We start from the raw sequence: 57,671 nt of genomic DNA on the forward strand, positions 1-57,671 counted from the left end.
AGGCAATGCCGATCGCAAGCAGGGTCGCCGAGAGGACCACGGTCAGCGGTGCGGGCAGCATCGGGGAGAAGAGCAGCAGGGCGGTGGCGGCGGCCGTGAACAGGTCCTGATAGTTGCGGGTTCGAGTATTCATGTTGCTTTGCGCCTATCGTCAGCTCAGTTGGGTGCGATGGATGTCCGGTGACAATTCGCTCACGGCTGCTGCGGGGCGTCCGCCGGGGCGGAGGCGGCTCGCAAGGCCGTCGACGGGCCGGTGGGCAGGTCACCCGGCTGCACGTCGTGGACGATCAGATCCGCGTCGATGACCCGGTAGGTTGCCGCGCCCTGGGGCTGATACCAAAGGACCGGCGTCCCCGCCTGGCCGATCGGCACGTCCTTGCCTGCGTACCGGAAGTCCTCGCCGTTCTTCGGGTCGTTGATGAACATCCAGCCGCGACCCACGAGCGATATCACCTGCATCATCTGCGCCTCCTCTTGCTTCTTCTTGGTGGGGTCGAACACGGCCCGGGCCATCCGCTTTCCGGCGGCACCGGCGATCGAGACGAGGCTCAGATCGGACGGGAGCTTGCCGCCGTTGTAGTCGGCCACCGCCTTCAGCATGTTGACCAGGTCCTGCTCGGTGGCCGGGCCCAAGTCCATCTTGAAGGTCTGCGATTCATAACCCTCCGGCGGGGTGAGGCTCAGCAGCGACTCGTCCACCGGCTGATCCCAGACGAAGTCCGTCATCGTCATGGTCGTCGTGGGCAGCATGCCGACCTTCAGGGTCTGTTCCACCTGCAGTGGCAAGCGGGTCTGCGGGTCAGCCCAGATGGCCATCTCCTGCCCAGGCGTGACGACCTTGAAGCCCTTCGCGGTCCGGCCGGCGATAACCTTGTCCTCCATGGGCGCCGCGCAGGATTCGTCGAGCTGACGGAAGATGTCGAGCAGATTGAACTGCTTCTGCCCTGGCGGCAGGTTGGACATCTCCATTACCATCGCCCGCTTGGTCAACGGCTCGAGGCTCAGGCACCGGCCTTGCGACCAGTCCCAGATCATGACCATGCCGCTTGGATGGACCGACTGCCGCATCCGTCCGTCGTCCACGATGAGCACGTCGGTTGTCACCGTCTGGGCGGCCATCCCGGGCACCTGCACCACGGACGTGCCCTTGAAGCAGACCGAATGCACGCTCAGAACGGTCTTGCGAACCTCAGCGAAGGCCACCGATAATCCCCGCTGATGCAGACCCCAGAATGAGAAACTACCGAACGCAATGACCACGGCGGCCGCAACCGCCAGTTTCATCTTCGATTTCATCTGAATGATCCTCCTGAACAAGCGTGGTTGGTTTGGAGCAACGCCGCCGCCCATCCTCGCGAGTGTCTTCTCGACGAGTTCGGGCGACGGCCCATTCGGGACGTTCGCGTCCCGAAGCACGGAAACCGCACGCTCGAGCAGATCATTCCCGGGATTGTTGTGCTCAAGCGACATGACTCACCTCGATCAATTCTTTCGACCGGTGGATCCACCCAGGAATTCCTGAAGCCTGGCACGGGCCCGATGCAGGGTCACACCCACCGTGTCGATGGACAGTCCCAACTCGGAAGCGATTTCCTCATAACTCAATCCGCTCAGACACCGCAGAGAGAAGACCGCGCTTTGCTGCGGCGCCAGCTCGCAGAGCGCCGCCCGAAGACGGTCGCCCATCTCGGCGTCCAAAGCCACCTGGTCCGGGCCCGGCCCCGACGCCGCAAGCTGCTCGCAGGAGATGCCCGGCACCCTCCGGCGACCGGTCCGAATCCGGCGCCGCAAGTGATCCAAGGCCCGCGCCGTGGCCAGCCGCTGGAGCAGCCCGGGCCAGTTCGTCACTTCCCGCCGGCCGGCGTACTCGATGGCCGACACGAAGGTCTCCTGAAAGCAATCCGCGGCATCGGCGTCCTGGCCAAGCAGCCGGTAGGCGGTCTTCCACACGATCGGACCGTGTTGGCGAACGATCACCGGCCACTCGATCACTGAAGTGCACCCTTCCGTGATGGTCAGTACTGCCGTCATGCGCCCACATAGTCGCCGGCGAGCGGTCCTTTCTTACACCGAAATGCGGGAGGATGCCAAGTTTCTGTCGGATCATGAGTTGCGCAGATCGGGGGGAGTGGTCGGCAATCGGCGGCCGGCGGTCCATCTGGATCCTGAGATCTGCTCCGGTCTCCGAGATTCCGGCTTGGCCCACGCCCACGCCGACTGGGTTGCCCGGCTCAGCCCAGGCTATCACCCCCCTGACCGCCGAGCCCTGAATGCCGACCGCAGGTCGTCACTTCCGATTGTTGATTCGATGTGTCCAGAAGCAACGGAAAGGCCGCGAAAACATGCGGGGCCCAAGCATGCGAGGCGGTTCAATGCGCCCACCGTTATTCCTCCCTTCTGAATGACTTACAAGCGTTTTTTGCACGAGAACGGATCTGGTCGGTCCCGACCGGAAGCTCCGCCGCCCAGAGACGCAGAACTCAACAGACTCGCGCCAAACCTGTTGCACTCTCAGGATCAGTGGGTAGAATGGACGGAGTAGCTCCGAATGGCGCCGCCGACGTGCCTCGGTATTTGCGGGCAGAGGCCGGAGCGAATCGCGTTCACCGTCGGTGTTCGTGGAAGTGGCGGACGCTTCGCAACAAAGGGGGCGGCGAGTGGCATGATGTGGATCTTACGGCCCGGCGGAATTGGCCGCTCGTGGTAGACACATATCTTGAAATGGAGGAGAGACTATGAGGCATGGTGCATTTGCACTTCTGATCGTGCTGACCATCGGGCTGGTGCCTGTTGCGGCCAGCGCGGCGTCGGTGGTCAGCGTCAACTTCACAGGTGGCAATCCGGGCTATTCCCTGGCCCCCACCGACTTGGCAGGCAACCCTAACGTTTCGGGAAGCTACATCAGCAATTGGAACAACGCCATGGGTGCTTCAGCCACGGATCTGGCCCTGGTTGATAGCGCCAATGCCGCCACTAGCCTGCGGCTGAGCTACTCGACTGACTTGGGCACGTGGACGCTGCCCAGCACCAGCGGCGGGGCCAATCTGTCCGGCGGGGCCAACCCGCAGATGATGCAAGGCTATCTCGATGCGGCCGACGCCGGCCGAGTGACGATCACCGGCCTGGCCGGCTACTTCAAGTCGTTCCAGGTAGCCATCTTCTTCGACGGCGACAATGGCGGCAACTGGCGTGTCGCTCAGTACACCATCATCGACAACGCCACCAGCTCGCAGCTCTTCCAGGGCTCGGGCGAAGACAGTGAGGGCGTCGATTTCAACGCCGGCGGCGGCGCGAGCGGAAACGAGAACCCTGACGGCCTCTTCCAGGTCCCCGTGTCCGAGGGAGACGGGAATCAGATGTGGCCGGCCAGCCCGAACAACGGCGAGGGCAACTTCCTGCTGACGGATGCTTTGACCGCCGACAGCATCACGATCCAGATGGGGGGGACCGCTGGCGATATTCATCGCGCGCCGATCAACGGGCTTCAGTTCATCGGCGAGCCGATTCCCGAGCCGGCGTCGCTGGTCCTTTTGGGTCTGGGCCTCTGCGGGCTGCTGGCCCAGCGCAAGAGGGCGTGAGGCCTCGGGACATTGAGTCAGAACAGATCGTCGGCGGCGGCCGCGTCTTCGTCGCGGCCGCCGCCGTATTGACTTGGGGGAAAAGAGTAGAAACCTCGGCTCATGTCCCCTTGGGGGTGCGTCCCGTTTTCCGCACTGCAAGCGGCTGCCCTGCGGTTGTCCCCAGTCGAAGTCCGGCTCGCCGGGCAGGCTGCCGTGCACGTCTCGATACCAAATTCCCTGGGCGCTGTTGGCCGTTGGACGCTGAGCGCTCCCTGCAAGATGAAGCCAAACGTGCTCACCAATGGGCACGGTGGAGCCAGACCAGGTTGTCGACGAACCCCCCCAGTTTCCAGTCGTTGGAGGCCAGGCGTTCGCCGACACAGCGGGAGACGCCTGGAAAGTGCTTGATGTCGTGGAAGGCGACGGTGGCCTTGGGGCCGAGCCATGGCTCGAGCCTGGCCCAGTCGATGCTCACCGATTCATAGCTGTGATCGCCGTCGAGGAAGAGGAAGCCGAGGGGGGCCTCGAAATCGCCCGGCTCCAGCAGTTCGCTGCGTTTGCGGATCGGGCGGATCACCGGGCCCAGGCCGCGGGTGTTGCTTTCGAAGACGGCGAGGGTGTCCTGCAAACCCTCGGGCATGGTCTCGTTGCCCCAGGTGTCGACGCAGTAGAGCCGGCCGGCGATTTGGCTGATGGCCGTGCCGATGTAGCAGGCGGAGGCTCCGAAGTGCGAGCCGACCTCGAGGGCGATAGTGCCAGGCGGGCAGGAGCGGGCCAGGCGATACAGCGTGACCAGTTCGACCGGGCTGCAGTAGGAGAAGATCGCCCCGGCGTTGCTGCCGGTGGCGGCGGATACGCGGCGGGTGACGAGCTCGAACTCGGACGGTCTGATCGCGCGCCGGGCGAAGGTCGTCAGTCGATCCAGGAGGGAGGGGGGGGCGGTGGGGCGCCACGAAGCGGGTTTGACTGCAGCGGTCTGGGTCATGGGTGGTAACCTTTCAGCAGGAAGCGGATGGCGCCTTCCATCTGGCCGAGGCGGAAGTGGAATGCGATGCGGTAGTCCGGGCTCAGCGCTTGGGGCGCGATCAGCCGGTAGTGGAGGTACTCGCGTGCGACGCGGCTGAACATGCGGAGGTGATCCCAGAACAGTCGGGTCCGCCAGGTCAGTGTGTCCTGCCGGTTGAACTGGAGCGATTTGCAGATCGGGCGCGACTGCCCGAAGCCGCGTTGCAGGCGGCAGAGATACGGCACGGACAGTCGATGCCGGGAGATGAAGTGTTCCAGGCTCATGGCCGGGTTGTACCATAGTTCGTAGCCGGTGTTCCGGATGCGGAAGACGATCTCAGTATCGCCGCCGGCGGTAAGATGTCTGCCGCTGCGGTCGGTGAGGATTCCGGCATCGAGCCAGCCGCAATCGCGCAGGGCCTGGCGTCGCAGGACGAGTCCGGCGCCGACCAGATGCGCGGGGCTGGCCGTGGGCTGAATGCGGAGGGGCTGGTTGCCGTAGTCCTGCTCGGCGAAGCTGGCCCGGTATCGGGCGACGGTCTGGTCGGGTGGGATCTCCCACGCGACGCGGGTTCGGCCGCCGATCGCGCCGGCTTGGGGGTAAGCGTTGCAGAACGCGATGGTCTGGCGGACCCAGTCGGGGGCGATGAAGCAGTCGTCGTCGATGAGCGCGATCCACTCGGAGTCGGTCTCGGCCACGGCCCGGCGGCGGGCGTAGGTCAACCCCTGCCGGCATTCGAGCACGCGGCGCAGGCCGGGGATGTGTCCGGCGGCCGCATACCGATCCACGACTGCGGCGGTGTCGTCGGTGCTGTTGTTGTCGATGACGAGCGTAGACCAGTTTTTGGAGGCATAGTCCTGGTGCTGGATGGCGGCCAAGGCGCGATCCAGCAGTCGGGCGTTGTTGTAGGTGCAGATCGCGAGCGTCACCTGGTCCATATCAGGCTGCTCCCTGCCTGGCGGCGTCGAGCTCGTGGCTCTCCCACTGGAGGGCCGGAGAGATCACCCCGCGCCGGCCGTCGGCGCCGGGACTGTTGACCGGGGACACCTCGAAGCGGATGGCGTCCTCGACGCGATCCAGGACGCGGCTGCTCTCCTGGTGGACGCCCACGGCGATGTCGTAGTAGCCGGGCTTCCACACGTCGCCGGGCAGATGGCAGAGGGTCCGGCAGCGACCGGGTCGGCGGACGAGCGGTACGCTGCCCGGGCAGTCCTGTTCGGCGGACACGAACACGGCCACATCCATGGCGTTCTTGAGGGTCAGGTTAAACGTAGCCCCGTAGACCGGCCGCCGGACGATGCTGTCGATCTCCACCGCGAGGGGTGGACCGAAGGGCACGGTCGGGGTGCAAGAGCCATCTCGGCCGATGAGCCGCACGCCGGTGATCTGGACCAGCTTGGCCGGGTCCAGGTCGCGGTCGGAGCATTTCCACTCGCTGTGTCCCCTGGAGATGGTGGTAAGGTACTGCTGGATTACTGCGGAGGGTTTTCCCATTCCGGCCACCTCCCCGTTCCTGAGCCACAAGCAGGAGGTGCACTGGCGGGCCATGACGTCCATGTTGTGGCTGACCAGCAGGATGGTGCGGCCCTGGCGGGCCACGGTGTCCATCTTGCCCAGGCATTTGTTCTGGAAGGCCACGTCGCCGACGGCCAGCACTTCGTCGACCAGGAGGATCTCGGTGGCCAGATGGGCGGCGACGGCGAAGGCCAGGCGGACGTACATACCGCTGGAGTAGTGTTTGACCGGGGTGTCGACGAACTTCTCCACTTCGGAGAAGGCGACGATCTCGTCGAAGCGGGCATCGATCTCGGCCTTGCGCATGCCGAGCATGGCCCCGTTGAGATAGACGTTCTCGCGGCCGGTGAGTTCGCGGTGGAAGCCGGTTCCGACCTCGAGGAGGCTGGCCAGCCGGCCGTGAACGCGGGCCCGGCCGCCGGTCGGGTCGGTGATTCGGGAGAGGATCTTGAGCAGGGTGCTCTTGCCGGCCCCGTTGGGTCCGATGATCCCGAGCACCTCGCCGGGCTGGACCTGGAAGGACACATCCTTGAGGGCCCAGAATCGGCGATCCTCGGCCGGCGGTTTGCCCTTTGCCCGCAGGCGACGGAACGGATACCTCACCGCATTGGCCAGCACGGTGTTGAGGCGGCGGTCGCGGCGTTTGCGGGCCCCGAGCTTGTACTGCTTGGACAAGCGCTCAACGATGATGGCCGGTTGGCTCATGCGACTCCCTTTGCCAGTCGGGTCCACGGCCCCGACGCGCCTCTATGCCACGTCCACGAAGTGCCTCTCCGTCCGATAGAAGAAGTACAAACCGAACAGGAAAACACCTACAGCGATCACCGCCGAGAAGCTCAGGGACAGCCAGTTGAACGGCTGGTTCAGCAAGGCCGAACGATACGCATCGATGATCCCGGTCATGGGGTTGACCATGAGCAGCCAGCGGAGCTTGCCGGGCACGAGGTCGGCCGGGTAGATCACCGGACTGACGTACATCCATGCGCCCATCAGGGAGCCGATGACGAAGCGGACATCGTGGTACATGACGGTCAGGCCGGCGAGGAGGTAGCCGATGCCGAGGGCGGTGATGACGGTGAGCAAGACCAGGACGGGCAGGAGCATCACAGACGCCCCGGGCAAGTAGCCGTAGCCGAGCATCATGCAGCCGTAGATCAGGAAGCTGATGGCCAGGCTGGTGAGTTCGGCGAAGACACTCGAGGTTGGCAGGATCACGCGGGGAAAGTAGACCTTGGACAGCAAGTGGGCGTTGTTGAGCAGGCTGCCGGTGGCTCCGAGCACGGCGGCGGAGAAGAAGGTCCAGGGGAGCAACCCGGCATAGAGGAAGAGGGGGTAGGGTGCGCCCTGGGAGGGCATTCCGGCCAGCTTGCCGAAGACGAAGGAGAAGACGACCAAGTTGGCCAGGGGCCGGAGCACGGCCCAGGCTGGTCCGAGGACGGTCTGTTTGTACTGGACTTTGATGTCCCGCCAGACCAGGAAGTAGAGCAGCTCGTGGAAGCGAAGGAGCTCCTTGAAGTCGACGGCCTGCCAGCCGAAGCGGGGGCGGATGTCGAGGGTCGGAAGGCTGGCCGGGGTGGTCGCCGCGTCGGGGGTCGGGGGCAGGGTTGAGGCCGCCCCGGCATGGCCGGTCGCGAAGTCCAAAGGTATCGTACTCATTGCGGCGCTGTTCCTCGCGGCCCGTGGATAGGTCATAAGATCATTATTAATAAGATCTTACAATCTATACAGCCTTGTTTCATCGTTCCGGCGGCAGACCATCCGCGTGGAGCGGTTCGATGGACCTACTCGTTTATCGGAGGTGCGGAGGGCGCGGATTAGTTACAGATCGTTGTCATGGCGTAGTTACAGGTCGTCGTCGTAGAGCATGTCGGGCACGCCGTCGTCCTTGAGGGCGGTGGAGCGGAGGCGTTCGGCCTCGGCTTCTTTCATGGCCTGCCACTGCTCGGGGGTGATGACGATTTCGCGGGCCTGGCTGCCCTTGTATTCGCCGACGATGCCGGCGGCGGCCATTTCCTCGATGAGGCGGCTGGCCCGGGAGTAGCCCACGGCCAAGCGGCGTTGGAGGAGGCTCACGCTGCCGCGTTTGGTTTCCAGGACGATCTCGACGGCCTTGTCGAAGAATTCGTCGCGTGGCCCGTCGGTGCTGATTTCCTGGTTGCGGAGCTGGATGAGTTCGGGGTGGAACTCGGGGGCGCCGCGTTCCTTGAGGAAGTTGATGACGGACTTGAGTTCGGCGTCTTCGAGGTAGGTGCCCTGGGCGCGCATGAGTTTGGAAGATCCTGGTGGCAGGTAGAGCATATCGCCCTGACCCATGAGGACCTCGGCCCCGTTCTGGTCGAGGACGATGCGGGAGTCCATTCGTGATGCGACGCGGAACGCGATCCGGCAGGGCAGGTTGCTCTTGATGAGGCCGGTGACGATCTTGGCTTCCGGCCGCTGGGTGGCCACGATGATGTGGATGCCGACTGCCCGGCTCTTCTGGGCCAAGCGGGAGAGATGGAGCTCGACCTCTTTGGCCGAGAGCATCATCATGTCGGCCAATTCGTCGATGATGATGATGATGTAGGGGAGGTGTGAAGGGATCTGGGCCTCTTCCTCGGGGGTGGTTGGCTGGAACCGCTCGCGTTTTTCCTCTTTGGTGAGCCGGTTGTAGGCGGCGATATTGCGGACGCCGGCCTCGGCCAGGAGGGCGTAGCGTTCATCCATTTTGACCGTGGCCCACTCCAGGATCTTCTCGGCGCGTTCCATCTCGGTCACGATGGGGCACATCAGGTGGGGCACTTCGCGGAACATGCTCATTTCGACCATCTTGGGGTCGACGAGGATGAGTTTGACGAGGTCTGGTCGCTGGGTCATGAGGATCGAGATGATGATCGAGTTGATGCACACGCTCTTGCCCGAGCCGGTGGTGCCGGCGATGAGCATGTGTGGCATCTTGGTCAGGTCGCTGACCAGGGCTCCGCCGCTGGCGTCTTTTCCGAGGAACAGAGGAAGCTGCATCTTCTGGGCGGCGGCGCCGGCCAGGGTCATGAGTTCCTTGATGCGGACCTTTTCCTTATCGAGGTTAGGGACTTCGATGCCGATGGTGTTCTTGCCGGGGATAGGGGCGACGACGCGGACGCTGGGGGCCTTGAGTGATCGGGCGATATCGTTGGCCAGGGAGGAGATCTGACTGACCTTGACGCCGGGGGCGACGGAGATCTCGAACATGGTAATGACCGGCCCGGTGTCGATTTCGACGACCTTGGCTTCGATCTTATAGTCGAGGAGAGTCTGTTCGAGGATGCGGGCTTTTTCGCGGACCAGGGCTTCCTGGTGGGAGGTGAAGGTGTACTCCGGCTCCTGGAGGACGGTGATGGGCGGGTAGGTCCATTCGGCCAGCTCGGTCGGATAGGGTTTGGTGACGGGTGGCGGCGCGGCCGCGCCTGGTTTGGGTGGCTGTGACGCCCGAATGATCATCCGGGGTTCAGGCGCGGTGTCCGGGCTCTCGTCCTCGGACTCCTCGTCGGCCTCGCCGGTTTCGGTGTTCTCCGCGTCCTCGACTTGGGTCTCTTCGTCCTCCTCTTCGGCGTCTTCTTCTTCGACCTGGGCCGAGTCTTGCGTCTCGTTCTCGCACTCGCCTTCGGTTGTCTCGTCGGTCGGTTCTTCCTCCTCGGGGTCGGCCGGGGCCTCGAGCGGGCTCTTTTCCTGCTGATCCGGATCGAGGACGGCGGTGCCGGTTTCCTTGACGGCTGCCCGCTTGGGAGTGGTCTTCGATTCGGTTTTCTTGACGTCGGCCTTGTCCCCGGAGTTTCGGCCGGGGTTGATCCTCAGCTCGGCGGAGCCGGAGCCTCGTCCGGGGCCGGCGGTTCCACCGGCCAGGGCGGGTTGTCGGCGTCCGGGCAGCATGGTGGCGAGTCGTTGGAATGGTGCGGTGAGCCGGGCGGCCCAGGGCGTTCTGGGCAGGCGTTGGCGGACCTCCTCGGCCAGTTCCTGGATCTGTCCGCGGCGTTCGCGGATGGCCTGGGGGATGCGGAGGATCAGGCCCTCGGTGGTGAACAGGAGGCCGACCAGACAGAGGTATGCCAGGACGGGCAGGGTACCGATCTTGAATGAGCTGACCAGCCATGTTGCCAGGAGGTAGCCGAGTACGCCTCCGCGGAGTTCGGGCCAACGGGGTGCCTCGGATGCCTCGAAGAAGAGCGAGCAGAGCGAGCTGAATGGCCAGGCCAGGTCGGAGCGGAAGGCCCAGCTGAATGGCCAGGGGAGGTTCTGGACCTCGGCGACGGAGGGGGTAAGCAGGTGGAAGCAGACGGAGGTGACGGAGATGAGTACGGCCACACCGATGACCCGCTGCCAGAGGGATGGCAGTCGTCCGACTCGGGCGAGCACGCCGATGGCCGCGGTCAGTCCGGCGACGGCGGCGTAGGCTCCGCCTCCGAAGTAGACGAACATATGGTAGGCGATCCAGGCTCCGGCTCGCCCGCCGTCGTTGTTGGCCGGTGTGGGGTGGGGCCAGTTGTGGGGGCTGGGCCAGTCGGTGGGGTCGAAGCTGAGGATACTCAGCCAGAGGAAGGCACAGACGATGAGCGAGAGCAGGATCACACATCCGCGGATCAGCTGTCTTCGTTCCTGAGAGGTGGTCATAACGGGCGTTTCCTCCGTGTCACGCCGGCCAACACCGGAACAGGCGGTATCGTATCTGTCCGCTGCTGGAGTGCCAGGACCGGTTGCCGGATTTCCGGCAGTTTTTCGGGTTGACCCGTTCCGGCGCAGACCGCTAGCCCGGGCACGGGCGCACCCGAATGAGTGAATATCGGACCCGTCTGCTTTGGTGCTGCAGGATTTTCGGTGGTGGGTGGTGGGGTGGGTTTGTTGGGGGACGCGGGCTGCCGAACGAAGCCAATGAACCGGGGTGGGACGGGCGTTTTCGACCGCGCCAGGGCGGTTTTGTCGGGTGGGAGGTCAGGATCTTGGGCGCCAAACGAAGCCAATGCAGCAGTTCCAAGCGGGTCGTCCGATGGCGGGTTGGGGGCGGCGTGGAGGCCCTTGAACCCCACCGGTTGTTGCCGGCGGCCGGGGACGAGTCGTTGCGGGGTGTCTCCGGCGGGTTAGCGGGTGACCGACTGGGGCGGGGCGATCCGCTGCGCTGATAACACGGCGGGTGTCCCGGTGGTGTTTGTCGGGGGCTTGGGTGGGCGGAGTGTGGAGGGTGGAGAAGTGGGGTTGGAGGGAGGTGTCGTGGGGGTGGAGGCTGGTTAGCAGGCCATCCGGGACGGGGCCCGGATGGTCTGCCCGGCGGTCGATTGGGAAGGTGCCCAGGTGAACGGAGGGCTCAGTTGTCCTTGGTTTGGAGCACGCGGTAGATCAGTGCTCCGAGGATGGCCCCGGCGATGGGTGCCACCCAGAACAGCCACAGTTGGGCGACAGCCCAGCTGCCCATGAATACGGCCACGCCGGTGCTTCTGGCCGGGTTGACTGATGTGTTGGTGACGGGAATGCTGATCAGGTGGATGAGGGTGAGGCCGAGGCCGATGGCGATGGGGGCGAAGCCTGGGGGGGCTTTTTTGTCGGTGGATCCGAGGATGATGAGGAGGAACATCATGGTCATGACGATTTCGCAGACCAGGCAGGCATAGAGGGAGTAGCCGCCGGGGGAATGTTCGCCGAATCCGTTGGACGCGAATCCGCCGGACAGGTCGAAGCCCTTTTTGCCGCTGGCGATGAAGAACAGGACTCCGCCGGCGGCGATGGCCCCGAGGACCTGGGCGAGGATGTAGGGGACGAGTTTGGCGGCCGGGAAGCGGCCGCCGACGCACAAGCCGACGGAGACTGCGGGGTTAAGATGGCAGCCGGAGATATGCCCGATGGCGAAGGCCATGGTGAGGACGGTCAGGCCGAAGGCGAGGGACACGCCGAGCAGTCCGATGCCGACGTTGGGGAATGCGGCGGCCAGCACGGCGCTCCCGCAGCCACCGAGCACCAGCCAGAATGTCCCGAAGAACTCTGCCCCAATCGGTTTCATGATTTCTCCTTTCTTTCGCGAGGATCTGTGGTGGTGATGAGTCGCGTGGGCAGGATTATAGGACCTCGGGGGGGTGAGTCAAGGGCGGTGGTGGGGCAGGTGGTGGGGGCTTCGGGATGGTTTTCTTGACAGGGGTGGTAGTGGAGCTAGTGCTCCGTCAGTCCTGAAGCTCAGGGTATAGCCGACGAACCTTGATCCGTGCGTCCGCGGTGGTGAACGGCCAGTCGATTGCCGCCCGGCTGTGGTTCCGATCCGTCTGCTATACTCACATCTGATCGACCAGCCTCAGCTTGTCCGGGATTCGGCCGCCCATGTACTGTCGGGAGGGGATCCCGAGTTCGATCTCGGCCATGTTCAGCCGGCTTCCGCGCTTGGTCGTGTAAACCACCGCCAGCCGATCGATCAACCGCCGCGATCTCATGAGCCTGACCGAGGAGTGCGCCAGGGTCACGGGCATCGCGTACATCATGGAGTGCGACCGTGAGGAGACGGAGGCGATCCTCCACTCCTGACTTTCCAGGCCGGGGGCGCAAGTGAAGGGCTGACACCAACCACTGAACCGGGTCCGGCAGGCGAGGGTCGGGCCCGGCCTGTCGATTTCGGGGTCATGGCCTGTGATGGTTGACCAGGTGGCGTGGCTGAGGCCGATGCACCTCTTCTTGTTTCCCCAGGGCTGGATCTGGAGCAGAGGGGGCTGCTGTCCAGAACAGGGTGTAGCCTAAGTCCTTGATTCAAGCATTCTTGCCTTCAACTGCAGGCAACTCGGTGATATTCGGTGGTTCTGAAATACGGTTCCATAGAATGGAATCGGACAGCCTTCTCTAGGAGGTATTCTCAAATACGGCCCAACCGCTCACGGGATGCGGTAAAAAGTGCATAGAAATCGGTAGTACGAACAACCGTCAGCACGGTACAATAGCAGTTGCGCAGACCGCTCGGCAGTTCGGTAGTGGAGTGGGTCGAGGTGCTTAGTCGGCGTCGGGCCAGATTCGCGGTGGAGGCGTTTCTCACCGGCCAAGCGCTCGTGTAGGGTCCAGCTCGGACAACAAGGACAGGGGAAATGAAATGCGCTCCTTCGACACTCTGATTGTATCCATGCATCGTTTCGGCGGTTTTGGGGCACGGGCCGGCATCGCTTTGATGCTGCTCGCCCTGCCGGCGCTGGCGGTGGATACTCACTTCACCGGTGGCGGCGACGGCATCAACTGGACGAGCGTCAACAATTGGGACAACGGGCAGCCGACCAACAACAGCTTCAACGTCTTCATCGACCAGGGCGGAGCGTTCAGCGTACAGCTCAACGCTGACCGCACGATCAACGGTTTGACCATTGGTGGCGATGATTCTCTGTCGCTCCTCAACGGCTCCTTCCTCACCTTCGACGGCAGCCTATTGAACGACGGTACGCTCGCGGTCAACGCAGGCGGAAGTGCCACCAGGCTGGTCTTTCATGGCGGCGCGATTGGTGGCGCGGGTAAGATCGTGTTGAACGGCGCAAACGCGCAAATCAGTGGTTCCGGGACCATGACGCAACAGGTCGGCCACATCATTTCCGGCTTCGGCAGCATTGGACTGAACGTCGTCTCCCTGATCAACGCTGGTGTGATCGACGCCGACTCAGCAGGCAACGCGCTGGTCCTCGACCCCGCCAATACGGGCGCGGCTCTCACCAACAGCGGCACGCTGCGGGCGTCCAACGGCGGTCTTCTGCAGCTCACCGGCAGTGGCGGCGGCGGCTTCCACAACACCGGCGGCAGCATCCTGGCCACGGGCGCTGGCTCCGAGGTCCAGCTCTTCAGCAGTGCGGCCATCGACGGCGGCACCCTGAGTACGGCCGAGGGCGGCGTCATCCGCAACGCCACAAACCAGTCCGCTTTCCTCAGCAATCTGACCAACGCCGGCACCTTCATCGGCAACAACAACAGCACGACTCACATCGCGGGCACGATGACCAACAACGGCTCGATGACTCTGGCTGCCAGCGTCTCTCAAACCGATCTGGCCGTGGACGGAGACACTCTGTTGACCGGCAACGGAACGCTGGTATTGAGTAGCGTGGATGCCAACAACAACGCCCGCGTTGTCGGCTCAGGAATCCTCACCAACGACGTCAATCACGTCATCCAGGGTCAAGGCCAACTCGGCGCCAACGTCATCGGCATCATCAACAACGGACTCGTGGATGCGAACGTTACCGGGAAAGCACTCGTGATCGATCCCGCCAACACGCCCACCGCCATGATTAATGGCGGGACGCTACGTGCGTCCAACGGCGGGCTTCTGCAGCTCACCGGCAGCGGCGGCGGCGGCTTCCACAACGACGGCGGCAACATCCTGGCCACGGGTGCCGACTCTGAGGTTCAGCTCTTCAGCAGTGCGGCCATCGACGGCGGCACCCTGACGACCGCCGAGGGCGGCGTCATCCGCAACGCCACAAACCAGTCCGCTTTCCTCAGCAATCTGACCATCGCCGGTACCCTCATCGCCGACAACAACAGTACGACTCACATCGCGGGTACGATCACCAACAACGGCTCGATGACTCTGGCTGCCAGCAGCTCTACTACCGGTCTGGCTGTTGACGGAGACACCCTTCTCACCGGCAGCGGCGTGCTGACATTGAGCAGCCTGAATACCCAAAGCAATGCCCGTGTCATTGGCTCAGGCACTCTCACCAACGACACCGGCCACATCATCCAGGGCCAAGGCCAGCTCGGCACCAACACCGTTAGCATGATCAACAACGGACTTGTCGATGCGAACATCAGTGGGAAAGCTCTTTGGGTTGACCCCGCCAACGTCGCGACTGGCCTGATCAATGTCGGTACGATGCGGGCGTCAAACGGCGGGATTCTGCAGCTCACCGGCAGTGGCGGCGGCGGATTCCACAACGACGGCGGAACCATCCTGGCCACGGGCGCCGGCTCGGAGGTCCAGCTCTACAACAGTGCGGCCATCGACGGCGGCACCCTGGCGACTGCCGACGGAGGTGTCATCCGGAACGACACGGACGAGGCCGCGTATCTCAGAGATCTGACCAACGCCGGCACCTTCATCGGCAACAACAACAGCACGACTCACATTGCGGGCACGATTACCAACAACGGCACCATGACCGTCAATGCTGGTGTTAGTACGACGAACCTGAACGTCGATACCGCCGCGACGTTGGCCGGGAGCGGAAGCGTCACTCTCAGCGGCGCGAACGCCCGGGTCGTCGGCACCGGCATGCTCACCAACACCGCCGGCCACACGATCCAGGGCCAAGGCAACCTCGGCGTGAACACCATCGCCTTGGTCAACGAAGGTCTCATCGACGCCAATGTTACCGGCGCAGGCCTGGTCGTGGATCCCGCCAACGTCCCTACCGGTGTGACCAACGCCAGCACGATGCGGGCGTCGAACGGCGGGTTGCTGCAGTTCACCGGCAGCGCCGGCGGCGGATTCCACAACGACGGCGGAACCATCTTGGCCACGGGCGCTGGCTCCGAGGTTCAGCTCTTCAGTAGTGCGACCATCGACGGCGGCACCCTGAGTACGGCCGATGGCGGCGTCATCCGGAACGCCACGAACGAGGCCGCGTATCTCAGAGATCTGACCAACGCCGGCACCTTCATCGGCAACAACAACAGCACGACTCACATTGCGGGCACGATCACCAACAACGGCACCATGACCATCAACGCCGGCGCCAGTACGACGAGTCTGAACGTTGATACCGCCGCGACGCTGACCGGAAGCGGAAGCGTCACTCTCAGCGGCGTGAACGCCCGAGTTGCGGGCACCGGCATGCTCACCAACACCGCCGGCCACACGATCCAGGGCCAAGGCAACCTCGGCGTGAACACCGTCGCCCTGGTCAACGAAGGTCTCATCGACGCCAATGTCACCGGCGCCGGCCTGGTCGTGGATCCCTCCACCGTTCCCACCGGTGTGACCAATACCAGCACGATGCGGGCGTCGAACGGCGGGTTGCTGCAGTTCACCGGCAGCGCCGGCGGCGGATTCCACAACGACGGCGGAACCATCTTGGCCACGGGCGCCGGCTCGGAGGTCCAGCTCTACAACGGTACGGCCATCGACGGTGGTATTCTGACGACTGCCGACGGAGGCGTCATCCGGAATGCCACGAACGAGGCCGCGTATCTCCGAGATCTGACCAACGCCGGCACCTTCATCGGCAACAACAACAGCACGACTCACATTGCGGGCACGATTACCAACAACGGCACCATGACCATCAATGCTGGTGTTAGTACGACGAACCTGAACGTCGATACCGCCGCGACGTTGGCCGGGAGCGGAAGCGTCACTCTCAGCGGCGCGAACGCCCGGGTCGTCGGCACCGGCACGCTCACCAACGCCGCCGGCCACACGATCCAAGGCCAGGGCAACCTCGGCGCGAACACCATCGCCCTGGTCAACGAAGGTCTCATCGACGCCAACGTCAACGGCGCTGTGCTGGTCTTGGATCCCTCCATCACCTCCACCGGCGTTACCAACAATGCTGTTCTTGAGGCCAGCGACAGCGGCATCATGCAGCTCACCGGCAGCGCCGGCGGTGCCTTTACCAACAACGGCATCATGCAGGCACTCGACGGCTCCACCATCCAGACCATCAACGGAGGTGTCGTGACCAACAACATCGCCGGAACGCTTACCGGCGGCACCTATCGTTCCGTCTCCACCGGTAATGCTGCCAGCGTCGCCCTCAACGGGCCGGGCATCTCCACGATCGCCGCCAACACCACCGTTGAACTCTCGGGCGCGACCGCCACCATGACCTTTGGCGGCACGAACCTGCAAAGCTCGCTGGCCACCAACAACGGCACATTGAAGGTCCACGATGGCCACACGTTCAGTATGGCCAACGCCCTGACCAACAATGGCCTAGTCAGGCTAGGAGGCACCGATTTGGCCGATGCCGTGCTCAACAGCGGCGGGAACATCACCAACAGCGCTACCGGCGAGGTTGCCGGCCACGGTACGATCGAGGACACCATTTTCAACTCCGGCCTCGTCCGAGCCGCCGGCGGCACGCTGACCATGCACGGCCTGATCGACGGACAGTCGGGTACGATTCAGATCGACCCCGGGGCGTCACTCGACCTGTCCGGCGCGGGCGGCGATTCCGACGCCGACTTCCTCACCCACAACGGCGTGAACCTCAACCTGGGTGCCAACAATGTCCTCGTCCGGAAGGACTACACCAACGCCGGCTTTGGCACGGGCAACAGCTTCAACGGCCGGGCCAATGTGACCGGCACGGGACTGATCCTGGCCGATCCGGCGGTAGCCCAGGCACTCAACGGCGATGTCTCCGGCGGAACCGGCGCTGGGCCGAGTATGGACTTCGGCAACATTCGGGTGGGCGACAGTGCGACCAAGAGCTACGCGGTGAACAATGTCGGGGCAGCAGGTCCTGTCCTGCGTGGTGCCCTCCAGACTGACAACACTGCCGGCAACGGCGGCAACATCACCGACTCCCGTCTCACTGGCAGCGGCGTGACCGCCCAGAACTACGGCGTCCTTGGCAACAACTCGGCCAGCGGCAGCTTTGACGTGACCTTTGCGAGCACCTCCGCCGGCGCTCTGACCGGCCAGCAGGTTGCCATCGTCAACAACTTCGACAACGTGGCCGACCAGACCCTCACCATCACCGGCGCTGCCTACAATCCCGCGGTTGCCAGGATTGCGCCCAGTGCCATTAACCTGGGCAACTTCCACGTGGGTGACGTTGTTCCAGGGCAAGCCATCAGTATCTCGAATGCCGCGCCGGCCGGCCCCTACAGCGAAGACTTGCGAGCTCAGAACATCATGGCCAACCCGGATGCAGTGCTGGGGGCAGGCAGCCCGTCAGCGGTCGATGTGCTCGCCGGGGCGACCAATACGGAGGTTTCCGTGTCGATCGGCACGGCAACCGCCGGCAGCAAGACCGGCAAGGTCACGATGGATCTCATGTCCAACGCCACGGTGGGCGGTGTCTCCATTCCCGGCCTGAGCCCCTTGTCGCTGGGGCAGGGAGAAGTCAAAGTCAATGCGACGGTGTACCGCCTTGGGGTCCCATCAGTTGCCACGCCGGTCGATCTCGGCGAGTTCCATGTCGGCGGCTTGGCCGTCGGCAGTGCGGTTGTGGGTAACACCGCCGTCAATGACGGCTACTCTGAATCGATCAAGGCACAGATCGCCAGTTTCTCGCCCGACATCATCGCCGCGAGCGGTACGGCGACGGTCGCACCCGGGGGCAACAGCGGCGGAAGCCTCACCGCCCAGATCAGCACGGCCACTGCGGGCGCCAAGAGTGGTACGGTGAGTATCAAGCTCGGCTCGCTGGCCGCCGCAGCCGGGTTGGCCGATACGGACCTCGGTTCACAGAACGCGGCGTTCACCGCCAAGGTTTACAACCTCGCCGCTCCGGTGGTGAACAACATCCAGCCGATCGACTTTGGCATTATCCATGTCGGCGACACTGTCTCAACGGCACTTTCGATCACTAATGGTGCTGCGGGCGGCGGCTTCTCCGAGAACCTCAACGCGAGCTTCGGGACTCCTGATAGCGGCATTACCACGAACGGCGGGTCCATCTCGCTGTTGACGGCCCAGGCCGTCGATTCGATATCCATGGCGATCGCGGTGAATACGCTCACGAACCGGATCGTCAGCGGGAGGGTGCCGATCAGCCTCCAGTCCGATGGCACCGGCGTGAACAGCCTGGGACGAACCGACCTCGGTATACAGAGCGTCAATGTGCAGGCTCAAGTCAACAGCTACGCCGATGCCCTGTTCAGCATGATTTCTGGCGACGGCAACTTCATCATGAACAGTGTTACCGACTACTCGCTGGACCTTGGAACAGTCATGCAGAATGCTGCGGACCCAACCACCATGCTGAGCCTGCTCAACGACGTGCATGGGCCAGCGGACGATCTGGCGGGCTCCTATGTGCTGACCGCATCGGGGTTTGCGCTGAGCGGGTTCGAGGATTTCTCCGGGCTCACGGCAGGCAGTTCGATTGCGGACCTGAGCGTGGCCCTCAACACAGCCAACCTGGGACAGATGACCGGCACCATCACCCTGACGCCTCGGAGCGAGAACGCCTCCGGCTTCAGCGGTTTCCAGCCGGACATTCTGATCCATCTTTCCGGCGAAGTTGTGCCTGAACCGTGCTGCCTTGCCTTGTGCCTGCTGTCCGCAGGAATACTCCTTGGGCGTGCGAAAGGCCGTCGGCGGTGAGCGTCCGGCAGGCTGCATGACGAGCAACCGGCACCGGGAGGTGCTAGAGTCGGTTTCACCAGGCTCAGAGAACGGGGGCAAAACACACAGGCGGATTGTCGCGTTGGCCGGTTTCCCTCTGGCAAACCGCCGAACGGGGGTTATGATACCACTTCATCTGTGGCACGTGTCGCAGGCCTTGGCGGGAGCGGGCGCGGCTTCCGTGGGGCAGAGCGAGGAAGGGGTTGGCCATGAGCATCGGCCGGCCCCGGGATGGCACCATTCATCATTGGAAGGAGAACACGATGGCCAACGAAAGCCTACCTGCTTATCTGGCGTCGGCGAAGCCGAACCCGCTTGCCAACCGGGCTCCGTGGTACAAGAACACGGCCCAGACGTTTGCGGGGATTTTCCTCTGGTTTGCGTTTTATGATCAGTTAGCGGGCACCCAGGCGGGGCCTGGTGCGCTGGCCATGGGAGGCCTGGGGACGGCCATCCTGGGGCTGATTGCAGCCGGCCTGATCTGTCACTTTCTCTTCTATCTTGTGCCGGGCATGCTGGGCATGAAGACGGGATACCCGCTGTACATTGTGGGGACGAGCACGTTTGGCACCAAGGGCGGTTACTTCCTGCCGGGCATTTTCATGGGTCTGTTGCAGATCGGTTGGTACAGCGTCGCGACCTACTACGCGACCAAGCTGGTGTTGGCTGGCTTCAACATGACCGACCCGCACGACAATACGCTATTTGGTCCGCCGCCGCCGGGTGGCCAGAATGCGTTCAGCCTGGTTTTCGTGGTGATGGCGGTGATCTGGGGTTACCTGTTTGCCTTCCTGGGGGGGATGGGTATTGGCATGGTAGCCCGGCTGGCGACGTATTTTCCGATTGTGCCGATCGTGCTGCTGATCATTGCGGCGGGCATGGCCTCGAAGCATTTGGGCAGCTTTGATCGCGAGCAGGTGGCGCGGAACAGTGTGGCCGCCCAGTCGGTGATCAACGCGGCGGTTGACGTGGCGAAAGTCCAGGCCGCGGCCGAGGGCAAGAGTGAGGCCGAGGTCAAGGCGGCAGGCGAGAAGGTGGCCGGCGATATGACCAAGGCCACGGTCGACCCGGTAGTTCTTGCGGCCGCCAAGATTGATGACAAAGGCCAGGCGATCATTGATGGGCTGAAGCTTGCGGGTTTTCTGTTGATGATCCAGCTGGTGGTGGGTTTCACGGCCACCGCGGGGGCGTGTGGTGCTGATTTCTGCAGCGCGAACCGTCATGGGGATGACGTTCAGAAGGGTGGTCTGACCGGGATTGCCCTGGCGATTGTCTTTGCTGGCGGGCTGGCCATGGTGACCGTGGCGGGTGCCCAGGGTGCGCTGAATGCGGGGATTGCCGGTGGCGAGGTCCAGTATGGCCAGTTGACGAACTACACGTTTGGCGGTTCGCTGGGGGTGCTGAGCAAGACGCTGGGTGGGCAGGTCATGCCGATTCTGTTTGCACTTGGCTCGGTTGCCTCGGCGTGCTTCTGTTCTTTCATCATTGGCAACAGTCTATCGACGATGCTGGCCAAGCCGAAGGCTCGGGTGGCGATTACGATGGCGGGGGCGACGATTGGCATTGTCCTGGCGGCGTTGGGCGTGGCGGGCAATCTGGCTGGGTTCTTTGGTCTGATCGGGGCGTCGTTTGGCCCGGTGATTGGGGCGATGATCGCTGATTACCTGCTGAGCGGTCGTCGCTGGGTTGGCCCGCGTGAGGGGGTGAGTATTCCTGGGTATGCTGCGTGGTTGATCGGCTTCCTGGTTGGCATTTCGAACAACAACTTCCTCTTCGGCGAGAATCCGCCGGTGCCGGGCTGGTTCCCGACGGGAGTGGCCTCCCTGGTGGTCGGCTTCATCGTTTATGCGGTGCTGGCCAAGGCGGGCATGGAAGGCAAGCGGGTACCGTATGAGCTCGGCCCGACGGATGCGTCTAAGGCGGACGTTGTCCAGGTTTAGTCGGGGCGCCGGGTTCGGAGACACGGGTTCGATTTCAGGGGCCGGGACCTCCGTGAAGGAGTGTCCCGGCTCCTGGCGTTGTTGGCGCTCGGGGCTGGGGGACAGTAACCTACGGATGGCGGCCCCAGGGGAGGCGGGGTCTCCGGCCGTGGGATGGATTCAGGTACATGGCGGATGGTCGTGGTTATCGCGGGCTTGTGGTCATGCTCACGCTTGGGGCGGTGGGCATGGTTTTTTGGCGGGCCTGGGTGGCCGACGATGCGTTCATTACCTTTCGGCATGTTCACCACTGTCTGGCCGGTCACGGTCCGGTGTTCAATGTTGGAGAGCGTGTTCAGGGGTTCAGTCACCCGCTGTGGTTTGTGATCCTGCTGGTGGGTGGGATGTTCTTCGATGTCTACGCGGTGGCGGTTGTGGCCGGGCTGGTGTGTACCGCGGTGCTGGTTTTGGGGTTGGCTTGGCACATGCGGTGTGAGGCCGGGCGGGCGGTCCAATTGTCCGCGGTCATGGCCGTGCTGCTCAGTTCGCACACCTTTGTTGAGTATCAGACCTCGGGTCTGGAATCGTCGCTGACCCATGCTGTAGTGGCGTTGCTGGTTGGGGGTTTACTGGCGGGGGTGCGGGAGGGTGAGCGTGCCTGGGGGTCGGGATTCTCCCCGGCGGCTCCCTTGGGTGAGGGGTTGGGGGTCAAGCCGTCCGAGTCCGGCGGGGATCCTGGGCGGCCTTTTTCGCTGCCGGTTGTGGTTTTGTTGTGCGTCGTTCTGGTTACGAATCGGCCGGACCAGGTGGCGTTGTCGGGACCGATTGTGGTGTGGGCGTTGGTTCAGCTGGTGAAGGCTCGGCGGTGGCGGCTGTGGCTAGCCTCGGCTGCGGCCTGCCTTCCGGCCGTGGCCTGGTACGGGTTTGCCACGGTGTACTACGGCACGCCGCTGCCGAACACCGCCTATGCCAAGCTCGGGCTTCCCGCGTCGGTTGCGAAGCTAAAGGGGATTCTGTACTTGCGTGATTATGCGTGGCACGAGCCGGGCCAGGCGGTGCTGGCCGCGCTCTGCCTGCTGGCGGCGGCGTTCTGGGCGGTGCATCTGGTTGCTCGCCGGAGATTTGGAGGGGCGGTTGTTGCCTGTTTGGCGTTGGGGCTTTGGCTGCAATTGGCCTGCGTGGTTCGGGAGGGTGGCGACTTCATGCGTGGTCGTACGCTCGGGCCGGTGCTCGTGGGCAGCATTGTGTTCGGCGGGATGCTGCTGGGCAGGCTTCTGCCCGTTCATCGTGTGGCCCGATCGTGTTCATGGATTGCGGCGATCGTGTTGCTGGTTGTTTGCCCGTTGAAAATGGGTCGAATCGAAGTGGTTGAGGGTTTCCTGAGGGGCTGGAACTACTTTCGTGACGAGACCCAGGCCCGGGCATGGCTTGTGGTCGTGCTCATGGTGGTGTTGCTAGCTCTGGGGTTCGCGGGGCACCGTCTGCTGGCCCGGTGGGATGCGTCGCGTCGGGCCTCGGGGGTATTCATCGGGCTGGCCACGATCCAGGTTTTCTGGCTCATTGCCGGGATGGGGTCGCTCAATCTGTCGGGACCGACCACGGTCATGCTGGCGTGGGTCTGGGTGGGCAGCAGCTTCATCATTGGCTGTCTGATGGCTGAGCGAAGGGTGGTTTTTGCGCCGGTGCTGGGGGGGGTTGCGTTGCTGGTGGGGACGATCGGCTCGCTGTGTGATTTCACGCCGCGGATAGGCGAGTTGGCCAGGGGCACGGACATTGTGGACGAGTATTCCTGGTACACGAATGAGTGGACTGAAAGCCGTTTTCGCGAACCGCGTTATCAGCGTAACTCCAATGTTCTGGAGTGGGCTCGAGTCGGCCAGAGTGCGCGGCGCTATGCGGACAAGTACGGGCCGCTGACCATGGCCCTGGGCGCGATCGGGATTGTGTCCTGCCAAGCGGGTTCGAAGGTCAGTGTGGTCGACTGGCACGGCCTGACGGACGCGTACATTGCTCGGCTGAAGGCTTATCCCGGCTCGCGTATCGGGCACATGGAGCACGAGGTCCCGCTGGACTACTACCGATCGAGAGGGGTGGTCAATCTGCTGTCGAACTGGAAGGAGCGGCTGGAGCAGCTCGATCCGACGCTGATCGAGGAAGCTCGGGCGTTGCAGGAGGCGGCCCGCTGGCCTGACCCGGCTGATCGGGGCCGCTGGCAGCTGGTGGAGACGATGACTCGGGGGGAGGTCTTCTCGCGTGAACGGCTCGCCCGGATCCCCCGGTATGCTTGGCCGAGCCGGTAGGGCCCGGCTTGAAATCGGGGGTGCTGATCCATAAGGTATCGTCTCCCGAAAAGGACACTGATTCCTATGCTTGAAGAACTTACGGCAGAACTCAAACAGGCATTGGCCGAGGCCGAGGAGCTCATCGCCGCTGCCAAGACGGTGGATGAGCTTCGCCAGGCGGAGAGTCGGCTGATGGGTAAGCAGGGTACTCTGGGCAAGCTGTTGGCCTCGATTGGCAAGCTGCCCGCGGAGCATCGCGGGGCGGCTGGGAAGGACATCAACCTGGCCAAGAAGGCGATTACGGAGCGGTTTGCCTCCGCCCGGGGGGCGATTGAGCAGGCCGCCGACAAGCGAGCGGCGGTTGGGGCCCAGGCCTACGACCCGACACTACCGGCTCCGGTTGTGCCGCGTGGGAGCGTGCATCCGGTGACGGCGGTGCAGTGGGAGGTTGAGGACATCATGGCCCGTCTGGGCTTTGTGGTGGTGGCCGGCCCGGAGATGGAGACCGACTACTACAACTTTGAGGCCCTGAACATACCGGCGATGCACCCGGCGCGTGACATGCAGGACACGTTCTGGCTGACGAACGGGTGGCTGCTGCGGACGCACACGTCGCCCTGTCAGGTGCGGGCGATGGAGAAGCTGGGTCCACCGTTGCGGGTGATTGCCCCGGGGCGTGTGTTCCGTTACGAGACGGAGGATGCCTCGCACGGCAATACCTTTCACCAGCTTGAAGGGCTGATGATTGATCGCCGGATTTCGATCGCCAATCTAATTGGGGTGATGAAGCTGATTCTGGTTGAGGTCTTCAAGCGTGACATCAAGGTACGGCTTCGTCCGGGCTTTTTCCCCTTTGTGGAGCCCGGCTTCGAGCTGGACATGAGTTGCGAGATTTGCGGCGGCTCGGGCTGCGCGACGTGCAAGCGGAGCGGCTGGGTCGAGATTCTGCCGTGCGGGATGGTTCATCCGAACGTGCTGCGTTTCGGCGGGATTGACCCGCACGAATACACTGGTTTTGCCTTCGGGATGGGGTTGACTCGTCTGGCGATGATGCGATACGGCGTGCAGGATATCCGCGGCCTCAACAGTGGTGACCTGCGGGCGATCATCCGGCCGGAGCAGCGCAACGGCCCGGCCATTATCGAGAAGAACTAGCCGCCGACCGCACTGACAGCTGACAGCTAACACAAAAGGAATCTTCCGTGTTCGTCTCATTCAACTGGATTCGTGACTTCGTCGATTTGCCCCCTGACCTGGATGCACGGGTGCTTGCCGAGCACTTCACGGTGACTTCGGCGGAGGTGGAGGGTGTCGAGCAGATCCGCTGCGGCGCCTCGGGGCTGATTGCGGTGGAGGTTGTGGGGCTCGAAGTGATTGCGGGCAGTGCTGGCCAGCTTGCGGTCAAGGTGAACACCGGTTCGGCTCAGCTCGATACGGTGACCCTGGCACAGGGATTGAAGGTTGGCGACCGGGTGGTCTTCGCCCCGCCGGGGGCGGTGCTTCCGGGTGTGGGGGTGATCGGCGAGCGCAAGGTCGGCGGGCGCAGCAGCGCCGGCATGATCGTGCCCGGTGATGCCCTGAGCCTGCCGACGGTCGGCCAGCGTGCCCTCTGGCTTCCCCCGGCCACCCAAGCCGGCGAGAAGATCGACATGGCTCTTTTCGGCGACTGGGTCATGGAGATTGACAACAAGTCGATCACCAATCGGCCGGACCTGTGGGGTCACTACGGTGTCGCCCGGGAGCTGGCGGCGATTCACGGCAGACCGCTGAAGAGCTACCCGGTTGCGCCGCTGGATGAAGTGGACGACAAGTCGCAGCCGGCGGTCCCGATTGTCATCGACGACCCGGCCCGCTGTCCGCGTTACAGTGCGTTGCGGTTCACGGGGGTTCGGGCGCAGCCGGCGCCGCTGTGGATGCAGGTTCGGCTAGCCCACGTGGGCATGCGGCCGATCGACATTCTGGTTGACCTGACCAACTACATCATGGCCGAGCTGGGTCAGCCGATGCACGCGTTCGACTGTTCCACGATTGAACGCATCGAGGTTGCGACGGCCAAGACGGGTGAGCCATTCACCACGCTCGACGGCACGGTTCGGACCATGCCCGAGGGTGCATTGATGATTCAGTCCAACCGCCGCTCGGTAGCCCTGGCCGGGATCATGGGTGGGGCTGATACCGAGGTGACGGCCAAGACCGAGTCGCTGCTGTTGGAGAGTGCGAACTTCGACCCGGCGGTCATCCGGCGGTGTGCGACCGCGCTGGGTCATCGCACGGACGCGAGCGCCCGGTTCGAGAAGTCCCTGGATCCGGCGACGACCGTGCTGGGCATTCAGCGGTTCGTGTATCTGGCCAAGCCTGAACTGCCGGCCATGAGGTTCACCAGCCGGCTCTCCGATTGCTTCCCCAGGCCTCCGAAGACCACCATGGTGCGCGTCGACCCCGAGTTCGTGAGTATGTACGTCGGCCGGCCGGTGTCGGCGGACGAGATCTCTCGGATTCTCAAGCCGCTCGAGTTTGGAGTGAAAAGTGAAGGCAAGGTGCTGGACGTCACCGTGCCGAGCTTTCGAGCGACCAAGGACATCGGCATTGAGGCGGATGTCATCGAGGAGGTGGCCCGCTTCATCGGGTACGGTTCGATCGAGCCGGTGCTGCCGACGATCACGGTTCGTTACGCGGAGCCGACCGACCAGGCTCGATTCGAACGGCAGACGCTTTCGCTGCTGTGCGGCGGGATGAGTTATGCGGAGATTCACCGCCACGTCTGGTTCACGGCCGACTGGCTCAAGCAGATTGGTTTTGAGCCGGGCGCGTGCATCACGCTCCGCAACCCGGCGGCGGCCGGAACCGAGCGGCTGCGGACCACGCTGATCCCGGGCGTGCTGGCCGCGGTCGATCTCAACCGCCATCACTTCGAGAAGTTCGACCTGGTGGAGGTCGGCAGCGTGTTCTCGGCCCAGGCCGCGGAAGGCAAGGCGGGCGACGCCGAGCGCGAGCGGCGGCACATGGCTCTGGCCCTGGTTGGGCCCGGGCGGAAGAGCACGCACGAGGACGAACTGCTTCGGCGGCTCAAGACCGATCTGACCACCTGGCTGTATCAGACGCTGAAGTATCCGCTCCGGTTTGTCACCGCTGCGCCGAGCTACCCGTGGGAGCACGAGGCCAAGACCGCGGCGGTCGAGTTCGACGGCAAGGCGTTGGGGCGGATCACGGTACTGCCGGCGGCGACGAAGCGGCGGATCGACGAGCATCTGGCGGCGTGGTCGATCGCGTTGGCCGAGGTCGATCTGTCGGCCGTGCTGAGCCTGCGGCCGCTGCACCGCAAGCTGGTGCCGGTGCCGGTTCACCCGCAGATCGATCTGGACTTCTCGCTGTTGGCGGCCAGCGGCTACCGTTACGCCGAGTTGGAGAAGGCGCTGGCCGGTTACAGCCACGCCCTGTTGCGGCGGTTCGCGTTCGTGGACAGCTACGAAGGCGGCTCGGTTCCGGCGGGCAAGCGGAGCTTCACTTTCCGGGCGACGATCGGCGACGCCGGGCGAACGCTGACCGAGGAGGACATCCAGGGTTTCCGCGCGGACTTCCTCGCCTTCATCGACAAGAACGGCTTGGCGCTGCGAACGTGATCGCAGGCGGGCTGTGTCCGAGTCCGGCGGCAGGGATCGCGCCTCGGGGGAGGAGGCCACTGGGTGTGGAGACGCCTCTTCGTGGTCATTGATGGTCTTGAAGGTTTCCAGCAGGCCGTCTGTTGGCGGGTCGACCACGCCGGTCAATCGGAGGGGGAGGCGGCGTCTGACAGGGTTTCATCGGAGGCGTCGTAGTCGTTGGCGTGTGGGCGCCAGGATTGCTCGGGCGAGGGTGGTGGGGGAGGTGGTGTGGTGGGGGTGGTCTGGCGGATGGCGGAGAGAATGGCGAGTCGTTCTGGGCCGATGAGTTGGCTGATGGCCTGTCTGAATTCCGGTGTCGGGCGGACATAGTAGTCCGGGTTGGCTCGCACGGTCACCTTGACCCGTTCCTTGGTCCAGAGTTCCAGGAAGACCGGCTTGTCGCCGGAGAACCTGCGGATGGTCTGCTGGAGGGTCTTGAGCGTTTGTTCGGGGGTATCGTCGCCGAGGCGGAGCAGGACCATCGAGCTGAGCCGTTCGTCGGCGGCCTCGAGGGGGATGAGGTCGTTGACGCGCAGGGAGGGCTCCTGTCGTCGGCGGTCGACCTGACCCTTGAAGAAGACGACCGTCTCCAGGGCGAGCTGGGCCTGGAACTTCTCCAACTCCTTGGGAAAGAGGATGACCTCGATCTGGCCGTGCAGGTCCTCGAGGGTGACGATGCCCATTTTCTTGCCGGCGCTGGTTCCGTTCTTGATGGGGACGTTTCGCATCTTGCTGATCATTCCGCCGACGGTGACTTCGGAGCCGTCGGTGAATCGGACCAGATCGATGGTTCGGGCGGAGGCGTACTTGCGGAGTGTTTCCTGGTGGGCGCTGAGGGGGTGTCGGGTCACGTAGAAGCCCAGGACTGCTTTCTCGTGGGCGAGCATTTCGGCCTCGTTCCACTGGGCTTTGGGCATTTTGGGTTCGATTTTCTCGATGCCCGGCCCGCCGAACAGGGACATTTGCCCGCTGCGACGATCGGCTGCGAGCGCGGCTCCCTGGGCGATGGCGTCGTCGAGCACGAGCATGAGGGCCTTGCGCATCGCGCCGGTGGAGTCGAATGCTCCGCACTTGATCAGGGCTTCGAGGACCGCCCGGTTGACGGAGGCCAGGTCCACCCGCTCGCAGAAATCGAAGATGGAGCGGAACGCTCCTCCCTTCTCTCTGGCGGCGAGGATTGCCGCGACGGCCTTGCTGCCGACGCCCTTGATGGCCGCGAGCCCGAAGCGGATGATGGGCCGGTCGCCCTTGCCGCGGACCACGGTGAAGGTTTCCTGGGACACGTTCACGTCGGGTGGGGCGATGTCGATGCCCATTTTCTTGCACTCTTCGATGTGCTCGACGATCTTGTCGGTCGAGTCCATTTCGAAGGCAAGCAGGGCGGCCATGTACTCGGCCGGATAGTAGACCTTGAGGAAGGCGGTTTGGAAGGCGACCAGGGCGTAACCGGTTGCGTGGGCCTTGTTGAAGGCGTACTTACCGAACTCGAGGACATCGGTGAAGATCTGCTCGGCCACCTCGCGTTTGACGCCTTTCTGGCCGACGCCGACGAGGAAAGGTTCGCGCATCGACTCGATGATGCTGGTCTTCTTCTTGCTGATCGCCTTGGCCAGGCGGAAGGCTTTCTTGAGCTCGATTCCGCCGAGCCGGTTGACCAGTCGCGACACCTGTTCCTGGTAGACCATGATGCCGTAGGTTTCTCTGAGTACCTCGGTCATGATGGGGTGGGGCGTGGTCCACTTGTCGCCGTGCTTGCGGGCCACGTACTGGTCGATGTAGGCCATGGGGCCGGGTCGATAGAGGGCGTTTGCGGCGATCAGGTCTTCGACGCAGGTGGGGCGCATTTTCATGAGCACGTCGCGCATGCCGCCGGACTCGAACTGGAACACGCCTTTGGTATCGCCGCGGGCGAACAAGGTAAAGACCTTCTGGTCGGTGAGGTCGAGTCTTTCCAGATCGAGGTCCAGGTCGTGGTTCTGCCTGACCAGTTGACGGGCGTGCTCGATGACGCTCAGCGTCTTGAGGCCCAGGAGGTCCATCTTGAGCAGGCCGCACTTCTCGACGGCGGGCCCGTCGAACTGGGTGACGGTCTGTTCCGAGTTTTCCGCCCGATACAGTGGCACGAGATCGTCTAAGGGGTTGTCGCTGATGACCACGGCGGCGGCGTGCACGCCGACGTGGCGGGCGAGGCCTTCGAGCCGCTTGCTGATGTCGATGACGTCGCGGATCTTGTCGTTTTCCTTGTAGAGCCGCTGGAGTTCCGGTTCCTGGCTCATCGCCTTGTCGACGGTCATCTTCAGTTCTTCGGGAATGAGCTTGGTGAGTGCGTTAGCCTCCTCGAAGCCCAGGCCCATGACGCGGCTGACGTCCTTGACCACGGCCTTGGCCTTGAGCGTTCCGTAGGTGATGACCTGGGCGACGTGGCCGTATTGCTTGCGGACGTACTCGATGACCCGTTCGCGGCCGACCTGGCAGATATCGATATCGATATCGGGCATTTCGTCGCGGTCGGGGTCCATGAACCGTTCGAAGTAGAGTTCGTAGCGGAGGGGGTCGGGCGCGGACAGATTGAGGCAGTAGCCGACGACGGTGGAGCAGCCGCTGCCTCTGGCCCCGCAGGGGATTCCCTCGGCGCGGGCGTAGCTGACGAAATCCCAGACGATCAGGAAGTAGCTGGAGAATCCCTTGGACCCGATGACCTCGAGCTCGTAGTCGATGCGTTCGCGGATTTCGGGTGTGATCTCGGTGTATTTTCGGGCTGCGCCGGCGTACACCAGTTCGCGCAGATAATCGCGGTCGGTTTTACCGGCGGGGACGTGGTAGACGGGGGCGTGGGTTTTACCGAACTCGATATTGACGTTGCACCGGTCAGCGAGGCGTTCGGTGGTGTTCAGGGCGTCGGGATAGTCCTTGAACAGCTCCTGCATTTCGGCGCGGCTCTTGAGGTAGAACTGGTCGGAATCGAACTTGAAGCGTTTTTCGTCTGTGAGTTTGGCCCCGGTGTTGATGCAGCAGAGCACGTCGTGGGCGCGGACGTCGTCTGGGCTGAGGTAGTGGACGTCGTTGGCGACGGTGACGCCGATGCCCAGCCGGCGGGCGAGGTCGTGGAGGAGAGGGTTGACGGTTTTCTGTTCGGGGAGGCCGTGGTCCTGGAGTTCGATGTAGAAGTTGTCTGCGCCGAAGATGCCCAGGTAGATTCTGGCGATTGCCTCGGCGTCCTTGGGGCGGTCGGCGAGGAGGGCCTGGGGGATCTCGCCGCCCAGGCAGGCGCTGGTGCAGATGAGGCCGCGGGCGTGTTCCCGGAGCACGTCCTTGTCGATGCGTGGCTTGTAGTAGAAGCCCTCGCGGTAGGCGATGGAGCTGAGCTTGAGGAGGTTGCGGTAGCCGGTGTTATCGCGGGCCAGGAGGAGCAGATGGTAGCTCGCGTCGGCGACGCCCTTGGTTTCCTTGCTCCGCCGGTCGCCGGGGGCCATGTAGGTTTCGAGGCCGATGATCGGCTTGACGCCGGCTTTGCGGGCGGCCTCGTAGAACGGTACCACGGCGAACAGGTTGCCGTGGTCGGTCATAGCCACGGCCTTGCCGCCGTCGGCCTTGACCTTGACCATGAGGTCATCGATCCGAGTGGCCCCGTCGAGCAGGCTCAGGTGGGTGTGCAGGTGCAGGTGGGTGAAGGTTGAGGGTAATGCCACGGCCAAGCCCGCCTCCCTGGGTGATCCCGTTCGGTCCGTCGGTTTCTTGATGGGGGATTCTACGTTCCGGGGGACCCCCCGAGCAAGCCTGTCGGCAGGTCCCGGTGCGGGGTGCTGTGAATTTCTTTGCGCCGCACACTTGTGGTCTTGCGGGCAGCTTCGGGTTGGTTCAGTGGGTTGGGTATCGTCTTGCGGCTCACGCCGGGGCGGAGGGCTTCGGTCGGGGTGATCCGAAACCGGACGGAGAGGCGATTGACGGCTTGGGTGACGTGTTTGCACCTGGTCGTTCGGATCCGAAGGCGTGGGTGATGCAGGATTCCTCGGAATGAGTGTTTTCTGCTCTGATCGGAACGGCTGGCTGGGGCCGGTTCGCCGTGGTCGTGCTACACTCGGAGCGGCGCCCATCAGTGTTCGGTCGGTTCTTTTGGCCGGTCTGCCCGTGGACGATGTCCTCGGCGACACGGGTGTGGCGGGAGAAGCGAATGCAAGCGCAGGCTCGTCCTCTGTTTGATGGGAGGGATACCATGAGGCAGGAATCGATGCGCGTGAGGCGTTTGGCCGTTGGCATTGGGCTGGGACTGTGGCTGGTCGCCCGACCGGTGTGGGCCGGCTCTGCCGCCACTGGTGACTGCGGGCCGGGGACGGTCAGGGTCTGCGGCACGGTGACGGTGAAGAACACCAGTGGTGCGGCGGCCAATGACTTTCATTTTTACATGTACCAGAACGACCGTCCGAGTGTGCAGGTGATGGGTGCGACGGCGAGCATTGCCGGTTGTGACAGCATGAGCATCTCGCTGGGGACGGACAACGGGACCCCGACGCCGCCGCCGGGCAACCACGGCGCGTCGGTCAGTGGTTCGAGTTGTGCCCCGATTCCGCCGGGTGGCACGATCAGTGTGCAAGTCTGCCTGTGCATGAACGAGCGGAACTGCATCAAGTTCAAGGATACCTACTTCACGTCGGATGGCACGCCTCTTCCGCCGGGTGGTGGGGGTGGGGGCGGTCCCCCGGCCGGCGGATGGCGGATTGTGCGTCCGTACAAGGGTGGCGGTGGCGGGAGCCGGGTTCCAGGAGGAAGCGGTGGTCAAGGTGCCCAGGAGGATGACGGGGGCAGCGGCAACTGGATACACATGGTGTGCGTTGAGAATGACGATACCCGCTGGGTGGTGCTGGAGGAGCTGAAGCTGCTGGCTTCGATGACTTCCTATGTGAACGCGGACACCGACATCGACTGGTCGGGCATCGAGCCGGTGGCGGATGTGTCCGGGCGGCCTCCGGTGTGCATTCCACCGGGTGGCCGGTGGTGCTTTCCGTTTGAGACCACCGGCGCCTATGTCGGAGGGCACATTTACCAGCGTTACACGATACGGCCCGAGCACACCGGTGAATGCAGCGGCATCAGCAGCGTCCGCAGCGGTCTCGCGCTGCTGGAGGATGCGGACAACTCCATGCTGGTGGTGGGCGATCATCCTCCCGAGACACCGCTGACCGAGGTTCTGGATATCGCGGATTACCTCGACGGCCGATCGTCCGACGACTACTACCGGACGATCGCGGCGGAGGTGACTTTCGGCGGGGGTACAGTTCCGGCCATTCCCGCGGGCTTTTTCGGGCCAGGGTCGGAGCCTTTCACCGGCACCGTCCTGATGAGGGGCATGCCGGTGGATCCGACGGTGAGCAACGCCGACACGATCGTTCGGCGGCACGGCGAAGCGTATCTGCCGAGCGACGGCTCCGGAGACACGATTCCGATTGAACTTCGGGAACTGAGCCTGGTCAGCGTTGACCCGATCACGGTGACCTACCAGGAGAATCACCCACTCTGGTTTGACGTATTCGTGCCCACAAGTCAGACCCACGGGACGCAGACCATCAAGGCCAACCTAAGCGAGGATGGCGGGGTGTCCATCCTGGGCGTCCGCGAGACATCGCCCGTAGATCCAATTCCGCCGGACATGATGCTGCTGATGCTGGCGAGCGATCTAGGCGGTGAAGTCGGCGGGTATGGTCCGCAAGCGGTTCTCGAGGTCTTTTTTCAGCCGACGCTCTCGATACCCGTTCTGCCGCCAATCAGCGGAGCCAGCGTGCGGTGCAGGATCACCACGCCGAGCGGGCTCGAGTTGCCTTTCATGGAACCGCCGACGGTGCAGTACAGTCCCTCGTTTTTCGATGTTGTGTTTGCGGTTTCTCTGGACGGGCTGGCAACGAGTTACCACCACATTCAGGGCTTGATTCCTCCTGAGCAGCCGCTTCAGTTCCAGTCGGTTGAGATCATATCACACCCGGGTAAGAGCTCCTTTGATCTCGCATTTGTCCTGCAGGCGGGTGGGGCAACGGTCTTGTCGTCTCCGATCATCCGGATGCTGGAGGATGGTGGTGCCCAGTTGGTTTCGAGCGAGTTGTTTGACGTGTCGATGAGCCTGGACGCCGATTTCCCGGCGATGGGTTCGATGGTGATCGTGCGGGATTCGCCGAACGGCGGGACTTTCACGAGCACATTGCAGGTTCGGCCCAGGTTCGTCTTCGCACCGATTAGTGGTGGGCTGGCGACGCCGCCGTTGCCCGATGTGTCGCCTTACGTTGTTCAGCAGAAGGCGGCCCACGGCTGGCAATACGCGCCGCCGGCCTTTCCCATCATCAACAGCGGGCCGAACTTCTTTTCTGCGGGAAGCGGGGCGGTGGAATGGGAAGCTGCGGACGGCTCAGTCTTCTCCGTTGGACCGGCGTTCCCGCCGGAGCCCTTCGGGCATCCGGTCACCTTCACCTGCTCGGCGGCCTCTCCGGGGTCCGCCAGGATTGAGGTGTTGCCGACCGGCGAGGTTTTCGAGCTCTTCATTCCCTCGGCCATGAGTGCCGAGCAGAAGCGCGACCATCTGGTTTCCACGCTGGTGTTGCAGCATCCCCAATACTATCCGACGAGCGCCGGCACGGACTCGTTCACCCTGAACGGTTTTCTTCCGGAGACTTCCATCCGCTTCGCGACCGGAACGAGCGCGGAGGTCCAGGACAAGCTGACCACGGCGGGCACCCGCAGCGGACAGATTGCGTTTGCCGGATCATTCGAACCGTATGACGGCCTTCACCAGCCGGCGGTTTTCACCGCCGGAATCGTGACCGACGTCGGCGAGCTGACCGCGCTCGTTTCCGCCCAGGAACTCGATTTTCAGACTGAAGGGCCGATCATCTGTCAGGCTCTCTTTCAGCGGCTTGGGCCATTGGCTCCCCCCTTCGGTGCCCAGATCAACTACGTCGGTGACCGGCTGGAAATCTACTTTGACCCCGCCTATACGGTAGGGCGCGGCGGTGTCGTTTTCGGTACGACGTCGCCAACTGACGGCTGTTCGGGCCAGGTGGTCATTTCGTGCCATCCGGCGGACTCCGACTGCGACGGGGACGTTGACCTGGCGGATGTGTTTTTGTTAGCGTCTTGCGCGTCGGGGCCGGCCGTGCCGGTATCGCCCGGGTGCGTGGGTCGGGACCTGGACCACGACAACGACGTTGACCAGTCGGACTTCGGAATCGTCCAGCACTGCTACAGCGGCTCGAACAGAGCAGCGGATCCGCAATGCATGGACTGACCGGCGTAGGGGAGATCGTTCATTCCGCGAGGTAGGTTTCGGGGGCGTGATGCGTCGCGTCGCATCGTGAGAGACCCACCATCCCGCGTTTTCCGTCTGACGGGCCAGGCAAGCGACGAGGAAATCGGTCGGATGCGGAGAGGCCTCCCTGCCCAGGCCTGGGGTTGAGGTACCGGGCGGGGACAGTGAATCGCGGCGGCAGGGCCACGTCGGTTTGCTGCGGAGGGCGCTTTGGTGTGTGGTGGTCACATTGGGGTCAGCTCAAGTGTTTTCAGCGGTGGCGACGGGGTTGGCGTTTGCCGAGTGGGGCCCTGGAAATAAGTCCCGACCTGGAGCGTTTGGCTGGGTATGGTCGCACCGGTGGGCGGTGATTCGCTTGGGCCGGTCGGCTTCGGGGTCACGTACCGGGGTACGAGACTTAGCGTGTGTCAACGGGGTATTGTTGAACCGAGAGGTTCTCTTGACAGGGGAGGTTTTCGTCATGTTTGCGACGAGACGCATCGGATGGCTGGTTGTGGGGTTGGCCTGGTTGGCGATCCCGTCGGTCTGGGGGGCATCGGCCGGCGAATCAGAGGAGCGGGATCGTGCGGTGGCCCGGGATCGGGAGGGAGACGAGAAACGAATTCAGCAGATGATTGACCGCCGGGTTGACCAGCGGATGCGTGAGCTGGTGGAGAAGTTCCGGCCGGAATTGCAGCGGCGAGTTGCGGCGTTCCGTGATCAGGTCTTGCCGCGGATGATCGAGGGCAGCAGGTTGAGGGGTGGCGTGGGCTTTGCCCGTCGCGGCCCGATGCAGGGTCGGGCTGACCGAGGCCTGGACCGACCGGGACGGGGGTTCGGGGGGGGCTTGGGTCCGCGGTGGCTGGGGCACGGCAAGTCGGCGGGTGGGCGTGGGGGGTTCGGGCCTGCGGGTCGTTCGTGGGGTTTTGGCGGTCCGGGAATGGGCCGGGGCTTGCCCGGGATGGGCGGGCCGACGGGTATGCGAGAGCGGCTTCGCCAGGGGATGGGCAGGGGGTCTTCCGGCCCGTGGGAATGTCCGATGATGGGGCCAAGGTACGGGGACTACGGGCGGCGCGGTCTGGGTGTTGGGCGTGAGTTTGGCGCCGGACGGGGCTTAGGGCTGGGGCGTGAGGGGAACGCCGGTGTGATGAAGAACCGGCTTCGCAAACGGGTGATGGCCAACCGGGGTGCTGATGTCCTGGATCGGCCTGCGAGGAAGGACAAGGGCGGCCCCAAGGTTGATCGTCCTGTCGACAAAGAGAAGCCGGTGCTCCGCGACCGGGGTGACGCGGGCCGGCCGATGGAGCCTGGTCAGGGTCGAGGGCGTGGCCAGGGGTTCGGTCGCGGGCAGGGTTTTGGCGCGGGCCCGGGTCCTGGAGCAGGCCTGGGGTTTGGCCAGGGTCCGGGGTACGGAGCGGGGTTTGGACAGGGGCGAGGGCGTGGTCTGGGTGGCGGGCCTGGCGGGCCGGAAGGTGCCAAGCCTGAGGCGGGTGCTGAAAAGAAGGCCGTCAGGCCCGAAGCCGGGGTTGGTCGTGGCATGGGCCGCGGTCGAGTCGATGCCGAGGGCCCGGGAGGAGCTCCTGCGGTGCCGGTTCTTCGGCCCAACGTGAATCCGCTGTTTGGGGTGCTCGATGCCAATCGCGATGGCGAGCTCCAGCCGCAGGAGTTCAAGCGTTTTGGCGAAGTGCTCAAGAAGGCGATCAACGAGAACGGTGACAAGCCGATCAAGGTAGACGAATGGAATCGGATTCTGCGGCAGGTGGCCCGGGAGTTGCGCGGTGGAGGTGATCCGGCGCCGGCCAAGGAGCCGAAGAAGGAGTGAGAACCGAGCGTCATGGGTGGGGGACCGGCCGGGGGGGCAGGCGCCTGGGGCCGGTGGGCAGTTTCTGTCGCGTTCGCATCCGGCCGGCATGGACGTGTTCATCGCGTTCATGCCGGCCACTCCTGTTGATTGGTCGCGAGCCGCGAGGTACGGTGTGCCCATGGATCCTGGTTTGCGCTCATCCGGTCATGCCGTGATGCCGACCTGGGGAGGAGCCTGCCGATCATGGGACAAAGCTCTCCGCCACCGTTGACCGGTTTTCGGATCATGATCGCCGTTGCCGCCGCGATCGCGGCGAGTATCCAGCCCTCGATCTCGCGAGCCGGTCCGCACAACCCCGACACCGACTGGTTCCAGAAGTCCGGCTACGGTGTCTTTGTTCACTATCTGTGGGATCTCCAGAACGATGCTCGGCAGGTCCAGAGTCTCGGCCGGCAGACGTCGTGGGAGGAGTGTGTTCGCGAGTTCGACGTGGACCGCTTCGCCGATGCCATGGCCGAGGCGGGAGCCGGCTACGTCATTTTCACCATGCATCAGCGCACGCGTTTCCTCATTGCCCCGAACGCCACGTTTGATCGGCTGACCGGCTACAGACCGGGGGAGTCCTGCTGCACGCGTGATCTCGTTGCGGAGTTGCACGGGGTTCTGGCCCGCAAGCGGATTCCCCTGATGCTCTACTGGACGGGCGATGGACCGCGCGAGGACGAGAAGGCCGCGGCCGCGCTGGGCTGGAAAGTGCCGGTTCCTACGGAGTACGTGAGGAAGTGGGCGAGTGTGGTTGAGGAGTACGGTGAGCGGTACGGCGAGCGGGTTGCCGGCTGGTGGGCGGACGGCTGCTATCCGTTCATTGGCTACGACGACGAGAAGCTTGGCGTACTCGCGAAAGCCCTGAAGGCCGGGAACCCGAAACGCATCATTGCCATGAACCCCGGCGTTCTGAACGGTGTTCGGGGCTACACGCCTCATGAGGACTTCACTTGCGGGGAAGAGAACGCATTTCACGATCAGCCCGCCTCGCGGTGGATCGACGGCGAGCAATGGCACATCCTATCGTTTCTGGGTTGCGGGCGAAGTCACATTGGGGCGGCATGGGGCATGGCGGGGACCGGCTACACCAAGCAGGAGCTGATTGAGTACGTGTTCGATGTGAACAACGGGGGCGGTGTGGTGTCGATCGATGTGCTGCTGTATCGGGACGGGGGGCTGGATCGGTCGCAGTTGCAGATTCTGAAGGCTTTGCGTCCCGGCCTCGCGGCGATGAAGACAGGTCCAGCCGTTCCGCCGGGGAATTTGGCGTTTCGCAAACCCGCCCGATTGCTGAGTCTGGACGGCACACACGAGCTGCAGGTCAACGGCGGCGTTCACCCCGCCAGGCTGGGTGTTGACGGTCGAGGTGACACCACCGCGCTGGCCGGCGGCGAATGGCCCTGGACTTACGAGGTGGACCTTCTGCAGGCGCGTGCGGTACGGCGGGTGAAGGTATCTTTCGCGAAGGACGGCTTCCCCACACAGCTGCGTGTTCAGGTTTCGGCCGACCGCAAGACCTGGCAGACCATGGTCTCGGTCGACGACCATGATGGCGGTCTGGTGGATGCTGAATTGGCGCCTGTTCAGGCCCGTTGGCTGAGAGTCAGTGCCTTGAAGCCTGACGGCCCCGACCAGAAGGGTGTCCAGATGGCCGTCGCGGAGCTGGAGGCATATGAGTGATCGGCATTGTCTGGGGGCGAGTCGGGGTCCGGATGCCATGACCTTCTGGGGTTTCCGTCTTTTGATTTTCTGATTTGGCTATGCCACGGCGTCGACGCGCGCCCCGCCGGTGTCGGGTCGGGCGCTGGGCTCGATGCCTGCGTTGGTGTAGGCGCCGCTGACCGTGCCGGTGGAGACGATCTGGCTCTGGATGGAGTCGATGCTCAGCGAGGAACTGGAGTAGTAGAGCGACGTGCTCTGTTGGGTGCTGTTCTGTTGCTGGAGCTGAACCAGACCGGCCATCAAGGCCAGCAGGCTCTTTTTGTCGTCTTCGTTCTGGGTCTTCATGAATTCCATGAGCAGCATGAGCAGGACTGCTCCGAGCAGTTCGTTGCTGACCGCCGCAGTCTGCGTTTGGGAGATGAGGAGTGTTTCCGAGGATGCGTTGACCAGCTGGGACGAGACGAGCTGGGTGGCCGTCGCGTTTCCGGCCCCGGCCGCCGCTCCCACGGACGGCTGGGTGGAGGCGGGGCTGGACTTCATGGCTGGCGTTGCGACCGCCCCGTCCATGGCGGTCATCGGGCTCGTGCGGAGGGGCAGGATGCTGGCGGAGTATCCTCCGATCGCTGAAACAGGATCCACGTCTTCTTCCTCCTGTGATCCCCGACCTGGGGGCCTCTCTCCCCTCCTGGTTGAGAGCAGGGATTGTGCCCGGGGCGCGGATGCGGCGTTCGAGGCTCTGGGCTGGCTTTAAGTTCTTCTTTAATAATGGGTTATGTGATCAGCGATGGTCTGAGCGGGGTGTGCGGTTTATGACGTCGTGACGCACTGGAGGGCGCTCCCGGAGGCTCTATAGCCACAAAGGCTTGTCGAACATGAACTTAGGAGACGTTGACGGGCCATGCGGCCTGCTGCGGTCCCGTCGTTCCGGACGGTGGGATCCGGCTGGGGACACGGTGTGCCGGCGTGGGTTGTTGTTTGGCGCCCGCCGCACGGTTTCGGGGGATCGATGTTGACCTGGGCCCGGTCTTCCCCGGAAGGCGGGTGATCGGCGTCGTCTGCGGATGGACTTCTTTCCGTTGTTGCGGTCGCTTCGGCCACCTTCCTCTTGGTTGTTCCTATACCTCTAGAGAGAGCTTTTGTTGACTCCTGGCCTGGGCACACCTGCAATGGGCTCGAGATTGGGGGGCGTATGCCGTGGTCAGCGGCCCGGGCGGACAGGTTGGGAGGTGGGCTGATTCTGGCGGGATCGCCGGGGCTTGGGGTGACATTGAAGTGTGCCGGGCGGACAGTCGGACGATGGGGGGTTGGTGATGGGGGTCTGCAGGTATGCCCCGTGGGGTGTTTGTGTCCCGGGCTGTTCGCGGTCACAATGGGCTCGCGTGGCTCGTGGTAACCAGGGGTATGCATGGTCACGGTGACGGATCGAGCGATGCGGCGGGGCAGGATCGAGCTCATCTGTGGCTGCATGTTCAGCGGCAAGAGTGAGCGGCTGATTCGGCGGGTTGAGCAGGCCGGTGCGGTTGGTGTGTCGGTTGTGGCCTTCAAGCACGCCTGCGACGACCGCTATGGAGCCGACCAGATTGTGGCGCACAGTGGTTTGCGGGTTGCGGCCTACCGAGCAGCCAGTGCCGTGGAGATACTCCGCAGGGTGGGCGAGGCTCGGCTGGTGGTGATCGATGAAGCCCAGTTCTTCACCGCTGATCTGGTGGATGCCTGCCGTCAGCTGGCGGCGGAGGGGCGGCAGGTGGTGGTGGGCGGGCTGGATCGCGATTCGTGGGGTTTGCCGTTTGGGCCGATGCCGGAGCTCGAGGCGATTGCCGATGAGGTCACGCGCACGCGGGCGGTGTGTGCTCGGTGCGGCCGTCCGGCGGAATACACTTGTCGGCGCGTACCGGTGGCGGGCTTGACCATGGTGGGGGGTGCGGAGGCCTACGAGCCGCGTTGCAGGGATTGTTTTGAGGCTCCGCCGATCGAGTTGAGGCGGTGATGGGGGTCTGGTGCCGATTGCTGCCGGCCGCTGGGATCGCGGGGGGCATTGAGACTGTTGAAGGAGATTCGACATGGGATTGGATTCGGCGGGCGGTCAAGGCTATCGGCCGTTGCTTGATCTGAGGCAGACCGAGCGGGCGATTCGGACGATCAAGGAGTTTTTCCAGGTCAACCTGTCCGCGGCTCTGAATCTGCAGCGGGTCAGTGCTCCGCTGTTTGTGCCTGCCGACACGGGGGTCAATGACAATCTCAACGGGGTCGAGCGGCCGATCTCGTTTCCGGTGAAGGATCTCGACGATCGGCGGGCGGAGATTGTGCAGTCGCTGGCCAAGTGGAAGCGGATGGCGCTCGCGGATTACGGCTTTGGTCCGGGGGAGGGGATCTACACGGACATGAACGCCATTCGCCCGGACGAGAAGCTTGACGAGCTGCATTCGATCTACGTGGACCAGTGGGACTGGGAGCGGGTCATGTCCGCTGGCGAGCGGAACCTGGACTTCCTCCGCTGGGTGGTTGAGCGCATTTACGAGGTGATTCATCGCACCGAGGAGTGCGTTTCGGAGGCCTATCCGGTCATCAAGCCTTATCTGCCCGATCGGATTCACTTTGTACACACGGAGGAGTTGCAGCGGCGATTTCCGGATCTATCTCCGCGTGATCGCGAGAATCGGGTTTGCAGGGAGCTTGGTGCCGTGTTCGTGATTGGCATCGGGTCGAAGCTTGCGGACGGCCGGGCCCACGACGGCCGGGCCCCGGACTATGACGACTGGTCGACGCCCACGGCCGGCGGCAAGGGGCTCAATGGGGACATATTTGTCTGGAATCAGGTGCTGGGGCGTGGTTTTGAGTTATCCTCGATGGGCATTCGGGTTGACGCCGAGGCCCTGGTTCGGCAACTGGAGCTGACCGGCACGCGTGACCGAGCGAGCCTGCTGTTCCATCGTCGATTGCTGGCCGGGGAGCTGCCACAGACCATTGGTGGCGGCATTGGCCAGTCGCGGCTGTGCATGTTGTTTCTGCGCAAGGCGCACGTCGGCGAGGTGCAGTCGAGCCTCTGGCCGGACGGGTGGCGAGAGGAGCTCAGGAAGAAGGGCATCGTGCTGCTGTAGGGTGGCCGGGCGGGGGCGTGGTGGGGCCGGTGGTTACCGGGAGTGTGGAGCAGGGTGCCGGTCGGTCATTAGAGCGGCGAGATGCCGGCTCATCGTTGAGGGGATGGATTGCGGCGTGAGGATCAAGGTTGACGGTCGGGTTTTCGGGCCGCGAACTGCAGATGGGGGCAACGAGCGAGGTTGGCGGGATCGCGGGCCAGGCGTTTCTCGACGGCTGCCCAGCGGCGGCGGGTGGCCGGATCTTCGAGTTGTTCGCGGTGGCGGCGCATCGGCAGGACGGTTTTGCCAGTCAATTCCAGCATTTCGAGTCCGGTCATGGTGACCATTCTGGCGATCTGTTCCGGCTCGAAGGTATGGACTTCGAACCGCTCCGACGGGTCGCGGGTCAGCCAGTGGGTCCGGCCGCTGCGAAGGAATCGTTCCAGTTCTTCGATCTGACCTTTTTCGAGGTAGTAGTCCACGCAGGCCACGCGGTTGTCCAGGGTGGCGACCAGGATGCCGCCGGGTGCCAGGCAACGGGCGATCTGCCGCAGGGCGGCCTGCGGATCCGCGGCCAGGCCGATCGGTTCGCCCATCGCCATGGCGAAAGCGAAGTGATCGGCCGGCAGGGCGGCGAGATCCATGAGGTCGGCCTGGATGAAGTCCGCTTTGTGTTCGCTGCCCATCTCGGCTGCAAGCCGACGAGCCTCGTCCACCATTTTGGCGGACAGGTCGACGAAGGTGACCCGGTAGCCGCTCTTGAGCAGTTTGCGGCCCCATTTGCCCGAGCCGCAACCGAGGTCGACCGCCGGGGCGTTGACGTTAGCTGGCAAGTGACGTTTGAGGTACTCCCAGGTCAGGTCGTCGTGCCACTGCCAGTAGGCGTCGTCGTAGACGGTCTCGTACCGCCTGGCGACCCGGTCGTGATAGCGCTGGTTGGGGCTGCGATGGGAACGCATGGAGAAGCCGCAATCGAAACGCCGAAAAGGGACGTCGTCCCGTCGAGACGTCACCGCCTCGAAAGTGCAGGGTGTGGGGGGCTTTTCCGGTTATCCTCCGCCCGGTCACTCTGGCGAGCAGCAAGTGGGCGGGAGCCGGGGGCTGAGCACGCCCGCTTTTTCTGCCCGGCACGCAGCACTTTCAGCTCAGCACCTGCTCACAGCCGCTCCGCGATCTGGATCGCGTTCAGGGCGGCGCCCTTGCGGAGCTGGTCGCCGCTGACGAACAGGTCGATGCCCCGGCCGTCGGGCTGGCTGATGTCCTGGCGGATGCGGCCGACGAGCACGTCGTCGCCGTCGCTGGAGTCGATGGGCATTGGGAAGTAGTTTTTCTCGCGATCGTCCACGACGCGCGTGCCCGGGGCGGAGCGGAGCGTTTCGAAGACCTGCTTCTCGGTCACCGGCCTGGCGAAGGTGATGTTGATCGCTTCGGAGTGGGCCCGCGGCACGGGGACGCGAACGCAGGTTGCGGAGACCTGGATCTCATCGCAGTGGAACATCTTGCGGGTCTCGTTGACCATCTTCATCTCTTCTTCGTTGTAGCCGTTGGCGGTGATCTTCGAGTTGTGGCTGAAGAGATTGAACGCGATGCGGTGGGGCAGGACTCGGGGTGTGACCTTCTTGCCGGCGAGCAGATCGCGGCTCTGCTCCTCAAGTTCGACCATGGCCTGGTAGCCGGCTCCGCTGGCCGCCTGGTAGGTGCTCACCACCAGCCGCTGGATCGGGCAGAGCTTGTGGAGGGGCCAGACGGGGACGACCATGATGATCGTCGAGCAGTTCGGGTTGGCGATGATGCCCTTGTGCTTGCTGATGTCCTCGGGGTTGACCTCGGGCACGACCAGGGGGACGTTCGGATCCATGCGGAATGCGGAGGAGTTGTCCACGACCACGGCGCCGGCCTGGGCGGCGATAGGGGCGAACTTGCGGCTGATTGAAGCCCCGGCGGAGAAGAGGGCGATATCGACGCCTTTGAAACTGTTCTCGGTCAATTCAACCACCGTGTGCGGTTCGCTCTTGAAGGTAATCGTTTTGCCTGCGGACCGGGCCGACGCGAGGAAGGTCATCTTGCTGCAGGCGAACTTCCTCTGCTCAAGGACGCGAATGAACTCTTGCCCCACCGCACCGGTGGCGCCCACGACCGCGACATGACCAGCCATCTCGAGAGGACTCCTCAGCCGCGCCGGTCCGGGTTTCGTGTCCCACCTGATTCGTCAGGTTACCTGTCTTAGGAGCGCCCGAGCCCGACCAGCGCGAAGTTTAGCATTGTATTCGGATTTGCCGGCCGGGGCAATGGTTGGCCGAATCGGGTCGTGGCCTCGTGGTTCCGAGCCTTAGGACGATCGTGGTTCGGGGATCTGTCGAGTCGTGGCCCTATTCCAGATCCCAGTTGCGGTTCAGTCACTTGCCCCGGCCGAAGAAGGCCTGGTTCCAGCGGAGTTGGTTTCGCAGATCGCCCAGTCGGGTTGCGCCGTCGATCCGCACGCATTCGAGGCCGGCCATTTCTGCGAAGTCCTCGAAGCACTCGGTGGTGATTGCCTGGCTGAGCACGGTGTGGTGGGGTCCACCGGCGTAGATCCACGCGGCGGCTGCGGTTTTCAGGTCCGGGCGTGGGATCCACAAGGCCCGGGCCACGGGCAGGCGGGGCATGGCTTGGTCTGATTCGACCGCATCGATCTCGTTGACCAGCAGCCGGAAGCGGTCGCCGAGGTCGATCATGGCCATGTTGATGCCGGGTCCGGCGGGGGCGGTGAAGACCAGTCGGACGGGGTCGGCCTTTCCGCCGATCCCCAGGGCGTAGACCTCGCAGGATGGTGTGGCGGCAGCCAGCGACGGGCAGACCTCCAGCATGTGGGCGCCCAGCACCTTTGGCCCGGAGGGGTGCAGGTGGTAGGTGTAGTCTTCCATGAAGGATGTGCCGCCCTTGAGGCCGGTGGCCATGACTTTGACGGCGCGGAGGAGTGCGGCGGTTTTCCAGTCGCCCTCGGCGCCGAAGCCGTAGCCGGCCGCCATCAGCCGCTGGGCGGCGATGCCGGGCAACTGGTCCAGGCCGTGGAGGTTCTCGAAGGTGTCGGTAAAGGCCTTGAAGCCGCCGGTGTCGAGGAAGGCCTTGAGGCCGAGCTCAGCCCGGGCGGCGTAGCGCAGGGCATCGCGTTTCGCTCCGCCGGGGCGAAGCGGCGTGGCCATCGTGTATTGGGCGTCGTACTCGGCGACGAGGCGATCGATGGCCGGGTCGGACACGTCCTTGATGTATTGGACCATGTCGCCGATGCCGTAGCCGTTGACTTCGACGCCGAGTCGGATCTGGGCCTCGACCTTGTCGCCCTCGGTCACGGCGACCTGTCGCATGTTGTCGCCGATGCGGGCGACCTTCAGGTTGCGCAGTTCGTGCAGGCCGGCGGCGGCCCGCTGCCAGACGGCGAGCCGGTCCTGGACCTCTGGGTCCTGCCAGTGGCCGACGACCACCTTGCGGGGCTGCTCCATGCGGGCGCAGATGAAGCCGAACTCGCGGTCGCCGTGGGCGGCCTGGTTGAGATTCATGAAGTCCATGTCGATTGTGGCCCAGGGCAGGTCGCGGTTGTACTGGGTATGCAGATGGGCCATGGGCTTGTCGAGGGCCTGGAGGCCGGCGATCCACATTTTTGCGGGCGAGAAGGTATGCATCCAGGTGATCAATCCGGCGCAATGGGGGGCGGCATTGGCCTCGCGGCAGACCCGCAGAATCGAGTCCGCGGTGGTCACGACCGGCTTGAACACCAAGCGGAAGGGCAAGCGTGCGGAAGCGTTCAAGCCTTCGACCATCCGGCGGCTGTTATCGGCCACCTGGTTAAGGGCCTCCTCTCCGTAGAGATGCTGGCTGCCGGTGATGAACCATATTTCCAGGTTATCGAATGCCATGATCGTCTCCTCTCGGGCTTGGGCCGAATCGGTTTACTCCTTCTGTCCATAATAGGCGGCCGGTCCGTGCTTGCGCTGGTAGTGCTTATCGAGGACAAACGGTTCGAGGCCGGGTGCGGTGGGGTCGATGAGCCGGGTTCCCAGGGCGATCTCGGCGACGGCCTCGAGGGCGACGGCGTTGCGGACCGACTCGCTGGCGTCGGTGCCCCAGGTGAACGGTCCGTGGCCTGCGACCAGGACGGCGGGCATGGTCACCGGATCGAGGGTGGCGAAACGCTCCACGATCACCCGGCCGGTGTTGGCCTCGTAGTCGCTCATGACCTCCGCCTTGGTCAAGGCCCGGGTTACCGGCACGTTGCCGCGGAAGTGGTCCGCGTGGGTTGTGCCCAGGCAGGGGATCTCGCGCCGGGCCTGGGCGAACATGGTGGCGTGCCGGCTGTGCGTGTGGGTGATTCCGCCGATCTGCGGGAAGCTGCGATACAGGAGCAGGTGGGTTGGGGTGTCGCTCGAGGGTCGCCACTTGCCTTCGACGACTCTCCCTTCCAGATCGACCACGGACATATCTGGCGGCTGGAGCAGGTCGTAGGCCACGCCGCTGGGCTTGATGACCACCAGTCCCCGGTCGCGGTCGATCGCGCTGGTATTGCCCCAGGTGAGGGTGACCAGCCCGCAATGCACGAGCTCGCGGTTTGCCCGGCAGACCGCCTCTGTGAGCGAATCGAGCACGGCTCAGGCCTCCTGGCGGACGCGGGATCGCAAGGCGATCAGCTCTTTCATGACCGACGGCAGAGGGCTGGCCCCGCCGGCGGTTCCGAACGCGTCGTGCAATTGCCGGTAGATGCGGTAGAGCTCGGCGTAGACATCGGCGGCGGGCTTGCGTGGCCGATAGACCTTGGGTTTGACCCCGGTCATGGCCTGCTGGGCGGCAGGTACGTCGGGGTAGGCTCCGCCGACGACGGCGCCGAAGATAGCGGCGCCGAGGGCGCAGGTCTGGGCCGACCGGCTGATCTTCATAGGCCGGTTGCACACGTCGGCGTAGATTTGCATGACGAAGGGGTTCTTTTCGGCGATGCCGCCGCAGTTGACCACCTCGCTGACGGCCATGCCGTACTCCTCGAACCGCTTGATGATGGTGAGGGCGCCGAACGCCGTGGCCTCGACCAGGGCGCGGTAGATTTCCGGGGCGTTGGTGTGCAGTGTCTGGCCGATCAGGAGTCCGGAAAGGAGGGGGTCGACGAGGATGGTACGGTTGCCGTTGTTCCAGTCCAGGGCCACCAGGCCGCTCTCGCCGGGTTTGAGTTTCTCCGCCTGGCGGGTGAGGTTGACGTGGGCGTCGCCCTTGGCCGCGTAGGCGGCGGGGGCGAGCTGCTTGACGAACCAGTTGAAGATGTCGCCGACGGCGGACTGGCCGGCTTCCAGGCCGTACATGCCCGGCACGATGGAGCCGGGCACGATGCCGCACACTCCTGGGATGTCCGCCAGGCGGCCGTCCATCGGGGAGACGAGCATGTCGCAGGTGCTTGTGCCGATGATCTTGACCAGGGTGCCGGGTTTGATGCCCGCGCCGACGGCGCCCATGTGGGCGTCGAATGCGCCGACCGCGACGGGGATGCCGGCCGGCAGGCCGACTTTCTTAGCCGTCTCGGCGGTCAGGTTTCCGGCTTTCCGGTCGGAGGGCAGGGCGGGTCTGGCGTAGCAGTTGGCGGCCCGGGGCAGGTCTGGATCGAGGCTCTCGAGGAATGCCGTGCCCGGCAATCCGCCCCACTGGTCGTGGTACATGGCCTTGTGGCCGGCGGCGCAGATGCCGCGTGGCAGGGTGGCGGGGTTCATGTTTCCGGTGATGAACGCGGGCACGAAGTCGGCGAGCTCCACCCAGGATGCCGCTGCGGCGAAGACTTTGGGTGCGGTTCGTTTGCAGTGCAGGAGCTTGGACCAGTACCACTCGCTGCTATAGGTTCCGCCGCACTTGAGGAGGTAGCCGTCGGGGTGGGAGCGGGCTTTTTGGGTGATCTCGGCGGCCTCTGCGTGGCCGGTGTGGTCTTTCCAGAGCCAGGCCTGGGCGGCCAGGTTCTTCTTGAAGGCTGGCTTCAGGGCCAGGGGGGTGCCGTCCGCGGCCACCGGCATGGGTGTCGAGCCGGTGGTATCGACGCCGATGCCGACCACGTTTTCCGGCTTGAAGCCGGGGAGGCGTTTGGCGGCAGCGACTGCGCCGCGGACCGATGCGTAGAAGCCGGCGAGGTAGTCTGCGGGGTTTTGCCGGGCGCAATTGGGGTCCTTTGGGTCGAGGAGGATTCCCGCTTCTCCGCTTGGGTAGTTGAACACCTTGGAGGCCACTTCGCGGCCGTCCCTGAGATCGACCACCAGTGTCCGGACGCTGTTTGTCCCGTAGTCGACGCCGACAGCAAACTGCCGTCCTTTGCCGGAACGCGCACCCATGAATGACTCCTTCCACCTGTTTCCGAGATGAGGGATTCGTTACGCCACGTCGGCCCGCGGCGGGCCGGCACGCCCTGACCACGCAAGACACGATCTACCTGTCGAGCAGGAGTCTCGTCGCTTGCCGGGCATGATAACCGAAGTTGCCCGGCCCATCGAGGTGGTCTGGCGGGCCAGCCGGGGGCGGCTGGAGAGTGCGAGGTGATGTTTCCGGAGGCCTGGCCGACGGGTGGAGGCGGCGGGGGGGGCGTAGTCCGAAGCGGGTGGTGTTATGGTGTGGCCACGGGGGCCGGTGCCGGCGATCTGCCGCCGAGGGCCTTCACGATGGTGGCGGGCACGTCGCGCGGGGCGCACTGAAACTGGGCGGCGCCCAGATCGACGGCGACCTTGGGCATTCCGTAGACCACGCAGCTCTGTCGGTCCTGGGCGATGGTCACTGCCCCGGCTTGGTGGAGGCGGAGCAGGGCGTGGGCCCCGTCGGCGCCCATGCCGGTGAGGAGCACGCCGATGACTTTGCGGGTGGTGATGCGGGCCGCGGAATCGAACAGCACTTCGACGCTTGGGCAATGGCGATTGACCAAGTCGGTGCCGGTGTAGCGGATGCGGAGGCCGGTTCCGGCGGTGACGATCTGCATTTGGTGGTCGCCGCGGGCCAGGAGGGCGGTTCCCGGGTCGATGGTTTCCCCGTTCACGGCCTCGCGGACGGACAGAGCGGCCGCCCGATCGAGGTGCTGGGCGAAGGAGGCGGTGAAGCCGGCAGGCATGTGCTGGACCATAGCGATCGGCGGGAAGTCAGAAGGTGTGACCACCAGGAGCTGGCGGATGGCATCGGTTCCTCCGGTTGATGCTCCGAGGACGACGAGGTAGCGGTTGGGGTCGAGGCCGGCGGACCGAAACGACGGGGGGGTGGTCTTGACCGGCAGGGGTGGCGGGGCGGGGATGGAGACGGACGCGGCCCGGAGTTTGTCGGCGAGCTCGGCGCCCAGTCGCTGCAGGCTCTGGCGGTTGGGAGCGGCCGGCTTGAAGATCACGTCCAGGGCTCCGACCTCGATGGCTTCGAGGGCGGCCAGATGGCCGGCGGGGGTGGAGTCGCTGCACATGATGACCGGGACGGGATAGTGGATGGTGAGTTTCCGGAGGAAGGTCAGCCCGTCCATTCTTGGCATCTGCAGATCGAGGATGATGACGTCGGGGTGGTAAGCGATGATGAGGTCGCGGGCCTCGTAGGGGTCCTTGGCCGCCCCGATGACGCGTGCGGTCCGCACGTCGCTCAGGGCTCGCACGAGGGTTGCCCGCACGAGTGGCGAGTCATCGACGATCAGGACTTTAACCGGACCTCTTCTCCGCACACCAGACTCCGATTCTCCGGTTCATTCCCCTGGACCGGGTTCACTGCCGCTGATAGACGGTGGGTTCCACGTACTTCAGCGGGTGATCGATTCCGTTGAGGCTCTCCGAGTGCCCGATCATCAGGACCCCCCCCGGCCGCAGCTGGTTGGCCAGCTTGTTGACCAGGGTGTGCTGAGTCTGGCGATCGAAGTAGATCATGACGTTCCGGCAGAAGATGACATGGAAGCCGTGGCGGAAGGGGAAGCTGGGGGTCATCAGGTTGAACCGCGAGAAGGTAATGGTTTTGCGCAGTTCGGGGATCAGCTGGAGGAGGGATTGGCCGTCCTCGCTGCGGATTCTCTGGAAGTACCTGGTCTTCAGGTTAGCCGGAACGGTGCCGACCCGATGCATCTCGTAGGTGCCCAGCTTGGCTCGGCTGAGCACCTTGACGGAGAGATCGGTGGCCAGGATCTTCAGCTCGATTCCCGGGTGCTGAAGGAGGGTATCGTGGGCGATCATGGCGATGGAGTGGGGTTCCTCGCCGCTGGAGCAAGCCGCGCTCCAGATGCGCAGGCACGGGTTGTCGGCGCGCCACTTGTGGTCCTCGACCCACGTCTTGATGATCGAGCTGAGCAGGTGGAAGTGGCGGATCTCCCGGAACAGGTGGGTCGTGTTGGTGGTGATGGCGTCGAGCAGTTCGCAGAGCTTCTCTCCGCTCGGGTCCTCCTCGATGGTGCGGAAGTAGTGCCTGAAGGACTTGTACTCGCCGGTGCGGACCTTCCTGCCGAGCCGGGCTCGGACCAGCTGGATCTTGTTGGCCCCGAGATTGATGCCGCTCTTGGCGTAGACCAAGCGGCGGATCAGTTCGTAGTCATTTCGGGTGAGATCCTGGGTGTCGGCGTTCATTTCCTTCTCCTCGCGTGTCCTAGGCCCCGGCCGGTGATGGTGCTGGGTCTTCGATGAGATGGACCAGCTGGATGCGGGAGCCGTCGACGGAGAGGCTGGCGACGTTCGGGTCCCGGGCGGCGATGAACTCGGGCACTTCCGGCAGGACACGGCATTGCGGGATGCTCAGGTTGTAGATGTCCTGGGAGCCGAAGAACTGGGTGACCAGTTGGCCGCAGAGGATGTTCATGAATTCCTTGACGGCATCCTCGGACTGGTTGTCGACCTGGGGGGCCTCGGGGTCGACGCCGAGGAGGTTGGCGGCCAGTCCTGTGGTGAACCGGCGGGGGCAGTGGAACACCAGCGTGCCGCGGTTCGGGCCGAGGTAGCGGACGCTCGTTTCCAGCCAGACATCCTGGTCGGAGGGTTCGCTTTCCTCGTCGTCCGTGAACATGAACGCCAGGTTGGCCAGGATCTCAGAAAAGAGTTCCTTCAGTGTCGTTTTCGTCTGTGGCATGGTCTTTGACTCCGAGGAGGGGTTTCAACACGTCGCGGAGCTGTTCGGGGTGGAACGGTTTGCGGACGTAACCGAAGGCCCCGATCGACTCGAGCTCGGCGATTCGCTGCTGGCTCCCCTCGGTGGACACGATCACGATGGGGATATCCTTGAGCCTGCGGTTGCCGCGCATGCGGGTGAGGAGCTGGATTCCATTCATGGTGGGCATGTTGATGTCCACGAGCATCACCGCCACCGGATGGTCGTTGAGCTGGGCCAGGGCCTCGATCCCGTTGGAGGCCTCATAGACCTCGCCGACGTTGAGTCCGGCGATGTCCAGGGTCTTCTTCACCATCTGCCGAATCGTTACCGAATCATCCACGATCAAGACGTCGTGTGACATCTTTAGACCTCCTGCCTTGCGAGCGCCGGATCGAGTTCCTGGCTTGTTGAGGCCTGGTCGAACATGTTTTCCACTCGTTTCAGTTCCATGAGGGTCTGGGCGCCAATCACTTCGAGGTCGGGCTCGCCCATGCCGTACCGGGCCATGACGCGTTCGTCGGCGCGGTAGCACAATTCGTCGGCTCCGAGTCCGATTCCCAGCAGCAGGCACACGCAGTCGGCCAGGTGCAGGGCGTCGACCAGGCTGTTGGGCGGATCCAGGGCCGCGGGGTTGTGATGGTGGCGGATGCCGAGGGTGATCGCCTCGGGGAGCTGCCATTTCTCGGCCACCCGGCCGCCGATCTCGTCGTGTGAGAAGCCGAGGATCTGTTTTTCGGCTTCGGCGAAGCTGAGGTGGTTTTCGTTGACTCGTTGGGCGATCTCGGCGAACTCCTCGGCCACATACTCGTTGAGGATGACCTTGCCGATGTCGTGGAGCAATCCGGCGGTGAACAGCAGGCTCTTGTTGTTGAAGTCCAGGTGTTCGGAAAGGGACGAGCAGGCGATGGCGACGCCGACGGAGTGTTTCCAGAGGGTGCCTGGGGGCAAGCCGTAGCCCGGCTGGCTCTTGCAGAGCAGCGTGTTGGTGTGCACTGCCATGACCAGTTGGAGGACCTTGGTCGTTCCCAGGCAGCGCATGGCGTCGCTGAGGGAGTACACCTGGCGGGTGAGGCCGAAGAAGGCGGAGTTGACGATTCTGAGCATCTGGCTGGTCACGGCCTGATCGTAGCGGATGGTTTCGACGATCTGTTCCACGGTGCTCTTTGGGTCGTTGACGACGGTGATCAGCTTGAGGACCGTACCCGGCAACGGCTGGATCTCGCGTACCCGGCCGAGGATGGCGTCCACAGTGGTCATAGCTCAACCTCCCCGTCGCGTTTTCTGACGGTGACCCGGCCGTCGGCGACCGATAGTCTCAGGGTGCGGCTGTGGGCTCCGCCGACGTCCTCGGCCTCGATCAGGATGCCGTTTTTCCAGAAGATCTTGCGCAGAGCGATGTAGTTGCGTTTTCCGATATTGAACGTGCCCTTGTCATCGAGCAGCGAGGAGCCGCCGGCCACCTTGGCGACGATCCGCTTCTTGACGGCTCCGAGCTCGTAAGCCGCCCGGAACATGGCGGGGATGCCGGTATCCGCGAACATGGCCGGGTTGGCCCTGGCCTTTTCGGGGGCGATGGTTGAGGAAGGCAGCATATAGTGTATCATGCCTCCCACGTGGACCTCCGGGTCCCAGATGGTGACCCCGATGCAGCTTCCCAGGGAGTGGGTGACCAGCACATCCTGCGGGTTGCCGGATACCACCATGTCCGCGATGTCGACGACTTCCATCACAACCCGCGTCTCCCCGCTCGGCCGGTGTCTCTCAGCCCAGGACCGAGTCCCGCCCCATGACGAGGTTTTCGGAGTTCAAGACCTTGGCGATGTCCAGGAGGATCTTGACTTCATCCTTGACCTTGCCCATACCCAGGATGAAGCCGGTGTCGACGGTCCCGTCCAACTGCGGTGGTGGTTCGATGTTCTCCACGGGGATGTCGTTTACCTCATTGACGGTGTCCACGATAATGCCGATCATCGTTCCCACGTCGACCACGATGATGCAGGTCTGGTCGTTGTACTCGGTTCGCGGCAGGTCGAACTTGGCCCGCAGGTCGATGACGGGGATGACCTTGCCTCGGAGGTTGATGACGCCCTCGACGAAATCCGGGGTTTGCGGGACCTTGGTGATGTCGAGCAGCCCCATGATCTCGCGCACTTTGAGGATCTCGACGCCGTACTCTTCGTTGTCCAGCTTGAAGGTCAGGTACTTGCCGCCGAGCGGTCGTTGTCCGCCGGATCCCGGCCCGTTCGCCGTCGGCCGGTCAAGCAGCGTGTTCATGCGGAATCTCCTTGGTGTTGGAATCCGGCCGGCGATCGATCAGTTGTCGCTGCTGGTATCGTTCGTGAGCCTCGACCAGGCCGGAGGCCTCCATGATCAGGCCGACGCGTCCGTCGCCCAGGATGGCGGCGCCGGCGATGCCCTGCAGTCCCTCGAATCGCTCGCCGAGGGTTTTGATGACCACTTGCTGCTGGCCGAGCAGGTCGTTGACGACGAAGCCGACCGGCCGGCCATCGACGTTGCAGATCACGACCATGGCGTCGCAGGGGTCCACCCGCTCGCTCAGCCCGAAGAGTATTCCCAGCGGGATGAGTGGGATGAGCTGTTCGCGCACCTGGATCATTTCGCCGCGCTGCTGAACCGTGAACACCTGATCGGGTAGCGGGCGTAATGCCTGGGCGATGGCGATGGTGGGGATGATGAATCGCTCGCGGCCGACGCTGACCACCATGCCGTCGATGATGGCGAGCGTCAGAGGCAGGCGGATGTAGAACGTCGAGCCCTTTCCCTTCTCGGAGGCGATTTCGACCTTACCGCGGAGCTGGTCGATGTTCCGCTTGACGACGTCCATGCCCACGCCGCGGCCGGAGATATCGGTGATCTGGGCGGCGGTGGACAAGCCGGGGGCGAAGATGAGCTGGTACGCCTGCTGGTCGGTCAGTTCTTCGCCCGGCTGGACCAAGCCCTTTTCGATGCCCTTGGCGATGAGCATCTGCGGGTCGAGGCCTTTGCCGTCGTCGCTGATCTCGACCACGATGTTGCCGCCCTGGTGATAGGCGGCCAGGTGAACGTGCCCGACCGGGTTCTTGCCGGCCGCGCGGCGAGCCTCGGGGGGCTCGATCCCGTGATCGACCGCGTTGCGGACCATGTGGATGAGCGGATCGCTGATCTGCTGGATGACGTTCTTATCGAGTTCGGTTTCCTCGCCGGCGAGGCTGAGTTGGACCTGCTTGCCGGCCTTTCGGGAGACATCGCGTACCAGGCGGGCCATCTTCTGGAAGGTGCCGCCGATCTGGACCATCCGCAGCGACATGGCCATTTCCTGGACGTTGCGCACGATCTTGCTGACCTGGCCGACGTCCTTGTTGAGCTTGGGGTCGCCGCTGATCAGCGAGTTGGCGTTGACCAGGGTCTGGGCGATGACCAGCTCGCCCACCATGTCGACCAGGAAGTCGAGTTTGGCGGTATCGATTCGGACGGAGAGGTCGGCTGCTCCGCCGGGTTGTCCGCCGGCGGAGGCGGCGGTGGCGGGGGGAACGAAGGTTGGGGCGGAAGCTGACGCCGCGGGTGCCGGTTGAGTCTGGGCGGGCCTTGTCGCGGTCTCGATTGTCGGGCTGTCCGCACCTTGGGCTCGGGTCTGGGTGCGAATGGCTCGGCCGATCTGCCTGGGGGTTGCGCTTCCCAGATCGATGAGGATCTCGCCCAGTTTCTGATCGGGGCTGGTCTTCTGCATTTCCACAGCGAGTGCCACCGCTTCCGGCGAAGTTGCGCCGGTCTCGATGAGGATGTCCCCGAGCCGCTTGGGTGACCCGAACGAATCGTCGGTGCTGGTGTCCACGCTGAGCTGGCCGGCAACGATGGCCCGGAGTTTGTCGATCATTTCGGCCACGGGGGGCTGGGGAATGGTGTCGCCGCAAGGGTCGGTCAGGTAGACGCCGATCGCGTTGACCTGCAGTTTGAGGATATCCACGACGGCGAAGATGAGGTCGATCAAGCCAGGCGTGACCTGGCGTTCTCCCCTGCGTCCCTGGTCGAGCAGTGTTTCCACTTCGTGGGTCAGACCGTTGATGTCCCGGAGGTTGAGGAAGCCGGCCATGCCTTTGATGGTATGGAACGGCCGGAACAAATCGTCGATTTTTTCGGTGTTGTTCGGGGCGGCTTCGACATCGAGCAGCGCGCCTTCGACCGCCTCGATATGTTCGCGGGCCTCTTCGACGAAGCCCTTCACGAACTCGAGCTCGGCTTCGTTGATTTTGAGCGGCTGGGATTGGTAGGTTGCGGGAATGCTGCCGCTGAGGGCCGCCTCTGGCGCGAAGGGGGTCTTCGGCCGCTCGGCGGTGGCCGGTGCTGCGGGTTGGGTTTGCCCGGCAACGGGGGGCGCCGAGGGGGCCGATGGCGAGGGAGTGGTCGGTTCCGCCGGCAACTGGCGGGGCAGACTCTCGGAGGCGAGTTCGGCCAGCCGGTTGATGGAACCGGACATGTCCGTGAACGCGGCGGCGACGTTGGTGATCTCTCCGAGGATAAGGGCTTCCAACTGGCTGCTGACGGTGTTGGTCTGTTGGGCTAAGGCCGGGCAGGGGACAGGACCGCGTTCCTCCGTCGCCCGGATCACTTTCTCGCACCAGCCATGCATCTGGGCCAACGAGCTGAGGTCATCGGGCTCGATCCGACCGACGGTGTCGGAGAGTCGGGTGACGAGTTCGCTGAGATCTCGGGCGGAGAGCTTCTCGATCGCCTTGGTCATGATTCACCCTTTTGCGTTGACGGCGTCCGCACGACGGTTCAATCCTCACGGTCGCGCCGCCTGGCTCCTTTCGCCGGCCCCGCAAGCTGCCTCTGTCCGCATCCAGGGTCGTCCCCGGTGGGTATGTCGGCTGATCGCGGGAAGGACTTCATGCCAAAGCCGCTTGCCTTCCGTCGCGAAATCGGCACAATACAGCCCTGCGGCCGTATGTTGCGGCCGGTGTGGTCACACTCGCCCGGGATCTCTGACCTGCGAGGATTCAAAGGAGAAACGAACATGGCCCCGCGCACCCTTCGTGCCTTTCGGTCGTTATCGGTCGTCCTGGTGGTGCTCACGGCCCAAGGCCTGGTGCAGGCCATCACCACGGGGTCCCTGTTGAATGACATGACCGATCTCCAGCGATTGGCCGAGCAGCCGTCGCCGGCCTACACGACCAAGCAGTTCTCGAGTTATGATCGTGCGTCGACCGATCCTAAGATCGCCACGGAGAAGAACTGGTTTGCCAACGGCGACTGTGGGCGGTACTTGCGGGTCGAGGAGCGAGCCGGGCGGAAGGAGCACGTCATGATGGACATTGACGGGCCCGGGGCGATCGTCAGGATCTGGTCGGCGAATCCCAAGGGGACATTAAGCATATACCTGGACGGCAACGATGATCCGGTACTTCAGGCGCCCATGTCCGATCTGCTCGGCGGCAAGGTGGAAGGGCTTCCCAAACCGATCGCGGGGGAGCGCTCTGCGGGCTGGAACCTGTACTTTCCCATTCCGTACGCGAAGCACTGCAAGGTGACCAGTGATCAAGGCGATTTCTACTACCACGTGAATTATCGGACCTACCCGGCGGATACGGAGGTCAAGACCTTTGTGGCGGACGACCTGAAGCAGCACGCGGCGGAGATCAAGGAGCTGGCCAGGAAGCTGGCGTCCCCGCGGTCAGCGGTGGTTCTGCCTGGGGATGCGGCGAAGACGAGCTTCAGCAAGTCCGTGGCGGCGGGGGCGGGTGTGGACCTTGTGGAGTTGCAGGGTGCCAAGGCCGTTCGTAGGCTGGAGATGACGTTGTCGGCCAAGGATCTGGCGGCGGCCGCTCGGGGCGTGGTGATGCAGATGACCTTTGACGGGGAGCAGACGGTCGAGTGCCCGGTGGGTGATTTCTTTGGCACGGCTCCGGGTCTCAACGGATTCGAAGCGTTGCCCTGCGGCATCGTGGCCGGCAGTCCGGCGACGCTTTACTCCCACTGGGTCATGCCGTTCAAGAGCGGCGCGAAGATCGCGGTGAAGAATTTCGGCAAGGAGCCGGTGCAGATTTCGGGCACCGCCGCCAGCGTGCCCTACACCTGGACCTCCGGATCGATGCACTTTCATGCCAAGTGGCGGATCCAGCGTGATCTGCCGACGCGGCCGTTCACCGACTGGGCTCATCTGGAGTGCACGGGCTCCGGCCGATTTGTCGGCGGATCGCTGCACGTGGTCAACCCGGTGCGTGACTGGTGGGGCGAGGGTGATGAGAAGATCTACGTTGACGGCGAGGCGATGCCGAGTCACTTCGGCACGGGGACCGAGGACTACTACGGCTACGCGTGGTGCAGTCCGGCTTTGTTCGTGCACGCGTACCACAACCAGCCCCGGTGTGACGGGCCCGGCAACTACGGCAACACCTCGGTGAATCGTTTTCACATTATTGATGACGTCCCGTTCACGAAGCAGTTCAAGTTTGACCTTGAGAACTGGCACTGGCATGTGACCGCGAAGACGGTTCGGGCGGCGGTGAGTTACTGGTATGCCAAGCCGGGCGGGAAGGACTTTTTTGCGTCGCTGACGGCCGCGGACCTGGTTCTGACCGAGGTACCCGAGTACCAGGTGCCCCGCGTGCCGGGGGCTCTGGAGGGCGAGAAGCTGAAGGTCGTCGGCAAGACGGGCAAGCTGGAGATTCAGGATCTGGGCGAGCGTTACAGCAACGGTTGCCAGCTGTGGTGGACCCAGGCCAAGCCCGGCGAGAAGCTGGAGCTGGCGTTCGAGGTCAAGGAAGCGGGGCCCAAGCACGTGATGGTCAGGCTGACCAAGGCTCGCGATTACGGTCAGGTTCAGCTGTACGTTAATGGTCGGAAAGCCGGGGCGGTCATGGATCTCTATAACCCGGACGTCATCGCCACGGAGGAGATCGACCTTGGGGTCTTTGATCTCAAGGCTGGCGAAAACCAGTTGGGGGTCGAGATCACTGGAGCCAACGAGAAGGCGATCCAGGCGTACATGTTCGGCCTGGACTACGTGAAACTGAAATGACCGCGTTGAGGCCTGCCGTGGCGAGGGCCTTGGCCGTGAGAGGGCGAGGCCGTACGCGGATTGCATTGTGGCAGGCGGCGCCGGAGAGATTGGCCATGCGTTCGTTCTGGTGTCTTTGGGCTGGCGTGGTCATGGTATTGTTGGGACCGAGGCTGTCGGCGGTGGCCGGGGTGCCGGCGGTTCAAACCGGCATTGACGTGCTGGTGACGGACGGTTTCAGGCCCCTGGCCGGCAAGCGTGTGGGGCTGGTCACGAATCCGACCGGGGTCACGTTTGACTTGCGGAGCACGGCGGACGTGCTGAACAGGGCTCCGAACGTCAAGCTGGTGGCGCTGTTTGGGCCGGAGCACGGCATTCGCGGAGATGTGTTTGCGGGGGACAGGGTCGCGGACTCGGTCGACACCGCGACCGGTGTTCCGGTGTACTCGCTGTACGGCAAGACGCACAAGCCGACTCCGGACATGCTCAAGGGAATCGACGTGCTGGTCTATGACATCCAGGACATCGGTTCCCGCTCCTACACTTACATCAGCACG

General features: G+C 64.0%; 37 protein-coding genes (1 of these 37 running past the window's edge). 13 read left to right on the forward strand and 24 right to left on the reverse strand.

Annotated features, from left to right (window positions below; translation table 11 throughout):
• Positions 1 to 192 precede the first annotated feature (192 nt).
• Both KA354_15140 and KA354_15145 read right to left on the reverse strand, forming a co-directional pair.
• A complete protein-coding gene (locus KA354_15140) occupies positions 193 to 1,470 on the reverse strand; it encodes a hypothetical protein (GenBank protein MBP7935976.1) in 1,278 nt (425 codons plus the stop codon).
• Between the two features lie 12 nt (positions 1,471 to 1,482).
• A complete protein-coding gene (locus tag KA354_15145; protein MBP7935977.1) occupies positions 1,483 to 2,031 on the reverse strand; it encodes a sigma-70 family RNA polymerase sigma factor in 549 nt (182 codons plus the stop codon).
• A gap of 704 nt (positions 2,032 to 2,735) precedes the next feature.
• Here KA354_15145 and KA354_15150 point away from each other — a divergent pair.
• Positions 2,736 to 3,578 carry a PEP-CTERM sorting domain-containing protein gene (locus KA354_15150; GenBank protein MBP7935978.1) on the forward strand — a complete coding sequence of 281 codons (843 nt, stop codon included), beginning with the start codon at positions 2,736 to 2,738 and terminating at the stop codon, positions 3,576 to 3,578.
• Positions 3,579 to 3,855: 277 nt separating this feature from the next.
• On the opposite strand, the gene KA354_15155 is transcribed toward KA354_15150, so the two are convergent.
• The 7 genes from KA354_15155 to KA354_15185 form a co-directional block, all read right to left on the reverse strand.
• Positions 3,856 to 4,545 (reverse strand): class I SAM-dependent methyltransferase, encoded by a 690-nt coding sequence (locus KA354_15155; GenBank protein MBP7935979.1) that lies wholly within the window; start codon positions 4,543 to 4,545, stop codon positions 3,856 to 3,858.
• Entirely contained in the window at positions 4,542 to 5,504 is a 963-nt protein-coding gene (locus KA354_15160; GenBank protein MBP7935980.1) for a glycosyltransferase family 2 protein, read from the reverse strand. The genes KA354_15155 and KA354_15160 overlap by 4 nt, the downstream gene beginning before the upstream one ends.
• Position 5,505: 1 nt before the next feature.
• Positions 5,506 to 6,786 carry an ABC transporter ATP-binding protein gene (locus tag KA354_15165; GenBank protein MBP7935981.1) on the reverse strand — a complete coding sequence of 427 codons (1,281 nt, stop codon included), beginning with the start codon at positions 6,784 to 6,786 and terminating at the stop codon, positions 5,506 to 5,508.
• Between the two features lie 42 nt (positions 6,787 to 6,828).
• On the reverse strand, positions 6,829 to 7,737 hold the full coding sequence (locus KA354_15170; GenBank protein ID MBP7935982.1) for an ABC transporter permease: 909 nt from the start codon (positions 7,735 to 7,737) through the stop codon (positions 6,829 to 6,831).
• Between the two features lie 186 nt (positions 7,738 to 7,923).
• Entirely contained in the window at positions 7,924 to 10,707 is a 2,784-nt protein-coding gene (locus KA354_15175) for a DNA translocase FtsK (protein ID MBP7935983.1), read from the reverse strand.
• 688 nt (positions 10,708 to 11,395) lie between these two features.
• Positions 11,396 to 12,085 (reverse strand): aquaporin Z, encoded by a 690-nt coding sequence (gene aqpZ / locus KA354_15180; protein MBP7935984.1) that lies wholly within the window; start codon positions 12,083 to 12,085, stop codon positions 11,396 to 11,398.
• Positions 12,086 to 12,350: 265 nt separating this feature from the next.
• Positions 12,351 to 12,554: a hypothetical protein gene (locus KA354_15185; protein ID MBP7935985.1), complete on the reverse strand. Its 204-nt coding sequence runs from the start codon at positions 12,552 to 12,554 to the stop codon at positions 12,351 to 12,353.
• Between the two features lie 596 nt (positions 12,555 to 13,150).
• On the opposite strand from KA354_15185, the gene KA354_15190 reads away from it, so the two are divergent.
• The 5 genes from KA354_15190 to pheT all read left to right on the forward strand — a co-directional run bounded on the left by KA354_15190 (position 13,151) and on the right by pheT (position 27,160).
• Positions 13,151 to 19,318: a choice-of-anchor D domain-containing protein gene (locus tag KA354_15190; protein MBP7935986.1), complete on the forward strand. Its 6,168-nt coding sequence runs from the start codon at positions 13,151 to 13,153 to the stop codon at positions 19,316 to 19,318.
• Positions 19,319 to 19,602: 284 nt separating this feature from the next.
• Positions 19,603 to 21,279, forward strand: coding sequence for a hypothetical protein (locus tag KA354_15195; protein ID MBP7935987.1), 1,677 nt, complete (start codon positions 19,603 to 19,605; stop codon positions 21,277 to 21,279).
• 167 nt (positions 21,280 to 21,446) lie between these two features.
• A complete protein-coding gene (locus tag KA354_15200; protein MBP7935988.1) occupies positions 21,447 to 23,558 on the forward strand; it encodes a hypothetical protein in 2,112 nt (703 codons plus the stop codon).
• Between the two features lie 66 nt (positions 23,559 to 23,624).
• Positions 23,625 to 24,695 (forward strand): phenylalanine--tRNA ligase subunit alpha, encoded by a 1,071-nt coding sequence (gene pheS, locus KA354_15205; GenBank protein ID MBP7935989.1) that lies wholly within the window; start codon positions 23,625 to 23,627, stop codon positions 24,693 to 24,695.
• 47 nt (positions 24,696 to 24,742) lie between these two features.
• Positions 24,743 to 27,160, forward strand: coding sequence for a phenylalanine--tRNA ligase subunit beta (gene pheT / locus KA354_15210; GenBank protein ID MBP7935990.1), 2,418 nt, complete (start codon positions 24,743 to 24,745; stop codon positions 27,158 to 27,160).
• A gap of 143 nt (positions 27,161 to 27,303) precedes the next feature.
• Here the strand turns inward: pheT and KA354_15215 are convergent, their stop codons facing one another.
• Positions 27,304 to 30,870, reverse strand: a complete 3,567-nt coding sequence (locus tag KA354_15215; protein ID MBP7935991.1) for a DNA polymerase III subunit alpha — start codon at positions 30,868 to 30,870, stop codon at positions 27,304 to 27,306.
• Positions 30,871 to 31,394: 524 nt separating this feature from the next.
• Here KA354_15215 and KA354_15220 point away from each other — a divergent pair.
• The 3 genes from KA354_15220 to KA354_15230 all read left to right on the forward strand — a co-directional run bounded on the left by KA354_15220 (position 31,395) and on the right by KA354_15230 (position 37,977).
• Positions 31,395 to 34,448, forward strand: coding sequence for a hypothetical protein (locus KA354_15220; protein MBP7935992.1), 3,054 nt, complete (start codon positions 31,395 to 31,397; stop codon positions 34,446 to 34,448).
• A 481-nt stretch (positions 34,449 to 34,929) separates the two neighbouring features.
• Positions 34,930 to 36,270: a hypothetical protein gene (locus KA354_15225; GenBank protein ID MBP7935993.1), complete on the forward strand. Its 1,341-nt coding sequence runs from the start codon at positions 34,930 to 34,932 to the stop codon at positions 36,268 to 36,270.
• A gap of 225 nt (positions 36,271 to 36,495) precedes the next feature.
• Complete coding sequence (locus KA354_15230; GenBank protein MBP7935994.1) at positions 36,496 to 37,977, forward strand: discoidin domain-containing protein; 1,482 nt, start codon at positions 36,496 to 36,498, stop codon at positions 37,975 to 37,977.
• A gap of 78 nt (positions 37,978 to 38,055) precedes the next feature.
• Here the strand turns inward: KA354_15230 and KA354_15235 are convergent, their stop codons facing one another.
• Complete coding sequence (locus KA354_15235; GenBank protein MBP7935995.1) at positions 38,056 to 38,598, reverse strand: hypothetical protein; 543 nt, start codon at positions 38,596 to 38,598, stop codon at positions 38,056 to 38,058.
• 766 nt (positions 38,599 to 39,364) lie between these two features.
• Here KA354_15235 and KA354_15240 point away from each other — a divergent pair.
• Positions 39,365 to 39,946, forward strand: a complete 582-nt coding sequence (locus tag KA354_15240) for a thymidine kinase (protein MBP7935996.1) — start codon at positions 39,365 to 39,367, stop codon at positions 39,944 to 39,946.
• Positions 39,947 to 40,019: 73 nt separating this feature from the next.
• The gene (locus tag KA354_15245; protein MBP7935997.1) at positions 40,020 to 41,057 is read left to right on the forward strand and encodes an aspartate--ammonia ligase; all 1,038 of its coding nucleotides are present in this window, start codon (positions 40,020 to 40,022) and stop codon (positions 41,055 to 41,057) included.
• 122 nt (positions 41,058 to 41,179) lie between these two features.
• Here KA354_15245 and KA354_15250 read toward each other — a convergent pair whose 3' ends face one another.
• From KA354_15250 to KA354_15310, 13 genes are all read right to left on the reverse strand, one after another.
• Positions 41,180 to 41,995, reverse strand: a complete 816-nt coding sequence (locus KA354_15250) for a class I SAM-dependent methyltransferase (protein ID MBP7935998.1) — start codon at positions 41,993 to 41,995, stop codon at positions 41,180 to 41,182.
• 197 nt (positions 41,996 to 42,192) lie between these two features.
• Positions 42,193 to 43,191 (reverse strand): aspartate-semialdehyde dehydrogenase, encoded by a 999-nt coding sequence (locus tag KA354_15255; GenBank protein ID MBP7935999.1) that lies wholly within the window; start codon positions 43,189 to 43,191, stop codon positions 42,193 to 42,195.
• A 241-nt stretch (positions 43,192 to 43,432) separates the two neighbouring features.
• On the reverse strand, positions 43,433 to 44,929 hold the full coding sequence (gene araA, locus KA354_15260) for an L-arabinose isomerase (protein MBP7936000.1): 1,497 nt from the start codon (positions 44,927 to 44,929) through the stop codon (positions 43,433 to 43,435).
• A gap of 33 nt (positions 44,930 to 44,962) precedes the next feature.
• Entirely contained in the window at positions 44,963 to 45,655 is a 693-nt protein-coding gene (gene araD / locus KA354_15265; protein MBP7936001.1) for an L-ribulose-5-phosphate 4-epimerase AraD, read from the reverse strand.
• A 3-nt stretch (positions 45,656 to 45,658) separates the two neighbouring features.
• Positions 45,659 to 47,365, reverse strand: coding sequence for a ribulokinase (locus KA354_15270; protein ID MBP7936002.1), 1,707 nt, complete (start codon positions 47,363 to 47,365; stop codon positions 45,659 to 45,661).
• A gap of 269 nt (positions 47,366 to 47,634) precedes the next feature.
• Positions 47,635 to 48,714: a chemotaxis-specific protein-glutamate methyltransferase CheB gene (gene cheB, locus KA354_15275; protein ID MBP7936003.1), complete on the reverse strand. Its 1,080-nt coding sequence runs from the start codon at positions 48,712 to 48,714 to the stop codon at positions 47,635 to 47,637.
• A gap of 40 nt (positions 48,715 to 48,754) precedes the next feature.
• Complete coding sequence (locus tag KA354_15280) at positions 48,755 to 49,600, reverse strand: protein-glutamate O-methyltransferase CheR (protein ID MBP7936004.1); 846 nt, start codon at positions 49,598 to 49,600, stop codon at positions 48,755 to 48,757.
• Positions 49,601 to 49,619: 19 nt separating this feature from the next.
• Entirely contained in the window at positions 49,620 to 50,096 is a 477-nt protein-coding gene (locus KA354_15285; GenBank protein ID MBP7936005.1) for a chemotaxis protein CheX, read from the reverse strand.
• Complete coding sequence (locus KA354_15290) at positions 50,056 to 50,478, reverse strand: response regulator (GenBank protein MBP7936006.1); 423 nt, start codon at positions 50,476 to 50,478, stop codon at positions 50,056 to 50,058. Before KA354_15290 ends, KA354_15285 begins: the two co-directional genes overlap by 41 nt.
• A 2-nt stretch (positions 50,479 to 50,480) precedes the next feature.
• Positions 50,481 to 51,374, reverse strand: a complete 894-nt coding sequence (locus KA354_15295) for an HDOD domain-containing protein (protein MBP7936007.1) — start codon at positions 51,372 to 51,374, stop codon at positions 50,481 to 50,483.
• Positions 51,371 to 51,847, reverse strand: a complete 477-nt coding sequence (locus KA354_15300) for a chemotaxis protein CheD (GenBank protein ID MBP7936008.1) — start codon at positions 51,845 to 51,847, stop codon at positions 51,371 to 51,373. The genes KA354_15295 and KA354_15300 overlap by 4 nt, the downstream gene beginning before the upstream one ends.
• Before the next feature lie 31 nt (positions 51,848 to 51,878).
• On the reverse strand, positions 51,879 to 52,391 hold the full coding sequence (locus KA354_15305; GenBank protein ID MBP7936009.1) for a purine-binding chemotaxis protein CheW: 513 nt from the start codon (positions 52,389 to 52,391) through the stop codon (positions 51,879 to 51,881).
• Positions 52,375 to 54,855: a chemotaxis protein CheA gene (locus KA354_15310; GenBank protein MBP7936010.1), complete on the reverse strand. Its 2,481-nt coding sequence runs from the start codon at positions 54,853 to 54,855 to the stop codon at positions 52,375 to 52,377. The genes KA354_15305 and KA354_15310 overlap by 17 nt, the downstream gene beginning before the upstream one ends.
• 276 nt (positions 54,856 to 55,131) lie before the next feature.
• Between KA354_15310 and KA354_15315 the strand changes: the two genes are divergently transcribed.
• Together KA354_15315 and KA354_15320 are read left to right on the forward strand one after the other, a co-directional pair.
• Complete coding sequence (locus KA354_15315; GenBank protein MBP7936011.1) at positions 55,132 to 57,135, forward strand: DUF2961 domain-containing protein; 2,004 nt, start codon at positions 55,132 to 55,134, stop codon at positions 57,133 to 57,135.
• 131 nt (positions 57,136 to 57,266) lie between these two features.
• Positions 57,267 to 57,671, forward strand: the start of a protein-coding gene (locus KA354_15320; protein ID MBP7936012.1) for a DUF1343 domain-containing protein. 822 nt of this gene lie beyond the right edge of the window; only the first 405 of its 1,227 coding nucleotides appear in the window; it begins with the start codon at positions 57,267 to 57,269; the stop codon falls past the right edge of the window.

Source organism: Phycisphaerae bacterium (assembly GCA_018003015.1).
Lineage (GTDB): Bacteria > Planctomycetota > Phycisphaerae > UBA1845 > PWPN01 > JAGNEZ01.

What these genes read in the sequence shown, in the direction of transcription:
- KA354_15140 (MBP7935976.1), bottom strand. Translation starts at nt 1,470, where the DNA reads ATGTCGCTTGAGCACAACAATCCCGGGAATGATCTGCTCGAGCGTGCG.
- KA354_15145 (MBP7935977.1), bottom strand. Translation starts at nt 2,031, where the DNA reads ATGACGGCAGTACTGACCATCACGGAAGGGTGCACTTCAGTGATCGAG.
- KA354_15150 (MBP7935978.1), top strand. Translation starts at nt 2,736, where the DNA reads ATGAGGCATGGTGCATTTGCACTTCTGATCGTGCTGACCATCGGGCTG.
- KA354_15155 (MBP7935979.1), bottom strand. Translation starts at nt 4,545, where the DNA reads ATGACCCAGACCGCTGCAGTCAAACCCGCTTCGTGGCGCCCCACCGCC.
- KA354_15160 (MBP7935980.1), bottom strand. Translation starts at nt 5,504, where the DNA reads ATGGACCAGGTGACGCTCGCGATCTGCACCTACAACAACGCCCGACTG.
- KA354_15165 (MBP7935981.1), bottom strand. Translation starts at nt 6,786, where the DNA reads ATGAGCCAACCGGCCATCATCGTTGAGCGCTTGTCCAAGCAGTACAAG.
- KA354_15170 (MBP7935982.1), bottom strand. Translation starts at nt 7,737, where the DNA reads ATGAGTACGATACCTTTGGACTTCGCGACCGGCCATGCCGGGGCGGCC.
- KA354_15175 (MBP7935983.1), bottom strand. Translation starts at nt 10,707, where the DNA reads ATGACCACCTCTCAGGAACGAAGACAGCTGATCCGCGGATGTGTGATC.
- aqpZ (MBP7935984.1), bottom strand. Translation starts at nt 12,085, where the DNA reads ATGAAACCGATTGGGGCAGAGTTCTTCGGGACATTCTGGCTGGTGCTC.
- KA354_15185 (MBP7935985.1), bottom strand. Translation starts at nt 12,554, where the DNA reads ATGATGTACGCGATGCCCGTGACCCTGGCGCACTCCTCGGTCAGGCTC.
- KA354_15190 (MBP7935986.1), top strand. Translation starts at nt 13,151, where the DNA reads ATGCGCTCCTTCGACACTCTGATTGTATCCATGCATCGTTTCGGCGGT.
- KA354_15195 (MBP7935987.1), top strand. Translation starts at nt 19,603, where the DNA reads ATGGCCAACGAAAGCCTACCTGCTTATCTGGCGTCGGCGAAGCCGAAC.
- KA354_15200 (MBP7935988.1), top strand. Translation starts at nt 21,447, where the DNA reads ATGGCGGATGGTCGTGGTTATCGCGGGCTTGTGGTCATGCTCACGCTT.
- pheS (MBP7935989.1), top strand. Translation starts at nt 23,625, where the DNA reads ATGCTTGAAGAACTTACGGCAGAACTCAAACAGGCATTGGCCGAGGCC.
- KA354_15220 (MBP7935992.1), top strand. Translation starts at nt 31,395, where the DNA reads ATGAGGCAGGAATCGATGCGCGTGAGGCGTTTGGCCGTTGGCATTGGG.
- KA354_15225 (MBP7935993.1), top strand. Translation starts at nt 34,930, where the DNA reads ATGTTTGCGACGAGACGCATCGGATGGCTGGTTGTGGGGTTGGCCTGG.
- KA354_15230 (MBP7935994.1), top strand. Translation starts at nt 36,496, where the DNA reads ATGGGACAAAGCTCTCCGCCACCGTTGACCGGTTTTCGGATCATGATC.
- KA354_15240 (MBP7935996.1), top strand. Translation starts at nt 39,365, where the DNA reads ATGGTCACGGTGACGGATCGAGCGATGCGGCGGGGCAGGATCGAGCTC.
- KA354_15245 (MBP7935997.1), top strand. Translation starts at nt 40,020, where the DNA reads ATGGGATTGGATTCGGCGGGCGGTCAAGGCTATCGGCCGTTGCTTGAT.
- KA354_15250 (MBP7935998.1), bottom strand. Translation starts at nt 41,995, where the DNA reads ATGCGTTCCCATCGCAGCCCCAACCAGCGCTATCACGACCGGGTCGCC.
- KA354_15255 (MBP7935999.1), bottom strand. Translation starts at nt 43,191, where the DNA reads ATGGCTGGTCATGTCGCGGTCGTGGGCGCCACCGGTGCGGTGGGGCAA.
- araA (MBP7936000.1), bottom strand. Translation starts at nt 44,929, where the DNA reads ATGGCATTCGATAACCTGGAAATATGGTTCATCACCGGCAGCCAGCAT.
- KA354_15270 (MBP7936002.1), bottom strand. Translation starts at nt 47,365, where the DNA reads ATGGGTGCGCGTTCCGGCAAAGGACGGCAGTTTGCTGTCGGCGTCGAC.
- KA354_15280 (MBP7936004.1), bottom strand. Translation starts at nt 49,600, where the DNA reads ATGAACGCCGACACCCAGGATCTCACCCGAAATGACTACGAACTGATC.
- KA354_15285 (MBP7936005.1), bottom strand. Translation starts at nt 50,096, where the DNA reads ATGCCACAGACGAAAACGACACTGAAGGAACTCTTTTCTGAGATCCTG.
- KA354_15290 (MBP7936006.1), bottom strand. Translation starts at nt 50,478, where the DNA reads ATGTCACACGACGTCTTGATCGTGGATGATTCGGTAACGATTCGGCAG.
- KA354_15295 (MBP7936007.1), bottom strand. Translation starts at nt 51,374, where the DNA reads ATGACCACTGTGGACGCCATCCTCGGCCGGGTACGCGAGATCCAGCCG.
- KA354_15305 (MBP7936009.1), bottom strand. Translation starts at nt 52,391, where the DNA reads ATGAACACGCTGCTTGACCGGCCGACGGCGAACGGGCCGGGATCCGGC.
- KA354_15310 (MBP7936010.1), bottom strand. Translation starts at nt 54,855, where the DNA reads ATGACCAAGGCGATCGAGAAGCTCTCCGCCCGAGATCTCAGCGAACTC.
- KA354_15315 (MBP7936011.1), top strand. Translation starts at nt 55,132, where the DNA reads ATGGCCCCGCGCACCCTTCGTGCCTTTCGGTCGTTATCGGTCGTCCTG.